The 57,671-nt window shown below is 59.7% G+C and carries 41 protein-coding genes, 1 tRNA gene, 2 rRNA genes and 2 pseudogenes (2 of these 46 only partly in view); 29 read left to right on the top strand and 17 right to left on the bottom strand.

Features of this window, described 5'->3' with window-relative positions; translation table 11 throughout:
- The 3 genes in view from O6760_RS10720 to O6760_RS10710 are tightly spaced (at most 9 nt apart) and all read left to right on the top strand, a layout consistent with a single transcriptional unit that may run on beyond the window.
- On the top strand, positions 1-790 hold the 3' portion of the coding sequence (locus O6760_RS10720) for an ABC transporter permease (RefSeq protein ID WP_269585362.1). It extends 71 nt beyond the left edge of the window; 790 of the gene's 861 nt are visible here — the last part of the coding sequence; the start codon falls outside the window, past its left edge; the stop codon is at positions 788-790.
- 8 nt (positions 791-798) lie between these two features.
- Positions 799-2,421, top strand: a complete 1,623-nt coding sequence (locus O6760_RS10715; protein WP_269585361.1) for a GMC family oxidoreductase — start codon at positions 799-801, stop codon at positions 2,419-2,421.
- Between the two features lie 9 nt (positions 2,422-2,430).
- Complete coding sequence (locus O6760_RS10710; RefSeq protein ID WP_269585360.1) at positions 2,431-3,729, top strand: NAD(P)/FAD-dependent oxidoreductase; 1,299 nt, start codon at positions 2,431-2,433, stop codon at positions 3,727-3,729.
- A gap of 185 nt (positions 3,730-3,914) precedes the next feature.
- On the opposite strand, the gene O6760_RS10705 is transcribed toward O6760_RS10710, so the two are convergent.
- Positions 3,915-5,534, bottom strand: coding sequence for a GMC family oxidoreductase (locus O6760_RS10705; protein WP_269585359.1), 1,620 nt, complete (start codon positions 5,532-5,534; stop codon positions 3,915-3,917).
- A 349-nt stretch (positions 5,535-5,883) separates the two neighbouring features.
- Here O6760_RS10705 and O6760_RS10700 point away from each other — a divergent pair, with 349 nt between their 5' ends.
- The 9 genes from O6760_RS10700 (at position 5,884) to O6760_RS10660 (ending at position 15,938) form a co-directional block, all read left to right on the top strand.
- Positions 5,884-7,068: an oxygenase MpaB family protein gene (locus O6760_RS10700; protein WP_269585358.1), complete on the top strand. Its 1,185-nt coding sequence runs from the start codon at positions 5,884-5,886 to the stop codon at positions 7,066-7,068.
- Positions 7,069-7,183: 115 nt separating this feature from the next.
- Entirely contained in the window at positions 7,184-8,026 is an 843-nt protein-coding gene (locus O6760_RS10695) for a squalene/phytoene synthase family protein (protein ID WP_269585357.1), read from the top strand.
- On the top strand, positions 8,023-8,877 hold the full coding sequence (locus O6760_RS10690; protein ID WP_269585356.1) for a squalene/phytoene synthase family protein: 855 nt from the start codon (positions 8,023-8,025) through the stop codon (positions 8,875-8,877). Before O6760_RS10695 ends, O6760_RS10690 begins: the two co-directional genes overlap by 4 nt.
- Positions 8,878-8,883: 6 nt before the next feature.
- Positions 8,884-10,149 carry a hydroxysqualene dehydroxylase HpnE gene (gene hpnE, locus O6760_RS10685; protein ID WP_269585355.1) on the top strand — a complete coding sequence of 422 codons (1,266 nt, stop codon included), beginning with the start codon at positions 8,884-8,886 and terminating at the stop codon, positions 10,147-10,149.
- 90 nt (positions 10,150-10,239) lie between these two features.
- The gene (locus O6760_RS10680; RefSeq protein ID WP_269585354.1) at positions 10,240-11,295 is read left to right on the top strand and encodes a sulfotransferase family protein; all 1,056 of its coding nucleotides are present in this window, start codon (positions 10,240-10,242) and stop codon (positions 11,293-11,295) included.
- Positions 11,292-12,275 carry a hypothetical protein gene (locus O6760_RS10675; RefSeq protein WP_269585353.1) on the top strand — a complete coding sequence of 328 codons (984 nt, stop codon included), beginning with the start codon at positions 11,292-11,294 and terminating at the stop codon, positions 12,273-12,275. The genes O6760_RS10680 and O6760_RS10675 overlap by 4 nt, the downstream gene beginning before the upstream one ends.
- Positions 12,276-12,421: 146 nt before the next feature.
- The gene (locus tag O6760_RS10670; protein WP_269585352.1) at positions 12,422-12,757 is read left to right on the top strand and encodes an STAS domain-containing protein; all 336 of its coding nucleotides are present in this window, start codon (positions 12,422-12,424) and stop codon (positions 12,755-12,757) included.
- Between the two features lie 90 nt (positions 12,758-12,847).
- A complete protein-coding gene (locus tag O6760_RS10665) occupies positions 12,848-13,333 on the top strand; it encodes an ATP-binding protein (protein ID WP_269585351.1) in 486 nt (161 codons plus the stop codon).
- Positions 13,334-13,622: 289 nt separating this feature from the next.
- On the top strand, positions 13,623-15,938 hold the full coding sequence (locus O6760_RS10660; RefSeq protein ID WP_269585350.1) for a mechanosensitive ion channel family protein: 2,316 nt from the start codon (positions 13,623-13,625) through the stop codon (positions 15,936-15,938).
- A 197-nt stretch (positions 15,939-16,135) separates the two neighbouring features.
- On the opposite strand, the gene O6760_RS10655 is transcribed toward O6760_RS10660, so the two are convergent.
- From O6760_RS10655 to O6760_RS10640, 4 genes are all read right to left on the bottom strand, one after another.
- Positions 16,136-17,182, bottom strand: a complete 1,047-nt coding sequence (locus tag O6760_RS10655; protein WP_269585349.1) for an ABC transporter ATP-binding protein — start codon at positions 17,180-17,182, stop codon at positions 16,136-16,138.
- A 3-nt stretch (positions 17,183-17,185) separates the two neighbouring features.
- On the bottom strand, positions 17,186-18,043 hold the full coding sequence (locus O6760_RS10650; RefSeq protein ID WP_269585348.1) for a carbohydrate ABC transporter permease: 858 nt from the start codon (positions 18,041-18,043) through the stop codon (positions 17,186-17,188).
- Complete coding sequence (locus O6760_RS10645; RefSeq protein ID WP_269585347.1) at positions 18,036-18,917, bottom strand: carbohydrate ABC transporter permease; 882 nt, start codon at positions 18,915-18,917, stop codon at positions 18,036-18,038. Before O6760_RS10645 ends, O6760_RS10650 begins: the two co-directional genes overlap by 8 nt.
- 62 nt (positions 18,918-18,979) lie before the next feature.
- On the bottom strand, positions 18,980-20,251 hold the full coding sequence (locus O6760_RS10640; protein ID WP_269585346.1) for an ABC transporter substrate-binding protein: 1,272 nt from the start codon (positions 20,249-20,251) through the stop codon (positions 18,980-18,982).
- Positions 20,252-20,480: 229 nt separating this feature from the next.
- Between O6760_RS10640 and O6760_RS10635 the strand changes: the two genes are divergently transcribed.
- The 7 genes from O6760_RS10635 (at position 20,481) to O6760_RS10605 (ending at position 28,945) form a co-directional block, all read left to right on the top strand.
- On the top strand, positions 20,481-21,212 hold the full coding sequence (locus O6760_RS10635) for an IclR family transcriptional regulator (protein ID WP_269585345.1): 732 nt from the start codon (positions 20,481-20,483) through the stop codon (positions 21,210-21,212).
- 5 nt (positions 21,213-21,217) lie between these two features.
- Complete coding sequence (locus tag O6760_RS10630) at positions 21,218-22,297, top strand: Gfo/Idh/MocA family protein (RefSeq protein WP_269585344.1); 1,080 nt, start codon at positions 21,218-21,220, stop codon at positions 22,295-22,297.
- Positions 22,297-24,162 (top strand): thiamine pyrophosphate-dependent enzyme, encoded by a 1,866-nt coding sequence (locus O6760_RS10625; RefSeq protein WP_269585343.1) that lies wholly within the window; start codon positions 22,297-22,299, stop codon positions 24,160-24,162. Before O6760_RS10630 ends, O6760_RS10625 begins: the two co-directional genes overlap by 1 nt.
- 19 nt (positions 24,163-24,181) lie before the next feature.
- Positions 24,182-25,639 carry an NAD-dependent succinate-semialdehyde dehydrogenase gene (locus tag O6760_RS10620; protein WP_269585342.1) on the top strand — a complete coding sequence of 486 codons (1,458 nt, stop codon included), beginning with the start codon at positions 24,182-24,184 and terminating at the stop codon, positions 25,637-25,639.
- Positions 25,632-27,347, top strand: coding sequence for a dihydroxy-acid dehydratase (locus O6760_RS10615; protein WP_269585341.1), 1,716 nt, complete (start codon positions 25,632-25,634; stop codon positions 27,345-27,347). The genes O6760_RS10620 and O6760_RS10615 overlap by 8 nt, the downstream gene beginning before the upstream one ends.
- Before the next feature lie 474 nt (positions 27,348-27,821).
- Entirely contained in the window at positions 27,822-28,028 is a 207-nt protein-coding gene (locus O6760_RS10610; protein ID WP_269585340.1) for a hypothetical protein, read from the top strand.
- Positions 28,029-28,222: 194 nt separating this feature from the next.
- A complete protein-coding gene (locus O6760_RS10605; protein WP_269585339.1) occupies positions 28,223-28,945 on the top strand; it encodes a response regulator in 723 nt (240 codons plus the stop codon).
- A gap of 14 nt (positions 28,946-28,959) precedes the next feature.
- On the opposite strand, the gene O6760_RS10600 is transcribed toward O6760_RS10605, so the two are convergent.
- Positions 28,960-30,369 (bottom strand): ATP-binding protein, encoded by a 1,410-nt coding sequence (locus tag O6760_RS10600; protein ID WP_269585338.1) that lies wholly within the window; start codon positions 30,367-30,369, stop codon positions 28,960-28,962.
- A 302-nt stretch (positions 30,370-30,671) separates the two neighbouring features.
- Here O6760_RS10600 and O6760_RS10595 point away from each other — a divergent pair, with 302 nt between their 5' ends.
- The 4 genes from O6760_RS10595 (at position 30,672) to O6760_RS10580 (ending at position 38,167) form a co-directional block, all read left to right on the top strand.
- On the top strand, positions 30,672-32,549 hold the full coding sequence (locus O6760_RS10595; RefSeq protein WP_269585337.1) for a type I secretion system permease/ATPase: 1,878 nt from the start codon (positions 30,672-30,674) through the stop codon (positions 32,547-32,549).
- 117 nt (positions 32,550-32,666) lie between these two features.
- Positions 32,667-33,923 (top strand): HlyD family type I secretion periplasmic adaptor subunit, encoded by a 1,257-nt coding sequence (locus tag O6760_RS10590; RefSeq protein ID WP_442969922.1) that lies wholly within the window; start codon positions 32,667-32,669, stop codon positions 33,921-33,923.
- Positions 33,924-34,220: 297 nt separating this feature from the next.
- A complete protein-coding gene (locus tag O6760_RS10585) occupies positions 34,221-35,087 on the top strand; it encodes a hypothetical protein (protein ID WP_269585335.1) in 867 nt (288 codons plus the stop codon).
- Between the two features lie 293 nt (positions 35,088-35,380).
- A complete protein-coding gene (locus O6760_RS10580; RefSeq protein ID WP_269585334.1) occupies positions 35,381-38,167 on the top strand; it encodes a calcium-binding protein in 2,787 nt (928 codons plus the stop codon).
- Positions 38,168-38,578: 411 nt separating this feature from the next.
- Here the strand turns inward: O6760_RS10580 and O6760_RS10575 are convergent, their stop codons facing one another.
- From O6760_RS10575 to O6760_RS10565, 3 genes are all read right to left on the bottom strand, one after another.
- A complete protein-coding gene (locus tag O6760_RS10575; RefSeq protein ID WP_269585333.1) occupies positions 38,579-39,745 on the bottom strand; it encodes a hypothetical protein in 1,167 nt (388 codons plus the stop codon).
- Positions 39,746-39,809: 64 nt separating this feature from the next.
- Entirely contained in the window at positions 39,810-41,267 is a 1,458-nt protein-coding gene (locus O6760_RS10570; RefSeq protein ID WP_269585332.1) for a DUF4403 family protein, read from the bottom strand.
- A gap of 181 nt (positions 41,268-41,448) precedes the next feature.
- On the bottom strand, positions 41,449-41,724 hold the full coding sequence (locus tag O6760_RS10565; protein WP_269585331.1) for a hypothetical protein: 276 nt from the start codon (positions 41,722-41,724) through the stop codon (positions 41,449-41,451).
- A 732-nt stretch (positions 41,725-42,456) separates the two neighbouring features.
- On the opposite strand from O6760_RS10565, the gene O6760_RS10560 reads away from it, so the two are divergent.
- The 3 genes from O6760_RS10560 to O6760_RS10550 all read left to right on the top strand — a co-directional run bounded on the left by O6760_RS10560 (position 42,457) and on the right by O6760_RS10550 (position 44,603).
- Positions 42,457-43,443, top strand: coding sequence for a hypothetical protein (locus O6760_RS10560; RefSeq protein ID WP_269585330.1), 987 nt, complete (start codon positions 42,457-42,459; stop codon positions 43,441-43,443).
- A gap of 160 nt (positions 43,444-43,603) precedes the next feature.
- A complete protein-coding gene (locus tag O6760_RS10555; protein ID WP_269585329.1) occupies positions 43,604-43,954 on the top strand; it encodes a hypothetical protein in 351 nt (116 codons plus the stop codon).
- A 28-nt stretch (positions 43,955-43,982) separates the two neighbouring features.
- The gene (locus tag O6760_RS10550; protein ID WP_269585328.1) at positions 43,983-44,603 is read left to right on the top strand and encodes a TIGR02594 family protein; all 621 of its coding nucleotides are present in this window, start codon (positions 43,983-43,985) and stop codon (positions 44,601-44,603) included.
- Positions 44,604-44,889: 286 nt separating this feature from the next.
- Here the strand turns inward: O6760_RS10550 and O6760_RS10545 are convergent, their stop codons facing one another.
- From O6760_RS10545 to O6760_RS10525, 5 genes are all read right to left on the bottom strand, one after another.
- Positions 44,890-45,231 (bottom strand): hypothetical protein, encoded by a 342-nt coding sequence (locus tag O6760_RS10545; RefSeq protein WP_269585327.1) that lies wholly within the window; start codon positions 45,229-45,231, stop codon positions 44,890-44,892.
- 137 nt (positions 45,232-45,368) lie between these two features.
- Positions 45,369-47,579 carry a hypothetical protein gene (locus O6760_RS10540; RefSeq protein WP_269585326.1) on the bottom strand — a complete coding sequence of 737 codons (2,211 nt, stop codon included), beginning with the start codon at positions 47,577-47,579 and terminating at the stop codon, positions 45,369-45,371.
- A 76-nt stretch (positions 47,580-47,655) separates the two neighbouring features.
- On the bottom strand, positions 47,656-48,906 hold the full coding sequence (locus O6760_RS10535; protein WP_269585325.1) for a phosphatase PAP2 family protein: 1,251 nt from the start codon (positions 48,904-48,906) through the stop codon (positions 47,656-47,658).
- Positions 48,907-48,942: 36 nt separating this feature from the next.
- The gene (locus O6760_RS10530) at positions 48,943-50,724 is read right to left on the bottom strand and encodes an adenylate/guanylate cyclase domain-containing protein (RefSeq protein WP_269585324.1); all 1,782 of its coding nucleotides are present in this window, start codon (positions 50,722-50,724) and stop codon (positions 48,943-48,945) included.
- Positions 50,725-51,120: 396 nt separating this feature from the next.
- Positions 51,121-51,822, bottom strand: a complete 702-nt coding sequence (locus O6760_RS10525; RefSeq protein ID WP_269585323.1) for a Crp/Fnr family transcriptional regulator — start codon at positions 51,820-51,822, stop codon at positions 51,121-51,123.
- Between the two features lie 246 nt (positions 51,823-52,068).
- Here O6760_RS10525 and istA point away from each other — a divergent pair.
- The 3 genes and pseudogenes from istA to O6760_RS10510 all read left to right on the top strand — a co-directional run.
- A pseudogene (istA, locus tag O6760_RS10520) lies at positions 52,069-53,627 on the top strand (IS21 family transposase).
- A gap of 44 nt (positions 53,628-53,671) precedes the next feature.
- A protein-coding gene (locus tag O6760_RS10515) for an IS3 family transposase (RefSeq protein WP_269581172.1) occupies positions 53,672-54,774 on the top strand; the annotation gives its coding sequence in 2 pieces (ribosomal slippage) (positions 53,672-53,933 and positions 53,933-54,774; 1,104 coding nt in all).
- 113 nt (positions 54,775-54,887) lie between these two features.
- Positions 54,888-55,137, top strand: a pseudogene (locus O6760_RS10510) (ATP-binding protein); the annotation flags it as partial.
- 510 nt (positions 55,138-55,647) lie between these two features.
- On the opposite strand, the gene O6760_RS10505 reads toward O6760_RS10510, so the two are convergent.
- From O6760_RS10505 to O6760_RS10495, 3 genes are all read right to left on the bottom strand, one after another.
- Positions 55,648-55,724: transfer RNA gene (locus tag O6760_RS10505), tRNA-Met, on the bottom strand.
- 211 nt (positions 55,725-55,935) lie between these two features.
- Positions 55,936-56,050: ribosomal RNA gene (rrf, locus tag O6760_RS10500) — 5S ribosomal RNA — on the bottom strand.
- A gap of 370 nt (positions 56,051-56,420) precedes the next feature.
- Positions 56,421-57,671 (bottom strand): 23S ribosomal RNA (locus tag O6760_RS10495) (it continues 1,473 nt past the right edge of the window).

Raw genomic sequence — 57,671 nt, 5'->3', positions numbered from 1 at the left:
CCTGGCCGCGCCACTGATCTCTGCGGGGGCCTTTGCCTTCAACGACAGCCTGTTCCCGGCACTGCCCTGGCAGGGCTTCACGCTCGACTGGTTCTTCTCCGACACCGAGCCGAAACTGGGCATGTTCCACGACCGGCGCCTGTTGCAGGGGCTCTACTATTCCTTCGTCATCGCCATCTTCGTGGCGGCCCTCTCCGTCTTTGTCGGCACCACCAACGCGTTCCTGTTCGTGCGCGGCGAGTTCCCGGGCAAGAATTTCTTCTACATCATGATGGTGGTGCCGCTGGTGATCCCCGGCGTGATCCTCGGCATTTCCATTCTGGTGCTGGCCAGCGACACGGCCAACTACGTCGAGAACCGTTTCGACCTGGAACTGGAGTTTCTGCGCCCCGGCATCCTTCTGGTGGTGCTCGGCCAGTTCTCCTTCATCGCCACCATCACCTCGCTGGTGATCACGGCCCGGCTGAAGAAATTCGACGAGACCATGGAGGAGGCCGCCTTCAATCTCGGCGCCAGCCGCGCGAGGGTGCTGCGCACGATTACGCTGCCGTTCCTGCGCCCGGCCATGATCGCCGCCGGCATCGTCGCCTTCCTGGTCTCCTTCGAGAACTTCAACACGACGCTGTTTCTCGTCGGCTCGGAAGCTCCCCTGACAATCACCATGTATGACCGCATGGCCAAGGTCGGCTCGACCCCGGTTCTGAACGCGGTCTCCTTCGTGCTCATGGTCGGCTCCGGCCTGCTGGCGCTTCTCTCCATCCTCATCCAGCGCGACAGGTCCGCTCAATAGGAGTTTTCATGGCGGAGTTCGACTTTGTCATCGTCGGCGCCGGTTCCGCCGGAGCGGTTCTGGCCGACCGACTTTCCGAGGACGGAAAATACACCGTCTGCCTGCTGGAAGCAGGCGGATCGGATCTGAATTTCTGGATCTGGATGCCGATCGGCTACGGCAAGGCGTTCTACAACAAGTCGATCAACTGGATGTACCACACCGAACCCGATCCGGGCCTCAACGGGCGCTCGGGCTACTGGCCGCGCGGAAAGGTGCTCGGCGGCTCCAGCTCGATCAACGCCATGGTCTATATCCGCGGCCAGCACGCGGATTTCGAGGACTGGAAGGCAATGGGCAATCCGGGCTGGGGCTGGGACGATGTCCTGCCCCTCTTCAAGCGTTCGGAATGCAACGAGGGCGGTGCCGACGACTATCGCGGCGGCAACGGACCACTCCACGTTTCCAGCACGGACAAAAGCGTGCATCCGCTCTGCGGGAATTTCATCGAGGCCTGCGAGCAAGCCGGCTTCAGCCGCAATCCGGATTTCAACGGCCGGACCCAGGAAGGCGTCGGCCTCTACCAGATCACCGCCCGCGACGGCTTTCGCATGTCCACCGCCCGGGCCTATCTCTCCCGGGCAAGGAAACGCCGGAATGTCTGCATCGAGACGAAGGCCCATACCACACGCGTGCTCCTGGAAGACGGCCGCGCCACCGGTATCGTCTATCGCCAGCAAGGCGCGGAGAAGACAGTCCGGGCCCGCCGGGAAGTCATCCTCAGCGCCGGTGCCGTCAACTCGCCGCAGCTCCTTATGCTCTCAGGGATCGGCGACGGCGAGGAGCTGCGGGCCAAGGGCATCCCTCCGCTGGTTCACCGTCCCGCTGTGGGCAAGAACCTGCAGGATCATCTCGGCCTCGACTATCTCTACCGCTCGAAAGTGCCGACGCTGAACCAGCAGCTTTACCCCTGGTGGGGCAAGCTGGCACAGGGCATCCGCTATGTGCTGACCCGCAGCGGGCCGTTGTCGCTCAGCGTCAACCAGGCCGGCGGCTTCGTCAAAGGCAATCCGAAAGCCGAGCGGCCGAACATCCAGCTCTATTTCTCCCCGGTCAGCTACACCAGGGCCCCCAAGGGAAAACGCCCGCTGATGAACCCGGATCCGTTCCCCGGTTTCCTGCTTGGCTTTCAGCCGACCCGCCCGACCAGCCGCGGCCATATCTGCCTGCGCTCAGGCCACCCCTTCGATCCGCCGGAGATCCATCCGAATTCGCTCAGCACCAACCGCGATCTCAGCGAGATGATCGAGGGCAGCCGGCTGATGCGCCGGATCGCGGCGAGCCCGGCGCTGCAATCGGTCATCGACGAGGAAATCATGCCCGGTCCCGCGATCCAGTCGGACGAACAGATGCTGGAGGACGTCCGCAACCGCTGTTCCACCATCTTCCACCCGGTCAGCACCTGCCGCATGGGACCGGACGCTGCGGAAAACGTGGTCGACGCACGGCTGAAGGTCTACGGAATTGACGGGCTGCGGGTGGTCGATGCCTCCATCTTTCCGACGGTCACCTCCGGCAACACCAATGCCCCGGCAATCATGGTCGGCGAGAAGGGATCCGACATGATCCTTCAAGACACGCGAGCCGCATAAGAGATGTCGATGGCACGGGAACTGTTCGCAGACGGCTACAGGATGACGCCTTACTGGCAGGACATCGCCCCCAAGGTGACCTTGCCCGATTTGGCCCTGCCTCCTGAAACTGATGTCCTGATCGTCGGTGCCGGCTATACCGGCCTGAACGCCGCGCTGCAGACCGCAGGCGAAGGCCTGGGCACGCTGGTGCTCGATGCCGAACATCCCGGCTGGGGCTGCAGCCTGAGGAATGGCGGCCAGCTCTCGACCAGTCTCAAACCCTCCTTTGCAACGCTCGCAAAGCGCTATGGCAAGGAGCTGGCGACACAGCTCTGCCAGGAGGCCCAGGCCTCGCTCGACTACATGCACGCGCTTTCGCGGGAAGACGGCATCGAGATGGGCCTCAGGGAAGTCGGCCGGTTCCACGGTGCTCACAAGCCGCATCTCTACCGGAAACTGGAACAGGAGTGTGCCGCCGGCCACCCGGTCTGGAAGACAGACACCTTCATGGTGCCAAAAGCGGAAATGGCTGCGGAACTCGGCACCGACGCCTATCACGGCGGCATCGTCTTTCCGCATCACTGCAGCGTGGACGTCTCGGCCTACCACCCGTCCCTGCTGAACAAGGCGCTGGCGTCCGGAGCACGGGTCAAGGGCGCGTGCCGGGTGCTGTCCATCGAGCGTCTTGCCACCGGCTTCGAGGTCCAGACCAGCGAGGGAACGGTCAGGACCGGCAAGGTGATCCTGGCCACCAATGGCTATTCCGGCGCGCTGTCACCCTGGCACCAGCGCCGGATCATCCCCATCGGCTCCTACGTCATCGCAACCGAGGAGCTGCCGAAGGAAACCGTCGACAGATTGTTCCCGACCGACCGGGTGCTCTCCGACACCAGGAAGCTGGTCTATTATTACCGCCTGTCGCCGGACCGGAAGCGCGTGCTCTTCGGCGGCCGGGTCTCCTTGAGCGAAACCGACCCGCGCAACAGCGCCCTGAAACTCCACCGCGACATGACGGCGCTTTTCCCGGAGTTGGCGACTGTGAAGATCAGCCACGCCTGGATGGGTTTCGTCGGCTACACGTTCGACACGCTGATGCATGCCGGCGAAGACGACGGGCTCTATTTCGCCGGAGGCTATTGCGGCTCGGGCGTCGGCATGGCGAGCTATCTCGGCATGCGCATCGGCCAAAAGGCGACAGGCCTGGAAAAGACCCCGTCGGCCTTCGAGCGCATTCCCTTTCCGACCCGCCCGCTCTACACCGGCACGCCCTGGTTCCTGGCCCCCTCCGTCCTGGTTTACCGGATGCGGGACCGGCTGGGGATATGAGGGCGCGTCCCGTTCAAGACAGCCCGGCCGTTCACAATCTCAACCGTCATCCTGAGGAAGGCCGAAAGGCCTGTCTCGAAGGATGGGCGGCAAACTCTGAACAAGCGGCTCATCCTTCGAGACGGACCTGACGGCCCTCCTCAGGATGACGTTGTACTTTGGGCGAACGTATTTGAGAGTGAGCCCTAAACCCGCTGCCCGCTTCTGATCATGTCGGCCGCCTTCTCCGCGATCATGACCACCGGGGAGGCCGTGTTGCCGGAGACGATCTTCGGCATGATCGAGGCGTCGATCACACGCAAGCCGTCGAGCCCGCGGACCCGCAGCTCCGTATCGACCACCGACGCCTCGTCCGCGCCCATGCGGCAGGTGCCGACCGGGTGGAAGATGGTGGTGCCGATATCGCCGATTTTCTTGAGCAGGTCCTCGTCGCTGTCGACCTGCGGTCCCGGCAGGATTTCCTCCGGCTGGTACGGTTGCAGGGCCCTGGCGGTCATGATGGTGCGCGCCTGGCGCACGGATTTCAGCGCGATGTCCTTGTCCTTTTCCGCCGACAGGTAGTTCAGGCGGATGTCCGGCTGCACCGCGTTGCCTTGTTTCGTGACATGCACCGAGCCGGTGCTTTCGGGCCGGAGGTTGCAGACCGACATGGTGATTGCCGGGAAGGGGTGCAACGGATCGCCGAGCTTGTCGGTCGACAGCGGCTGGACGTGATATTCGAGATCCGGCGTTTCCAGAGACGGGTCGGATTTGGAGAACATGCCGAACTGGCTCGGCGCCATCGACATCGGCCCGGACTGGGTCAGGGCGTATTGCAGCGCGATCTTCGCCTTGCCGACCAGGGAATTCGCCATCGTGTTGAGGGTCCTGGCGTTCTGGACCTTGTAGACGGTGCGGATCTGCAGGTGATCCTGCAGGTTCTCACCGACACCGGCGCTTTCATGATGCACTTCCAGGCCCCGGTCGCTCAGGACCTCCGGCGCGCCGATGCCGGACAGTTCCAGGATCTTGGGCGAATTGATCGCCCCGGCTGCCAGCAGCACTTCGCGGTCCGCCGAGGCGCTCAGGACGCGGCCCTTGTGGGTGAAGCGCACGCCGGTGACCTTCTTGCCGTCCAGCACCAGGCTGTCGGTTTCCGCATGCGTGATCAGACGCAGGTTAGGCCGTTTCAGGGCCGGCCGCAGGAACCCCTTGGCGGTGTTCCAGCGCACGCCGTTCTTCTGGTTGACCTCGAAGAAGCCGCTGCCTTCATTGTTGCCATCGTTGAAATCGGCGCGCGGCTCGATGCCGAATTCCCTGGCCCCTTCCTGCACGGCCTTCAGGATGTCCCAGGTCAGGCGCTGCTGCTGCACCTTCCATTCGCCGCCGGATCCATGGAGGTCGGACTTGCCGGCGTGATGGTCCTCCGATTTCAGGAAATAGGGCAGGACGTCCTCCCAGGACCAGCCGACATTGCCGAGCTGGCGCCAGTGGTCGTAGTCGGCCGCCTGCCCGCGCATGTAGATCATGCCGTTGACGGAGGTGCAGCCGCCCAGGACCTTGCCGCGCGGATAGACCAGGCTGCGGCCGTTGAGCCCCGGCTCGGCGGCGGTCTTCATCATCCAGTCGGTGCGCGGATTGCCGATGCAATAGAGATAGCCGACCGGGATATGCACCCAGTGGTAATTGTCGGACCCGCCAGCTTCCAGGAGCAGGACACGCGTGGACGGGTCTTCCGTCAGCCGGTTGGCAAGCACGCAGCCGGCCGTGCCCGCGCCGATGATGATGTAGTCATAGCTTCCATCCAGTCTGTCCGGCCCGCTCATGAAATTTTCGTCCCTGAATTCCTGCCGCCGCGATACCGCCGGCTGTTTTTCCCAGATGTCGTTTTCGCCCGTCCCCGCCGGAACAGGATGGCCAGTCCCTGCCATCACGGAAACACTTCTAACCGAGCGTAGTCTTTCCTTGAAGAAGTGCAACTTGTCCTGCAGGACTAGGTCATACCGCCAAAGTCGCTCCAAAAGGACCGCATGGTATCGGCCAGCCGGAGAATATTCCTGCGGCAATGGAACATCACACTCAAAGCAGCCTGCACTTGCCTTATCGGCGCGCAATTTCTAGGTTGAGTTTCACTTGGCCGGTTATCGAGAGGCCCTGCTCCCCGGGACAGTCATCATGAACAAAAGACCTGCAAGCGTGCCGGAAGCCTACAAGGACGGTTATGCCAGGGCCCGCGAGGCGGATGCCGAGATGGCCGATCGTTATGTCGGCTACACACTTGTCGGCGACCCGCTGGCCGACGCTGCCGCCGCGGAGTTGTCGAAACATCCCGCCGAACAGAGCCAACAGTGGATCAGGAACGGCATGGAAAAGGGAAGCGCGGCCCTCACCGACGCGCCACCCGCCGTTCGCGCCTTCTTCGAGGATGCCGATGCAACGCCGGACTGGGTCGACCCGGAGCTCATGATGGCCGGCTGCCGCGCATTTCACCGGCATTCCGAAATGTTTGTCGGTGCCTTTGTCGGCGCGGTCCTGGTCGAGGGGTTCGCCACCTTGATCAGCCAGTCCTTCAGCATCACCGGACGCATGGTCGACACCGGTGTCCGGCGGCTGAAGCAGAACAATCGCCATCTCGTCGAGATTTTCCTGCCCGGAGGCCTCGACCGGGAGGGCGAGGGCTGGAAACTGTCCGTACGCATCCGGCTCGTTCACGCCCGGATCCGCCACATGCTCCAGGACGCCGACGACTGGAACCCGGACTGGGGCCTGCCGCTCAGCACCGCGCATATTTCCTACGCAACCGCCGCCTTTTCGGGACTGCTCCTCCATCGCGCGCGCATGCTCGGCATTCGCCTGTCGCCCGATGAGGAAAAGGCCTTCATGATGATCTGGCGGTATTCGGGACACCTGATGGGCGTCCCGGAGGACATGCAGTGCGGATCGGTGGAAAGCGCGTTGAGGCTGCAGCGAATCGGCGGCATGTGCGAACCGCCCCCAACCCTCGAGGCCATCCTGCTGGCCAACGGGCTGATCAACTCGGCACCCATTGTTGCAGGCATCACGTCACCGAAGGCCCGCGACGCCCTGACCAGCTATATCTATCGCGTGTCCCGCGCGATGATCGGCGACGAACTGGCGGACGCGCTGAACTATCCAAAGATGAACACCTTCGGCACGCTGGCCTTCCTGAGGACGAAGAACCACGCGGAATCGCTGCTTTTCAAGTTGCTGCCCGCGCTGGGAGCCCGGAATCGCGCACGCCAGTTCCAGAGGATGCTGGATGTCTCGCTTCACGATGCCGAGGGCATCGGCTATCGACTGCCCGTGCATCTTTACGCGGAACATGACGGACCGCTCTGACCCGCGCTCCAATAAGCTCTTGTCGGAACGTGGTGCGCTGTGACAGGTTGCCCCGCAACGACGCCCGGGGCTTAGGCCGCGCGGGCGCGCACGGGTGGAGACAGGTGAGACTGGCGTGAAGACTTCCGAGAATTTTCCAGTGGCCTCGCTGCTGATTCGCCGGGACCTGCGCGAGGATGTCCGGTGCTTTTACGCATTCGCGCGCTCCGCCGACGATATCGCCGACGCCCCCGGCCTCAGCCCCGCCGAGCGTCTTGAGAAGCTCGACCTGTGCGAGGCCGGATTGCGCGGCCGGGACACGGGCACACCAGAGGCAAGGGCGCTGCACAGGACGCTCTCGCGGAAATCGCCGGCATTGCTCGATCATGCCCGCGCACTACTCACCGCCTTCCGGCAGGACAGCCGCGGTCATGAATATGCAACCGACGAAGACCTGCTGGCCTATTGCCGGCATTCGGCCGACCCGGTCGGGCGTTTCCTCCTGGATCTTCACGGTGAGGACGCCTCCTGTCTTGCCCCCTCGGATGCACTTTGCACCACACTGCAGATCCTGAACCACCTGCAGGATATTTGCGACGACAAGACCCGGCTTGACCGTGTCTATCTGCCGGCGGACCGGCTCATGGCCGAAGGCGTGGAACCCAGGGACCTGACCGCCGCGCGCAGCACGGCCGGCCTGCGCCGTGTCATCGACGGATTGCTCGATCTCTGCGACAAGCTGCTGGAGCAGGCCGCCCCGCTGCCGGACCGGATAACGGCGCGCGGCCTTGCCGGCGAGGCGGCGTCCATACTCTGGCTGGCGAACAACCTGTCCCGGCGTCTTCGGCGCGAGGATCCACTGGCAGGCCGTGTCGCGCCCACGCCGCTGGCGTTTCTGCGGGCGGCGCTGGTCGGCGCCGGCCACGCACTGTCGCCCGCGCGCCGCTCCCATCTGGGCCCGGAGTTGCGCGGCCAATGACACACCACCACCCCGCCAGCGACGCAACGGCCGAGGAAGTTCGCCGCGTGGTGTGCGCCGCCGGCTCGTCCTTCGAGTTGGGGATGCGGGTTCTGCCGGCCACGAGGCGGCGGGCGATCTATGCCGTCTATGCCTTCTGCCGGGTTGTCGACGACATTGCCGACGGCGATACGCCAACACATGACCGCCACGCGGATCTTGAAGCCTGGCGGCGGGAATTGACGGAAAGCTACCAAGGCCATCCGCGTACGGCGATCGGGGCCGAACTCGGGCTCGCAGCGGACACCTACGCGCTTCCCCAGGCCGAACTGGACCTTGTCGTCGAGGGCATGCAGATGGATGCAAGCCCGATCGTGGCCCCGGCGCAGGCAGACCTCGACCGCTACATCCGCTGCGTGGCCGGAGCGGTCGGTATCCTCGCGATGCGCATCTTCGGCGCATGGCGCGGCGACTGCTCCGAACGATTTGCCCTGTCGCTGGCCCGTGCGATGCAACTCGTCAACATCATGCGCGATGTCTCGGAAGACGCGGCCATGGGGCGCCTCTACATCCCCCGGCCCGTGCTCGAGGAAACGGGCCTGCCCGCCGACCCCGGGGCGGTTCCGCACCACCCCGCCCTGTCAGACGCGCGCCGATGCCTGGGACGCATGGCGCGCGACAGTCTGCAGGACGCCCTTGCCGAACTTCCCGCGCATTCGCGCCGCGCGATCTTTCCGGCCCTGGTAATGGCAGGACCTTACGCCGCGCTGCTCGAGCGCATGGAGCGTGACTGGCGCACACTGCCGCCCGCCCGTCCGGGCTGGTGGAAGATCATGGACGGGTTGCGCTTCGCGCTGTCCCCGGCGCGGTAGCCGGCGATGTCGGCCACCGGTTTCCACGCACACGTGATCGGCGCAGGGCTTGCCGGGCTTTCCGCTGCGCTGCACCTGGCGGAAAACGGCGAAAACAGGGTCACCCTCTATGAGGCAACGGCCCATGCCGGCGGTCTCTGCCGCAGCTTTTACGACAGCCGGCTTGACCGGCTCATCGACAACGGCAACCACCTGATCCTCTCGGGCAACCAGGCTGTATTGGACCATGTTGAGAGGATCGGGGCGACCGACCGGCTCGAGATCGGCACACCGGAATTTCCGTTCCTCGACCTTGCCGACGGGGCCAGCTGGACGCTCAACGTACCGGGAACACCGCTTGGCAGCCTCGGCCGCGGCGCCCGCCCGCCCGGAACCTCCCTGGTCGAGTTCGCCGGTCTCTTGCGCCTTCTCGCCGCGGGGCCGGAGCGGACCGTCGCCGAGGCCGTGCGTGGCCGCGGTCCGCTGTGGCGCACCTTCTGGGAACCCCTGACCATTGCCGTTCTGAACGCGCCCCCGGAAGCCGCGTCGGCGCGGCTGATGCGCACGATGCTGGCGCGCTCGTTCCTGCGCGGCGCCGAGGCCTGCAGGCCGGTGCTGGCACGCGAAGGGCTGGGGCCGGCATTGATCGACCCGGCCGTGGCGCATCTGGAAACCCTGGGGGCAAGCCTGCATTTCCGCCGTCCGCTCGCGGCACTTGAGCGTGGTGACGACGCCGCCTCGGCGCTCGTGTTCCAGGATGGCGCCCGGCTTCCGCTCACCAGCGGAGATCGTGTCGTTCTGGCCGTGCCGCCCCGGACCCTGTCGACCCTGCTGCCGGACGTACCGGTTCCGGCCCCCGGTCTGGTCATCCTGAACGCACATTACCGCGTGGACCCGGCGCTGGCGTACCGGATGCCGCCGCTTCTCGGTCTGTTGGGGGGCGCCGCGCAGTGGGTCTTCCGCCGTGGCGACGTGCTTTCGGCAACTGTTTCGGCAGCTGAAACCACACCGCTGGATACCATGGACACCACCGCCGTACTGGACCGGATCTGGTCCGATATTGCCCGCGCCACCGGCCTGCCGAAGGAACAGCCCCAGGCGGCGCGGCTCCTGAAGGTCAGACAGGCAACATTTGACCAGTCTCCAGCTTCGTCGCTCCGGCGCCCGCCGGTCCAAAGCCCGCTTGCCAATGTCGTGCTGGCCGGCGCGCATGTCGACAACGGCCTGCCCTGCACGCTGGAGAGCGCCGCTGCCTCGGGCGCTGCCGCGGCGGCTCTCCTCACCGGCCCTTGAAGCACCGCCTCCCGGCCGGTGGCAACTATACAAGAGTGATTGCATTCGTTAGTCTTTTCGAGATTCCCCGCCTCGATCAGGATCTTTTTCTTGCCGCACCCGGACGCCTCCGCCGAAGCCGAAATTCCACCCGTGCTCGTCCTGTCAAGCGGACGCTGCGGGTCGACACTGGTCTCGGAAATGCTCAACCGGCATCCCGGCATACTCAGTCTTTCTGAGGTTTTCGCGACGCTGGGGCCCGAAGCACTGGCCAGGCAGAACCCCACAGGTGAACAACTCTGGCGGGTTTTCAGCCGGCAGTCCGCCGGGCTCGCGGCAATCCTGGGCTCCGGCGAGATGGTCGACGAGGGCCTGTATCCGGTCGACGATCCGAAGGCACGGTTTTCCATGCGGACCGTCCCGCCGGTCATGACCGTCGCGCTGCCGCACCTGACCCCGGACTACGAAGCTCTCTATGACGAACTGGAGGCGTTCGTGCGTCCGCGGCCGCGGCGTCCGCTGGCAGAACAGTTCCGGGCAATCTTCGGCTTCCTGCGCAAGCGGCTCGGAAAGCGGGTCTGGGTCGAGCGTTCCGGCGGCTCGCTCATGCTGGCCCACCGGCTCATCAAGCTGTTTCCGGAGGCGCGCGTCATCCATGTGCACCGCGACGGCCGGGACGTGGCCCTGTCGATGGCCAACCACCACAATTTCCGGGTCCTTGTCGGCGCCCTCAAGAAGTGCCGTGCCTTCGGCCTGGATCCGCAGGCGCCCTTTCGCAAGGACAGGGGCGGCATGGCCGACGTCTGGTTCCAGAACCTGTTCTTTCGGCTGTTCGATGCGCGGAAACTCGCCGACAGCGTCGAGAACACGGATCTGGCACGCTACTGGAGCGACATCGTCGAGATCGGTGCGGATGCCTTCGACGCATTGCCGCCTGACCGGCTGCTGACAGTGGCCTTCGCGGAGCTGGCGGAAGATCCGCGCACGGTGATGGACGGGCTGATCAGGTTCATCGATCCTTCGCTCGCCAACGAGACCTGGCTCGAAACGGTTTCCGCAATGATCCGTCCGACGCGCTCGAAGGCGGCGGCGCTGCCGGCAACGGAGTTCGAAGCCCTGGGCCGGGCCTGCGCGCCTGGACTTGCAAGACTGGGATACACGCTTTGACCGACGATACCGACGAAATAGAAGCACGTTACGGTGCCACCGTGCTCGCCGCGGCGCGGCGCACCTTCCAGCAACAGCAGCCGGACGGCTCCTACCCGAGGCAGGTACACAAGACTACAACGGCCCTGCTCGAGGCCGAGCTCGAGATCGAGCCGCCGGAAAATCCCGCCTACCGGCACGGTCTCTTTGCAAGGGCCGGGAGCTACACCACGAAGGTCAGGCTTTCCAATTCCCTGTTCGACGACAACACGCCGGACGGGCACGGCATGGCGCTGAAAATCGGCGGCGTCGAAGGGCCCGTCCTCGACGGGGCGCCGCCCGGCCAGCATGACCTTGTCCTGATCGACCAGAAGATCGCCATGTTCCGGAACGCGGCCGATGCCTGCGCGATGTTCCAGGCGATCGACGGAGCGAAGGAAATCACGCCCAAGACGATGCTGCCGCGTTCCTATGTGATCCCCCGCCTGTTTCCCCCGAAATTCTTCTGGCCCTCCGTCAACGTCATGATCCGCACCGGCCTTGACCATTTCCGGTTTCCCGATCTGATGGCCCGCTCCTATTACAGCGTGACGCCCTACCGGCTTGGCGACGGCACGGCGAAATTTGCCATGAAGCCGGACCCGAAATACAGGGCGCAGCGGGGCCGCCGGTCCCTGCGCGACAAGCTCCAGGCCTGCCTCGACCGCGGCCCGGTCCATTTCACCTTCTTCCTGCAGCCGAAGGTCGATCCGAGGGATCCGGTTGACGATGCCAGCATTGCCTGGCGCAGCCCGCTCATTCCGGTGGGGCGCCTGACGATACCGCCCCAGGACGCCGCGGCGCGGATCCGGGAAGGCGACCGCATTGCCTTCAGCCCGTGGAACGCCCTTGCCGCGCACGAGCCCGTAGGCTCGGTGAACGCCTTACGCCGGTGCGCCTATGCCCGGTCCGCCGAACTGCGGAACGGGGTCATGACCATGGACGACCCGTCCGAACCGTGACCTGCCCTTGCAGATCTGCCATCGGGATCTGCACCTGCGGGCGAGGTGGAGCCGTGGCTTGACGAAGCCGGCAGGCCTGTGACAACTGGACGGAAGTGCCGGGGCGGCATTGGCCCCTTAACTGGACAACTTCAAGCGGGGACTTGATGGAGATTGCGGAACACATGGATGGCGGCGTGAAGCTTCTGTCGCTGAACGGCCGGCTGGATGGATCGACATCCGAACACGTGACGGAAGCTGTCCTGAAACGCGTTCCGGACACGCCCGTTCTGGTGCTTGATCTCCACGAGGTCACCTATATCAGTTCGGCGGGGCTGCGGGTCCTGATCATCGCCGCGAAAGCCGCACGCGGGGCCAAGACGCGCCTGATGATTGCCGGACCGACGGAACGGGTCAGCGAGGTCCTGAAGATCAGCGGGATCTATTCCCTGCTCGAGATCCACCCGGACCGCCAGAAGGCCGTGGCGGCCGCGCGCAAATAGGATCCGGCACGCGGCCCAAACATCGCAAACGCGTTCCTCGGGTTACCGTGCCCGGCCCTGAAACGAACCGCTGTCGATGCGGGGAAGGTGATGACCGCAATGAAGGAACCGATCCGACAGGCAACCGCGCGGTCAAACACGCTGGCCTTGCCCGCGCGCCGGCAAGGGCTACAGCAGGTCATGGACTGGCTGGACACCGCTCCGGCCGCACAATCCGCACCGGAGCTCGGCGCGAGGCTGCAACTTGTCGCCGAAGAGGTGTTCCTCAACATCGCCACGCATGCCTATCCCGCCGGCGGGCAGGACGGTGAGGTCCGATTGACCTTGCTCGACACGCCGGAGCATCTGGTCCTGAGGGTGGAAGATGACGGGACACCGTTCGATCCGCTGCAGGACAGCGATCCGCCGGACCTGGAGGCCGGACTGGAAGACCGCCCCGTGGGAAAGCTCGGCGTGTTCCTTGTCAGGCAGAGCTCGGATCTCCAGACCTATGAGCGCGTTGGCGGCACCAACCGGCTGGACGTGGGCTTCCTCAAATCCGGCGACGGACCGCAGGACGACATCGAATTGGAATAGTCATTGCCCACGCAGGTCCCTCTGCGGCAAAGCATGCTCGCCCGCCGCCGTTCAATGATCCCCCTTGCTGAAACAATTTGGCCGGCATCGACGAAAGTGGCCTATCGAACGCCGGCTTTCCGGCATCGACACGTCGCGAACGCCTTGCTTCAGGAAAAAGGCATGAGCCAAGCGTCTCAATCGGACTGACGAATGGCTGGACGAGGGTTTCTACTTACCTAATATGGTCTCGGGATATGCGGTCCGGTGTTGTGTTGCGCTGCAGAGGTTTCGGGAGGCGAAGACGCAGATGTGGATGAGATCAGTTCTGTCGCGCCTGCTGATATGTGTTCTTGGTGTGCTGATCTTCAGCTCCATCTCTTTCGCGCAGGACCAGGAAAAACCGGACCAGGTCGAGGCCCTGTTCACCCGGGCACAGACAGCCATTCAGGAGGAAGGGGCATCGGTCGATGCCTTGAACCAGCTGCGCGCCGATCTGGATGCGTTTCGACTGGAGACCTCCACGATTGTGAACGACGGCAGTGTCCAGGCCCGGACGATCGAGGCCCAGATCGAAGCCTTGGGCCCGCCGCCGCCGGACGGGGTGAACGAACCTGCGGAACTGGCGGCCCATCGATCTGAACTTGAAACCCTGCTTGCCGAAGCCAATCGTCCGATCAGGCAGGCCAGGGAACGCCTCAATCAGGTTGAATTGCTGATCGAGGAGCTGGACCGGCTGATCCGACGTAAAAGCACCAACAGGCTCTTGCAGAGGTTCCCCAGCATCTTCCTTCCGGGAACGCTGAGCACAGCCTTTCATGAGATCGAACGGCACGGATCGGAAACGTTCAGCAGCGTCTCGGACAGTTTCGGCAGCGAACGATTTCGCCAGAACCGGGCGCAGCGTCTGGTGTTGGCCTTCCTTCTTGCCGTGCTGGGGGTGGCGGCCATCCTGGTGGTCCGGCCCGTGCTGGGGAGGTACTTTGACAGCCACTTCGAAGCGTCACATTCGGCAAAGCGTTACCTGTGGGCGTTTCTGGCCAACGTCTCGAGCCTGGTGATACCGCTTGGTGGCGTCCTGGCGCTCGCAACCATTGTTCCGGTCCTGGGCATCCAGACCAGGATCGTCGATTTTGCCGGCCGGTTCGTTTTCCAGGTCCTGTTGCTGGTCGTCGTTGCCAACTGGATGGGGCACACTGTCTTCGCCCCCAATGCCCCGGGCCGCAGGCTTGTCACCCTGGATGACGGCAAAGCCCAGCTGGGCCTCAGGTTGTGCCAGGGACTTGGAATAACCGCAGCCCTGGAACTCTTCGTGGAGGCACTGGCAACCGGGCTCATTCGGGAGCAGGCCACGATTTCAGTGCTTGCGGTGCCGATTCTTGTCAGCGTGGCAGTCCTGCTCTGGTTCCTTGCCAACCTGCTGAACGGTGCGATTGAAAGCGCCCAGACGCAGGAACAGTCGGAAGACGCGACATCGGCCGCCTCCGGTATCATCAGATTTCTGGTGATCCTGCTGCGCACCGCCGCCGTGGTTTCTGTTCCCCTGGTTCTCGTGGGATACGTACCGCTTGCACGGCATATTTCCGATGCGACGGTGATGACCGTCGCCACCCTCGGGATCGCCCTGTTTGTCTACACCCTTCTGGTCGGGGCAATCCGGGCGATCGTCAGCCGCGGCAAGAAAAGCGATGAAGCCGACCTGCCGCTTCTGCCGTTTACCATCGGCTCTCTGCTGTTTCTCGCCCTGCTGCCCATCGTCGCAATTTTCTGGGGCGCGAAACCGTCGGATGTTGCGGAAGTCTGGCGTCTCGTCACCGTCGGCACACAGATCGGCGAGGTGCATCTGTCGCTTGGCGTCGTGTTTTCGCTCCTGATTGTCTTTGCCGTCGGGGCCGGTGCAACACGATGGCTGCAACATGCATTGCGCGACACCGTTCTGCCACGAACCCGCATGGATTCCGGCGCGCAGAATGCGCTCGTGACCGGCGTTGGCTATGTCGGCTTGACCTTGTCGGTTCTGTTTGCGGTCACGGCCGCAGGTCTCAGCCTTGCCAGCTTGGCCGTTGTCGCGGGCGCCCTCTCCCTGGGCATCGGATTCGGCCTTCAGACCATCGTTTCGAATTTCGTCTCCGGGATCATCCTGCTGGTCGAGCGGCCAATCGCGGAAGGGGACTGGATCGAAGTCGGCGGCCATTCGGGTATCGTCAGGAAGATCGCCGTGAGATCGACGCAGATCACCACCTTTGACCGGCACGATGTCATCGTGCCCAATCAGGACCTGATCGCCGGAACGGTCAAGAACATGACCCGTTCGTCCAAGGTTGGCCGGCTCATCATTCCCGTTGGAGTCGCCTATGGAAGCGATCTGAAACTGACCCGGCAGATCCTGGAAACGGTCGCGTCTGAAAACGAGAGCCTGCTGAATTATCCCAAGCCCATGGTTGTCTTCAGGGCGCTGGGAGACAGCAGTCTCGACTTTGAACTGCGCTGTTATCTGAAGGACGTGAACACCCTTGTCACCACGCAGTCGGATCTGCTGTTCGGCATCTATGAAGGTCTCACCGAGGCCGGCATAGAAATCCCGTTCCCCCAGCGCGACATTCACATGAAGAACGTGGAAAACTGATACCGCGGCTCCAGGAGGCGGCGCTGCTGTCGGGAGGAATACTGTCGCAAATTCCCCATGTTGCCCGAGCCCTGCTCGTTCGCACATGACCTGAAGGCATTGCACCTCTCAGTCCGGTGTGTCCGCCTGAACCAGGAAGCGCAGATCCGGCGCGCGTGAAAAGCCTTTTGCACATCACGCCTGGGCCGGTCCGCATGTCAGCTTGCGAAGGTATGCACAGCGGTTCGATTGACCATCAGGTGAATGTTCTCGCCCACCCGGACCGGTGTAGCACCGTCGACGCGTGCCGTCAGGGGCTTTCCTGAGAAGGGCGTGTCGAGATACAGCAGCGTTTCGGCTCCCAGCTTTTCGACAAGATCGACCCTTGCGGAGAAATCCGCGTTGCCGGGCCCGACGAGCTTCATGTGCTCCGGGCGTATCCCGACGGTGACAGGGCCGCGGTTCGAGGTCGGTTCGCTCGCCGTCAGGTCCACATCGCCGACCAGAACCCGGCCATCGTCACTGACCGTTCCATCGATAAAGTTCATGGCCGGGGCGCCGATGAAGCCGGCGACGAAGGTGTTTGCAGGATTGTGATAGAGCTCCATGGGCGTGCCGACTTGTTCGATCCGGCCGCCGTTGAAGACCACGATGCGGTCGGCCAGCGTCATGGCCTCGACCTGGTCGTGGGTCACGTAGATCATGGTGACTTTGTCGAGGCTCTTGTGCAGGCGGGCAATTTCCAGCCGCATCTGTACGCGCAGGGCCGCGTCCAGGTTTGAAAGCGGTTCGTCGAACAGGAACACCTTCGGATTCCGGATGATCGACCGGCCGATGGCGACGCGCTGGCGCTGGCCACCGGAAAGCTGGCGCGGGGTGCGGTCCAGCAAGGTTTCCAGCTGGAGCGTCTTGGCGACGTTGCGCACACGCTCGTCGATCTCGGCCCTGGCCACCTTGTTCAGCTTGAGGCCGAAGCCGATGTTCTCCGCCACGGTAAGGTGCGGAAACAGCGCATAGGACTGAAACACCATCGCGAGCTGGCGCTTGGAAGGCGCGACATGCGTCACGTCCCTGCCAGCGATATGGATCGCCCCCGACGTCACGTCCTCAAGACCGGAGATCATGCGCAGCATGGTGGATTTTCCGCAGCCGGACGGTCCGACGAAGACCACGAACTCCCCCTGTTCGATGTCAAGGTCGACCCCTTTGATCACGTCGACCGCACCAAAGGATTTGCGGATGTTTTTCAAGGAGACTTCAGCCATGGCTTATCCTTTGACCGCGCCCATCGTCATGCCTTTGATGAAATAGCGCTGGAAGAAGAGGAAGATGAGAAGGGTCGGCAGACTGGCGACCAGCGAGAGCGCGCCCTGAACGCCCCAGGCAACCGTGTATTGGCCCCGCAGGTTGACGATGCCGACCATGATGGTCCGCATTTCGTCGGACTGCGTGAAGATCAAGGGCCATAGAAAGTCGTTCCAGATCCAGGTGAACTGCAGCGTGGCCAGAACGGCGAGCGCAGGCAGGCTCAGCGGCAGGGCCACGCGGGTGAGCACCTGCCATTCATTGGCCCCTTCCAGGATCGCCGCCTCGCGGAGCGCGTTGGGCACCGTTGCAAAGAAGTTCCGCATCAAGAGCGTGCAGATCGGAATGCCGAGGGCGGTGTGGACGAGGCCGATGGGCCACAATGTGTCGATCAGCCCGAGAGCATTGAAGAGCCGGAACAGCGGCACGAGAATGACCTGCGGCGGAAAGAACATGCCGGCGACGATCAGGAGAAACAGCAGGTTGGACCCGCGGAAGGGCAGCTTGGCGAATGTGTAGCCCGCCAGCACGCCAAGGGCCGTGGAGGCCAGGGTCGCCGGCACGGTCACCAGCAGCGTGTTGAGAAAGTAGCGATGGACCGCCGGGTTGCCCAGGACCTCGACATAGTTGCCGAGGTAAATCGTATCCGGCAGCGACCACAGGTCACCCAATGCGATGGAGCGGGTGGTCTTGATCGACGACAGCAGCACGCCGACGGTCGGCGCCAGGAACAGAACGGCCAGGCAGCACAGAACGACGAAGATCGTTGCGGGCCATGGATTGAACCTGCGCGGCACGGCGGTGGATGCGAGATCAGCCATAGATTTCGTCCACCTTCTTCAACTGGCGGAAATACAGGCCGATAATCGTCAGTGCGATCAGGAACAGGACCACCGAAATCGCGCTGCCATATCCCATGAGGTATTTCCGGAAACTCTCGTTGTACATGTGCATGGCCAGGGTGTCGGAACTGTTGAACGGGCCGCCGCCGGTCATGATGAAGAGGATGTCGAACCCCTTGAGGGAGTTGATCACCGAAAGCGCGACGACGACAACGGTCGATGGGGTCAATAACGGCACGATGACATGGCGGACGCGCTGCCAGGCGGAGGCGCCCTCGATTTCACACACCTCGAGAAGATCCGACGGCACGGCGGTCAGGCCGGCGAGGTAGATCACCATGGACAGTCCCGTCTGTTGCCAGGACCAGGCGACGATCACGGAATACAGCGCGCTGCCCGGGCGGGCGAGCCAGGCATAGTTGAAATGGTCACCGGTGACCTGCTCGATCATCGTGTTCAGAAGTCCCCAGTCCGGCTGGTAGATCCATACCCAGATCTGGCCGACGACGATGGCCGAAAGACATATCGGCAAATAGAAGACGGTCTTGAACACCTTGGCGCCGCGAACCTTGGAATCGAGCAACAAGGCCAGCCCCAGTCCCAGCACGGTCGGCAGCAGGATTGCGGCCGCCATCCAGATGGCGGTGTTGATGATGGCATTGAAAAACAGCCGGTCCGTCCAGATCCGGGTGAAATTCTCAAGGCCCACGAATTCATAGTCGCCGCTGAAGCCGTTCCAGTTCGTGAAGCTGTAGTAAAACGAACTCAGCAACGGCCAAATGACGAGAACGGAGAAGACAATGAGTGGAAGCGCAAGCAACAACAGGCGCCAGATTCGGTTTTCTCGTTCCATTGACCTCTCCAGGAAAACAAGCTGCCGGTCCCGGGACCGGCAGCTTGCTCATATCCGTGTTCTTATTGTTCGAATGCCGCTTTTGCGTCTGCCGCGGCCTGGGACAGTATGTCATTCACCTGGCTCGGATCATCCATGAAACGGGCGAACATGGACAGGCCGACTTCGGCGACCGGGGGCGGTGTGGCGAGGTCGTAGTTGAAGGCAAAGGCCTCGGATTTGTCCACCGTGTTGAAGGCCTTGAGCATCACCGGATTGTAGTTGGACGGGTCGACCTTCACATTGGCCGACAAGGCCCCCTGAGCCTTGCTCCAGGCCGCCTGCACACCCGTGTTGGAGACCATGAAGTCAAGAAACGCCTCGGCCCCTTCCGGATTGGCCGCGTTGGCAGCGATGACGAGACCGTCCACCGGTCCGACCGAGGTGACCGGAACGCCGTCCTCGATGGAGGGGAATGCGAAGAAGTCGTAATCCTCCCCCGGAACAAGTCCAAGTCCGTTCCAGTACCCGGTGATCCAGGTGCCCATCAAGGTCATCGCGGCATCCCCCCGTGCAACCTTGTCGGACGCGTCGGTCCAGCTGTCCGCATTCGCGTTTTCGGTGAAATAGCCCTTGTCGGCCAGGTCCTTCCACATGTTCATCGCGCGCTGCACTTCAGCGTCGTCGTAGGAGGCATTTCCGGACATCAGCTTCGCCCGGTACTCCGGCCCCGCGGTACGCAGCAGCAGGTAATCGAACCAGAACTGCGCCGGCCACCGGTTCGCAGAACCGAGGGCGATCGGCGTCACACCGGCGGCCTTGAGCTTGTCGCAAAGGTCCAGGAAACCCTGCCAGTCGGTGGGCATGTCCGACACGCCGGCCTTTTCGAGGACCGCCTTGTTATAGAACATGCCCGCGTAGTGGTAGTTGAACGGCACCAGATAGCGGTGGCCATTGTACTTGGTCGCACTCGCCGCGATCGAGCCGGCAATAACATCGCTCAGCCCGGCACGCTCCCACATGCCATCGATCGGATACAGGGCGCCTGAATCGGCGATGAACTGCACCCGCGCGCCGGCCCAGTAGCTGAAGACATCCGGCAGGCTGTTGCCTGAAGCCCGTACCAGAATGTCGGTCTTGTAGTCCTCGTGGCCGACGGGGCTGTCCTTGAGCGTATGACCCGTCGCGTCCTCGAAACGCTTGATCTGCTCATTGAAGGCCTTCAGGCCAAGTTCACCGGTGAAATAGTGACTGATGGTGATTTCACCGGCCTGAGCCTGCAGCGGCGCAACGAAACCGGCAGCCGACACTGCCATTGCGGTCGCCAGCAAAGCACGGCGCGTGATGCGTTTCATTTGAACTCCTCCCGTAAAAGTTTACGTATGCTGAACTTTCCTGCCAACAACTACTCCGAAAGTACAAAAGTTCTCCTATATGTCAACAAAAAGTGTTGCATATTTAAAATTATCTCGCAATAAGTAGAGAAATCAGCTCACGGATCGATATAGTTTGACTATGTTAAACAATAAGTACAACATAAACGAACTTTCGCAGAAACACGCCTCGCAACAAGGAGTCTCATCCGTGCGCCTGCTGCAGTCCCTGACACGTGGCCTTCGAGCCCTCGACATTCTCTATGCCGCAGGACGCCCCCTGCGCCTGACGGAAATAGCCGACGAACTGGGTGTCGAAAAATCGAACGCCTCCCATGTTCTCAAGACGCTGGTTGCCTCGGGATACGCCTCCCAGGACGACAGCCGCCGCTATCAGGCGTCGGCCCGGGGCCCGGTAGCGCCGCGGGAACACTCTCTTTCGGACGTCGTGGCCTGCAAGGAAAGGTGCCGCCCTGCCCTGGAGGCCCTGGTGCGCGGAACGGGAGAATGCGCCCATCTAGCCGTGCTCGTCGATACCCGTGTCTGGTACATCGACAAGGTGGATTCCACCTTGCCGCTGAAGGTCGACCATCCGATCGGCTCGCTTTCCCCGCTGCATTGCACGGCTCTTGGAAAAGCGTTTCTGGCGTTCGGCAATGCCGCCATTCCATCGGATCGCGCGCGCTACACACCGAAAACCATCACCGACCTGGACACGCTTTTGGTGGAAATCACCCGAACCCGGGGCCGTGGCTACGCGATCGACGATGAAGAATTTGCTCCGGGGATCCGATGTGCCGCCCGGCCCGTTTTCGATGAGCATGGCCAAATGATTGCCGCGCTTGGTGTCTCGGGTCCTTCGGTCCGGGTCGACGATGCGCGCTTGACGGAACTTGGCGAACTCGTGCGCGCCGCCCCCTTAACCCCATTTAGAGAGCCTTGATAAATATGAGTAAGCAGCCTCTTCGTGTCGGCATCGTTGGCACGGGTCGGATCTCCGACCTTCACGCTATCGAATACATGCAGAATCCGCTCGGGCGCATTACCGCGCTGTGCGACCGGAACCCTGCCCTGGCCCGTTCACGCGCCCAGGCCTGGGGATGCGCCGATGCTGCCATCGAAGAGGATTACGAAGCTCTGCTGGCCCGCGATGACGTCGACCTGGTCGAGTTGCTCCTGCCGCATCATCTGCATCTCGCGGCTGCGGTAAAGGCTATTGAAGCCGGCAAGATCGTTTCGCTGCAAAAGCCCATGTGCATGAACCTTGAAGAGGCCGATCAGCTGGTCGCGGCCGCCGAAGCTCATGACCGGCCTTTCAAGATCTTTGAGAACTTCATTTTCCATCCGCCGGTCATGAAGGCGAAATCGCTTGTTGACGAGGGAGCCATCGGCGAACCGTTGTCCATCCGCATCAAGTCCAACCCGGGCAAGAGCAAGACGGCCTGGGAAGTTCCCAAGGAAGCCGATGCCTGGCGTCAGCACCTGCAAACGGCCGGAGGCGGCCCCCTGGTCTTTGATGACGGGCACCACAAGTTTGCCCTCGCCTGGCACTTCATGGGAATGCCCGAGGACGTTCATGCCTTCATCCATCAGACTGAGCGGCCGGACGGCGGCCTTTTCGACGCGCCCTCGATCGTGTCCTTCCGCTTCCCCGGCAGGCGGATCGGCAACCTGGAAATCGTCTATTCCCCGGAACTTGAAATTGCGGGCCAGTACTATGCCCAGGATGACCGGGTGGAAATTACCGGCACCCACGGCGTCCTGTGGATCAACTGCGGTCACGGCAGCATCGGCAACGGTGCACCGCTGGCGCTCTACCGCGACGGTCAGGTGACGGAATATTGCGATATTCCGTCCGGCTGGGAACAAAGCTTCATACAGTCGACACGGCATTTCCTGACCGTTCTGCACGAGGGAGGAGATCCCGTTCTGACGGCCCGCCAGGGCCGCTCCGTCCTGCGTTTTGCCCTTGCCGCCGAACAGTCGGCACGGGAAGGCCGGCCGGTTTCCGTCGGGGAGGACGCCTGATGGGCACGCTGCCGGAAACGAGAGAAAAGAGGGCCGCGTGGCTGGCAAAGGCCGGCGGATTGGCCGCAGCGATCGACAAGGGCCTGCTGTCGGACGTAGTCAGCCTTCCGCTGACGGAGGCCCTGGTGCTCGGGTTGATGCGGCAGGGCATCACCAAGTACCTGATGATCCTCGGCCACGGCTCGACCGAACTCGGGGAAACGCTCAGGACTTACGAGGCCGCCGGCCTTGTGAAGGGCTACCAGTTCCGCAACGAAGTCGAGATGGCGCATGCCGGAACCGCCCTGCGGTGGGTCTATGACGAACCCTGCGCCGTGGTGACATCCATCGGCCCCGGAGCTCTGCAGGCCCTGGCAGGTTCCCTTGCCGCCGCCTCCAACGGCGTCGGGCTCTATCACATCTATGGCGACGAGACGACCCACGGCGAAGGCTACAACATGCAGCAGGTTCCCAAGCCGGAACAGGGACTGTTCGGCCGGATCACCGGGGCCATGGGCGCCGCCTATACGCTGCATGCGGCGGCTGCATTGCGCGATGCCCTCAGGCGCGGTGCCGGCACGGTGTTTCATCCCTTCAGGGCGGGACCGTTCTACCTGAACCTGCCACTCAACACCCAGCCCGAGACCGTCACGCTGCGGCTGGACGCGCTGCCGGTGCGCCCGGCTACCCAGACCTCCATGGTGCCGGAGGACACGGCGCTTCGAAAAGCCGCGGAGCTGGTGATTTCGTGCAAGAAGATCGCGATAAAGACGGGCGGCGGCGCCCGTGGCGCTGCCCCCGAACTCCGGCGCTTCGCGGAAGCGGCCGGTGCGGCCGTGGTCCTGAGCCCCGGGTCGACCGGCGTCCTGCCGGACGACCACCCGCAAAACATGCATGTCGGCGGCTCCAAGGGATCGATCAGCGGCAATTTCGCCATGGAAGAGGCGGAACTGGCCATTTTCGTCGGGAGCCGGGGGGTCTGCCAGTCCGACTGTTCCGGCATCGGCTGGCCGAACGCGAAGGCGGTCATCAACATCAATACCGATCCGCTCGACGTTCAGCACTACAACAACACGCTGGCGCTCACGGGCGATGCCGCGCCCATCCTTGAAAGGCTCGCGGATCTGTTGCCCTCGAACACAGGCAAGCGGGACTGGCTGTCGGCCTGCGCAGCGAAAAAGGCCGAGTGGCGGGCCTTCAAGCAGGCACGTTACACGGCGGGACCTATCCGCGATTCCGTGTGGACCAGTCCGTCGCTCACCCAGCCCCAGGCAATTCATGCCGCCGATCAGTTCGCGCGCGAACGCAATGCGCTGAAATTCTTCGATGCCGGCGACGTGCAGGCCAACGGATTCCAGGTGGTCGAGGACAATCGGCCCGGCGAGACATTTACCGAATCCGGCGCCTCCTACATGGGGTTCGCGGTGTCCGCGCTCCTGTCGGGCGGGCTTGCCGACAGGGGCCGCTACGGCATCGCCTTCACCGGCGACGGATCCTTCATGATGAACCCGCAGGTTCTGATCGACGGCGTGGAACATGGCGTTCACGGGACGATCCTTCTGATGGACAACCGGCGCATGGCGGCAATCAGTCATCTGCAGCTTGCCCAGTACGGACTGGACTACCGAACCAATGACGGCGTTGCCGTGGACTACGTCCAGATGGCCGCATCGATACGCGGCCTGAAGGCCCTGTGGGGCGGGCACACGCTCGACACGCTGAAGGCGGCACTGGCCGAGGCTCACGCGCATCCGGGGCTCAGCCTTATCCATCTTCCGGTCTATTACGGGCCGGACCCGCTCGGGGGCATGGGAGCCTACGGCAGCTGGAACGTGGGCAACTGGTGCGCCGATGTGCAGGAAAGATACGCCGGGACGCTGATCTGACGGCGAGGGAGATCACAAGATGTACGAAAAATTCGGCCTTCTGATCGAAGGCAAATGGCGAAGCGCGGCCGACGGTTCCACCCTTTGTGTCGAAAGCCCGGTCAGCGAAACGGAAATCGGCCGCATCCCGGCGGCCGGCCAGGCGGATATCGACGCGGCCCTGGCTGCCTGTGCGCAGGCTGCTCCGGCCTGGGCACGGGTTCCGGCCTGGGAACGGGCGGCCCTGTTACGGCGAACGGCGGAGCACCTGCGGGAGAACGTTGCCCCCTATGCCCGTATCATGTCCAGGGAAACCGGCAAGCCGCTTGCGGAAGCCCGGGCCGAGGTGAACGCCAGCGCGGACCAGTTCGAATGGTATGGCGAGGAGGCAAAGCGCATCTACGGCCAGACCATCCCCGGACGAAACCCGGACGAACGCCTGACGGTCGCCTATCAGCCGGTCGGCCCCTGTCTGGCGCTGTCGGCCTGGAACTTTCCGATGCTCCTGCCTGCACGCAAGATCGCCGCTGCGCTTGCAGCAGGCAACCCGGTCATTGCGCGTCCCGCCTCCGAAGCGCCCGGATCCTGCTTTGCCATCGGGGAAGCGCTGATAAAGTCCGGCCTGCCCGCGGGCACCCTGTCGATCCTCAGCGGGGCCGCTGTTCCCATGGTCGGCAAGCTGATTGCATCTCCTGCAATCAAAAAGGTGTCCCTCACCGGATCGGTCGCGGTCGGCCGGGAAGTCCTTCGGCTGGCTGCCGAAGGGATCAAGAAAGTCAGCATGGAGCTGGGTGGCCACGCACCGGTCATCGTCTATCCGGACAGTGATCCGGTCCAGACGGCCCAGAAGCTCGCCACCACCAAGTTCCGCAATTGCGGACAGGTCTGCATTTCGCCGACCCGTTTCTATATTCATCGCGAGATCTACGCCCCTTTCACGGACGCTTTCTGCGAGGTTGCCCGGGGCCTGAAGGTCGGCGACGGGCTCGACGAGAGCGTCACCACGGGACCGATGATCCGGGCTCGCGGGCTGGAAGCGGCACTGTCTCTCATCGAGGACGCCACGGCTCAGGGAGCGGAACTGCTGACCGGGGGACACCGGAGCCCTGAACACAACACCGGACATTTCCTGCAACCGACCGTTCTGGGAAATGTGCCCGACAGCGCCCGGATCATGCGGGAGGAACCCTTCGCGCCCGTTGCCCCCCTGACGGCCTTCGACACATTCGACGAGGTCATCGAGCGGGCAAACGCAACCCGGTTCGGACTTGCCTCCTATGTCTTCACCAGGGACAGCGATCTTGCTGAAAGAACGTCGGACGCACTTGAAGCGGGCATGGTCGGCATCAACGAAACCCTGCTGGCAACGGCCGAGGCGCCCTTTGGCGGCATAAAGGAAAGCGGTTTCGGACGGGAAGGCGGCAGCCTGGGAATTCTTGACTACCTTGTCCCGAAATACACAAGGCACAAACTTTTGAAGGGCTCGATGAATGTCTGACCTGCCTAAGGGAGCGAAGGGAATATCCGGTGGACTGACAAACTATGGCGACCCGGAATTTGCGCGTTACCTGCGCCGCTCGTTCGCAAAGTCGATGGGCTACACGGGCAAGATGCTCGACAGGCCCGTCGTCGGCATCTGCTACACGGAAAGCGGCTTCAACAACTGCCATCGCCATTTCCCGGAAATGCTGGAAGCGGTGAAACGGGGTGTCCTCGCGGAGGGCGGCCTGCCCGTCCCCTTTCCGGTCATCTCGCTCGGCGAGGTCTTCCTCAATCCGACTTCGCTTGTCTACCGGAATCTCATGGCCATGGCCGTCGAAGAAATGATCCGGGCGCAGCCGATGGATTCCGTGGTTCTGATGGGCGGATGCGACAAGACGGTCCCCGCCCTTCTGATGGGCGCCGCATCGGCGGGCAAACCCGCGGTGATGCTCGTGGCCGGCCCCATGATGACAGGCCGGCACAGGGGAGAACGGCTCGGCGCCTGCACGGATTGCAGGCGCTTCTGGGGACAGTATCGCGCGGGCAAAGTCGACGATCAGGAAATCGGCCAGATCGAAGGCCGCCTGGCCGTGACGGCCGGCACGTGTGCAGTCATGGGAACCGCTTCGACCATGGCGTTGATCGCAGAAACCCTTGGCCTTGCCCTGCCCGGCTCCGCGGCCATTCCCGCGGTGCATGCCGACCGGCTGCGGGCATCGGAGGAAAGCGGCGTCCTGGCGGCCAGGATGGCGGTCGAAGACGGACCTGCGCCCGACAAGCTGATCACGCCCGCCTCGGTGGAAAATGCCCTGCGCGTGCTGCTGGCCGTCTCCGGATCCACGAATGCCGTCATTCACCTTGCCGCCATTGCCGGCCGCCTGGGAATCGAGATCGACTACGACCGGTTCAACGAGCTGTCGGATGAAACCCCCGTTCTTGTCGACCTGAAGCCGGTCGGGTCCGGTTACATGGAAGACTTCAACGCCGCCGGCGCGCTTGAGGGCGTTTTGCGCGGCCTGGAGCCGCAGCTCGACAAGAGCCCGATCGACGTGACCGGCCGGAGCCTGTCTGAAAGGCTGTCCGCCCCGCTCGCCGACCCGATCGACCATGCCGTTATCCGCTCTGCCCGGGATCCCGTTTTTCCGGAAGGAGGGCTCATCGCGCTGAAGGGGTCCCTGGCACCCGATGGCGCGATCCTGAAACGGGCTGCGGCCACGCCGGAACTGCTCGAACACGAAGGCAGGGCGGTGGTCTTCAGCTCGCTGGAAGATCTGTCAAACCGGATCGACGATCCTGATCTCGATGTCACGGCGGAGGATGTTCTGGTTCTTCAAAATGCAGGCCCGCGCAGTCCCTCCGGCATGCCCGAAGCCGGATACCTGCCCATTCCGAAGAAACTGGCCCGCCAAGGCGTAAAGGACATGGTCCGGATATCCGATGCCCGTATGTCCGGCACCGCTTTCGGGACAATCGTTCTGCACGTGACCCCTGAAGCCGACCTTGCCGGTCCCCTGGCCCTTGTACGGGACGGCGACCGGATTCGGCTCTCGGCATCCGCCAAGTCGATAGACCTTCTGGTCGGTGCCGAAGAATTGGACAGGAGAAAGGCCGAAAGGGCCGAAACCTCCGGCACCTGGACCCGAGGATACCGCAAACTCTATCGCGACAGTGTACTGCCCGCGACAAAGGGATGTGATTTCGATTTCCTTCAGCCGGAGACATGACCGGCGACACGGACGAAGTCCCGTCTGGGCAATGCGACCTGGCCCGGCTTCCTTCGGTTTGCTTGGATTCGTGCCGCCGGACAAGAACAGCCCTGACTTTTGGGAGTCAGGGCTGATGTCAGTGGTTTTTTTTTGGGGGGGGTGATTTTGGTCAGAACGTCAAAAAGCCCGCCGGTTTTCACCTTGCGGGCTTTTTGTTGATTTGGTTTTGGGAGCGTGAAACCACCGAGACTTGTGTTTCTCAGCTGATCGACTGGCGGATTCATAATCCGCGTGTCGGGTGTTCAAGTCCCTCCTCCGCTAGCAGATCCAACTTGATCTGACACAGCGCAATTCAATCCAATTCGACGAACCTCATCGTATGGTGGCGGCGGCATCGACTGCATTGCCCATATCTCCTCGCGAGTAGCGCGACGGGCAAACCCGGGAGGCCTGAGATAATCAACGGAGGGCAGCCGCTACCGTAATATTGCTTTGGTTGTTCTCCGTCAGCAGCGACAAGATATTTCCAACCATCATCAGGCGCGGCGCTTACCCGGTCCAGCGATCGGCCGGGTTCAGGACCTGAGCAGCGAGAAGGTTTCAACGGAAACCGTGCTGGCTGTCGGCGACGGCCTGTCGACGGACATCTGCGGCGAAGTCCGGCAGGACATCGACGTGCTCTTCGTCACCGCCGCCTGACCGAGGACGGCCTGAGTGCACGGGCCGCGATCCCGCATCTTTGATGGCAAGAATCTCTAAAAGCATACCGGCCAACGTTTCAAACCCGTTTAATGCGCCACGCCATCCTGGCTCCGCCTTGACAGAACGAACGCGGTGCGGGCGTTATTGGACCATAGCCTCTTCTGGTTGGCAGATCTGCTTGAGAGGGTCTCATGACCGACATGGACGGTGACAAGGCCGAAACCGGCGCGCATATCCTGATGGTCGATGACGACCCAGCGCTTGCCGAAAAGACGTGTGCGTTTCTCACCGAAAAAGGTTACCGGATCGATCACGCGCCGGACGTCCCAACCGCGCGCCGCATGATCGCCGAGACCGATTATGACTGCTTTCTGGTCGACATGGTCATGCCGGGGACGAGCGGAAAGGTGCTCTGCCGGGAAATCGCGGCGAAGAACGATGCCGGTATCATCATGGTCAGTTCGATCAGCGACGACGCGGAGCGTATCGCGCTTTTGGAGATCGGAGCCGACGACTACATCATCAAGCCATTCATCGAGCTGGAACTCCTGGCGCGTGTGCGGGCGCTCTGCCGGCGGCGGAAAGGCGGACACACGTCGCAGGCGCGTCTGACGCGCTTTGGCGACTGGGAATTGACCGAAGGCGAACGGCATCTCAAAAACGCCGACGGGCGGATCATCACTCTGACCTCGAGCGAAACGCAGGTCCTGCGGTATTTTCTGTCCAATCCCGGTGTACAATGCAGTCGCGAGGATCTTCTGGCGATCGCGCGCGTCCGTCAGCATGGCGGTGCCGGCGACCGCGCCGTCGACGCGCTGATCCGGCGCTTGCGCACCAAGATCGAGCCCGACCCGGGTAACCCGACCCACGTGCAGACGGTCTGGGGTCAGGGATACGTCTTTCACCCCGGCTGAAGTTCACAGGAACATTACCTGGTCTCCAGCGGCAGCCGCACGCTCGCCCTGAGGCCGCCGCCTTCAAGGTTGGAGAGCTCCACGGTGCCCCCGTGATCGATGATGATGGTCTGGACGATGGACAGTCCCAGGCCGGAACCGGGTCCGCTCGCACCGAGCCGCTGAAAGGGTTCGAAGGCGGCCTCAAGCTCTTCAGCAGCAATTCCCGGTCCCTCGTCGTCTACGTGGACAACGGCCATGCCACCTTCGCTGGCAACGGTCACGCGCACCGCGTTGCCGTATTTGATTGCGTTTTCAACGAGATTGCGAAAGGCCCGTGTCAGGGCGTTGTACCGGCCACGCACAACCGGTTCCGCCTCGATTGAAATCTCCGCGCTGCGACCGGTCTCTGCCTGCTCCTCGACCAGCGCTTCCAGCATCGAGGCGATGTCGACCCTGGATGTATCGGCATCCCGGCGTGTTTCGCGCGCGAAGCTTGCGACCGACTGAACGATGGCATCCACCGCGGACAACCGCTTGTCGATGCGCTCCCGGGTTTCCTCGGGCGCCACATCCCCGGTGGCGTCCCTCAACCGCTGAAGCGGTCCGGACAGGTCATGTCCCAGGCTCCTGAGAAGGGCAACCTGGTAGCTGAGCGAATGGACAATACGCGTTTCCATACGGTTGAAGGCCAGGATCGCCTCACGCACGTCGACGCTTCCCTCCGGCTCCAGCGCACCTGTCTCCTCTCCCCGGCCCAGCCGCTCGGAATTGGCCGTGAGCTTGCCGAGAGGCGCCATGACGTGCCCGACCAGAAACGCAAGCACAACCATCAGACCGATCCCGACGAGGCTGTCCACGGAACGCGCGAGCAGAACCGGCCAGAAATTTTCAGGTGCCATCAGGACATAGAAGTTGATCCAGTTGCTTTCGCCTTCAAGGCGGACCGCGTAGACACCGAGCGTCCAGCGTTTCCGGGAAGGAACGTCGAATGCGAGCTGCCTCTGGATCGCCCGAAGAGCGGGCAAATCCCGCGCGAACCCGGTTGTGTTTTTCGTCAAATCGATCTGCCGGTCCGTGACCGCTATTTGGGCGACTTTCGGAAAGTCAGGGGTAAGCTGGCTGCGGATCCAGTCGCCGATCGGCGCATGTTGTTCACCGCGCTTGAGCGTCTCAGCTCCGTTCACGGTGCTGAGATCCACGAAACGTTCCGCACTTGAAAAGCGTTCCAGAAGCTCGGCGCGCGAAGCTACAGGTGTATGGGCAAGGACCGGCAGGACCTCGCTCAGAAAACTGTCCCCCCGGTTTTCAAGAAGTTCGATGTGATCCTCCCGGATCTGCACCACGTCGATCCAAACCGAAACGACCTGCAGCAACACCAGTCCGGCAAGAACCACGATCGTGACCTGAGCCCTCAGTGTCAGTTCCGTCCATCGCTTAATCAAACCGGCAACCCTTGAAGTCAGACCGAATGAAATCCACTGCAGCCTACCACACACCGCATCCTCATGAACGCATTCCCCCATGGACGAAACCGGACGGAAGAGACACGAACAGCAGGCGAGGTTACTTCTTGCACATTCACAGAGACGCGGGGAGGCACACGGATATTCTTACCGGTTTTCAGTAGATATCAGTATTGATTTGAAACAAAGTTTGACAAACAGGCGATTTTGAGCCTGCTCGACTTGCATGACCTCAGAGCGTCTCCAGATTTGCACCACCTACCCAACATCTGGAGCACGTCATGAAAACGCAAATGCATGGAAATCCGCAATTGACTGCCACCCGGCGCGCGATGAGGAGCAATCTCGTCGCAGTCGGCGTCTTCAGCGGCGTCATCAATCTGCTGATGCTGACCGGTCCCCTGTTCATGCTGCAGGTTTACGACCGTGTGCTGGCCAGCCAGAGCGTCGACACCCTTGTCGCCCTGGCTGTCCTGGCCGCCGGCCTCTATTTCTTCATGGGCATCATTGATGCCGTTCGCACTCGCGTTCTGGTTTCCATTGGCCACCGCTTCGAACAGAGACTGGCGGGCGAGGCGTTCTCCAGTGTTCTGGCGGCGCCTGTCCCCGGTCGCGCGCCCCTGAACAGCAGCGCGATCCGCGATGTCGAGCAGATCCGCAGTTTCCTGTCTAGCCAAGGGGCCGCAGCGCTGTTCGACCTGCCCTGGATGCCCGTCTACATGGGTCTGGTCTTCGCGTTGCACTTCTGGCTCGGCATCGTCGGCATCGCCGGTGCGGTCGTCCTGGTTGCGGTTGCGCTGGTGACGGACTTCCTGGTTCGGCGAGCGACGGCCGCCCAGGCCGAACATGCCGGACGCCGCGCACGGCTTGCCGAGGCAAGCCGCCGCAATTCGGAGCTTGTCCGCGCAATGGGCATGCGGGGCCACATGACCGGCGTCTGGGAACGGGTCAACGACCAATTCCTTGGAACCAGCGCCCGGGCGGCCTTTACCGTCGGCCTGTCGTCCAGCCTCACCAAGGTGTTTCGCCTTGCCCTGCAGTCGACGATCCTGGCTGTCGCCGCCTACCTCGCAATCCATCAGGAGGTTTCTCCCGGTGCGATGGTTGCGGCCTCGGTCATCATTTCGCGCGGTCTGCAACCGATCGAAACCATGGTCGGAAGCTGGAGGGCCATCGTCAGCGCCCAACGTTCCTGGAAGAACCTGAAGGAGACCCTGTCGGTCCAGCCGAAGGCGAAGCAACTGGACTTGCCGGCAGCCGAGAAGAGCCTCTCCGTCGAAAGCCTCGGGATCGTACCCCCGGGCGCCAGCGCACCGACAGTGAAAAGCGTCAGCTTCGACCTGTCCGCCGGCGAAGCCCTCGCGGTCATCGGCCCGACCGGTTGCGGCAAGTCCACGCTCGCCAGGGTTCTGGTTTCGGCATGGCCCGCTGCCCGGGGAGGCGTGCGTCTCGACGGTGTCCCCATGGACCAGTTCAAGCCCGAAGACCTCGGCCGCCAGGTCGGCTTTCTGCCCCAGGACGTTGAACTGTTCGACGGGACTGTTGCCGAGAACATCGCCCGCTTCGATCCGGACGCCAAGGACGAAGACGTGATTGCAGCTGCAAAAGCTGCCGGTGTTCACGAACTGATCGCCAACCGGCCGGACGGATACGCCGCAAGCGTCGGAGAACGCGGCGCGGCCCTGTCCGGCGGGCAGCGACAGAGGATCGCCCTGGCGCGGGCCCTCTACGGCAACCCGTTCCTGGTCGTCCTGGACGAGCCGAACTCGAACCTGGACGCCGCCGGTGAGGCTGCTCTCAACAAGGCCGTTCTCTCGGCCAGGGAGCGTGGTGCGATCGTTGTCGTGATTGCCCATCGCCCGAGCGTCCTGAGCGCGGTCGACAAGGTGCTGGTGATGAATGCCGGAGAAGCTGCCGATTTCGGTCCCCGCGACGAGGTCATGCAGCGACTGAACCATCGCAACCAGGCAAGCGCACAGCCGGCCGGTCCCGCCCCTGTGGCACCGGACCCCAGCGCTCTGGTCTCCAACGGAGCAGCCGTTCCGCAGGCAGCAGGAGCTCCCCAAACTGTGGCCCAAGGCATCAGGGTTGTGCGCGGAGGCTTCCAGCAGCCCCTGCAACAGTCAGCCTCGACCGCAACAGCCGCAACCGCCGGGTAACCGGCAGGAAGACAAACCGGATCAATTCGAAAGGATAATGAAATGACTGGCAACGCGAACAAGAATATCTCCGAGACCGCTTTCGTCGACCGTTCCCGCAAGGCTGCCATCTTCGGGTTGAGCACCTGTGCTCTTCTGGTCTTTGGCTTCGGTGGGTGGGCGGTCAGCGCCAAACTCTCCGGCGCGGTCGTCACTCAGGGAAAGGTGGTCGTTGCCACCGATCTCAAGGCGGTCCAGCATCCCGACGGCGGCATCGTCGCCGACATAAGGGTCCAGAATGGCGACCGGGTCCAGGCGGGCGATGTTGTCCTGACCCTTGACGACAAGCTTCTGAAAGCCAACAGAGTGCTCGTGGACGACCAGCTCGTTGCCCTTGAAGCCCGTCTCGCGCGGCTCCATGCGGAGCGGCAGGGTCTGGACAATCTGGCTCCGTCCCGCGAACTCGACTCCAGGCCGGGTGAAACCAAGGTGGCGGACGCAACCGCTTCCCAGCAGGCTGTCATGGAAACACGGCGCACCTCACTGGAAGGCCAGGTGGCCGCCTACGAGGAACAGATCACGCAGTACCAGCAGGAAATCTCCGGGCTTGAAACGCAGCGAGCCTCGGCAAACGAGCAAATCGACTTCATCGAGCACGAGCTGAAAGGCCTGGAAGTGCTGTTCGAGAAGGGGCTGACACCCGAAACGCGGATAACAGCCCTCAAGCGCGAACGCTCCGGCCTGAACGGCTCGGTCGGATCGCTCACGTCGCAAATCGCAGTGACCCGCGGCAAGATCAGTGAGACGCGGCTGGCCATCCTACAGCTGGAAAAAAGCTTCCAGGAGCAGGTGACGAACGAGATTTCCGCGATCGTGCCGGAAATCGCCCAGCTCAAGGAACGGCGGGCAACATCGGACCTGATGCTTTCGCGGGTCGACGTACGTGCCCCGGCCGACGGATTTGTCCATGAATTGGCCATCCACACTGTGGGAGGGGTCATCCAGCCCGGCGAGACGCTGATGCGGATCGTTCCTGAAGCCGACAAGCTGGTTGTCTCGGCGGCCGTCATGCCGCAGGACATCAACAAGGTCGCGAAAGGCAACCCTGCCTCGCTGGTGATCGGTGCCTTTGACCAGAAGGTGGTCCCGCGCCTGGAAGGGACAGTCTCGTTCCTCTCCGCCGATCTCAAGATGGACCAGGCAACTGGAATGAGCTTCTACGAAGTACGGGTCGACCTGGATGACAGCGCCGCCGACCTGCTCTCCGGCCGGGACCTGACACTGCAGCCCGGCATGCCGTCCGAGGTCTTCATCCAGACGGGTGAACGCACGATGGCGGAGTACCTGCTCGACCCGTTGACAAAGCAGCTGCGCAAGACGTTCCGCGAAACCTGAAGCTGATTTTCAGCTCCCTCGAAAGGCACCCGGCCAGTCTCCGACAAGTCTACTGGCCGGGTGCTCTTTTGCAGATCAGCCGGCAAGGCATTTCCGGCCCGGAAAACAAGCGTGCATGGAGCGATCCGTGCGCGCTTGTTTCATTTCGGAAATCCGAATTTTGTCAAACTTTGTAACACTGTATGGACAGTTGTTAATTTGAGAAACGGCCTTCCAAAACTTAGATTCTGGTCATCCCAAGCACGCTGCTGGGGCAGAGACTTACGACCAGAAACAGCCATGAAAAGGAATGCCGAAATGACCATCAACGCAAACGAAATTCAGCGCAACGCGCAGGAAAATTCCGTCGAGGCAGTCCAGCCGCTGCTGAATGACTTTACCCCTGTACAACCGATCTACCCGGGTAATGACTACGGCAACGACCATTCCACACAACCGGTCGACCAGATCAATCCCGAACCGAAGCCGTACTGGCCAGCTGAAGGCAGCGACCTGACACCGGTGCAGCCGATCCATTCCGGTGACGACTATGGCAACGATCATTCCACACAGCCGGTCGACCAGATCAATCCCGAACCGAAGCCGTACTGGCCAGCTGAAGGCAGCGACCTGACACCGGTGCAGCCGATCCATTCCGGTGACGACTATGGCAACGATCATTCCACACAGCCGGTCGACCAGATCAATCCCGAACCGAAGCCGTACTGGCCAGGTGAAGGCAGCGACCTGACCCCGGTGCAGCCGATCTATTCCGGTGACGACTACGGCAACGATCATTCCACACAGCCGGTTGAAAACGACCTGACGCCGGTACAGCCGATTTATCCCGGCAATGAGGGGCCGATCGCCGTTCAGCCGATCTATCCGGGCGACGGTGAGCCCACACCGGTGCAACCGGTCATGCCGGACTGGCATTGCGGCACAGTGGAAAATGGTTCCGCCTTCGGCAACGATACGATTGCCGTGCACACGATGGCAGCTGCCGGCACGGACGATCAGTGGTGGCTTGAGGGTGGCATCAGCCAGGCTGACGGACAGGCGGAAGCCAACGAAGGCTTAGACAGCACCTCCGGGCTGGATCTGGGCGGCCACGATGGGATCACAGGCGCTGGCGCCGCGGAAAACGCGAGCTATGAAAGCCTCACGCAGGATCTCATCGTTTGACCTGAGAGGAGGTGTTTGAAAAATGTCCGGCGGCGAATATTTGCCGCTGGAGCCGGTGTTGTCACAGAACCGTCGGCTGACTTTTTCCGATCCTGAATCAAGGCGCGCGCGGACCACTCCGCACGTGCCTTTTTTCGTGCTTTGAAATCCAATTTTGTCAAACTTTGTAACACTGTATGGACAGTTGTTAATTTGAGAAGCGGCACTCCGAAACCTAAATTTCAACCACTCCCTGGCGCGGTGTCAGGAGCAGAGAAATGCAATCAGAACCAGCCGTAAAAAGGAATGCCGAAATGACTTATTCCGCCAACGACATTCTGCCCGACGAGCAGAAAAATTCCTTCGAGGCAGTCGGGATACTGCCACTTGGTCCGGCCTTCGAGAGCGGAGAGGAAGACACGCCGCCAGTTGAGCTGCATCAGCCCATCTACCCGGACCATGATCTGACCGATGACGAAGAGCAGGTCACCTTTCAGCAGATGAGTACCGTGGTTTCCGGGGACTATGGCAGAGGCACGACCCGTTCGGACAACTCTCCGGGCACTGCGGGATCACTCTCTTTTGCCGCGGTCCCGGAAGATGACGGCTTGACCCCGGGCCAGCCGCTGCCGCTGGGGCCGGTCATCGCGTCCAATCAGGTCGATGCCGTGGTTTTCGGAGACTATGGCAGGGGCACGACCCGCTCGGACAACTCTCCGGGCACTGCGGGATCACTCTCCTTTACCGCAGTCCCGGAAGATGACGGCTTGACCCCGGTCCAGCCGCTGCCGCTCGAGCCGGCCTTCGCGTCCAATCAGGTTGGTGAGGACACCTTCGGGCAGATGCGGCAGACGAACACAGAGGTCACCTCACCGGAAACCACGACCGTGCTGATGTCCACCACCGCGATAAGCAGCGGGGACAGCTTCTATTCCACCAACCAGTGGAGCGTCCTGGAGGGCCTCGGCCTGACGGATCTGGCGACCTACAACCTCGACGGCGGTCCGACCCTGAGCCAGTACGGTGAAGGCGGTGACTTCGAGGCCCGGCCGTTTGGCGAGGTATTGACCGAAACAAAGTGGCATTACGCTGCCGGCGGTTTCTACGACAAGATGAAACTCATTTCCGATGGCGTGCTCGTAACGGGTGCGGATGACCTGAAAATCGATGCGCTCGAAGGAAAACACACGGTGTATTACAACGAGTGGTGGGGCAGCGGCAGCCATCATTACACCAATCATCATATCTACACTGCGATCGACGCAAGCAACGCGAGCGGCCACGTCACATATACCGGGGCCTCCGATACCTACTGGCAAGGCGAGACCCACCTGACCTCCAAGACTTATGGGTTTCAGAACATCTTCAAGGGAGGCGACTTCGGAAACAAGATCACCGGCGGCGGGCATTCCGATATCCTGATCGGAGGTGAAGGCAACGACAAGATCTTCGGCGTCGGCGGCAACAACATCATCTACGGCGTCGGCGGCGACAACCGCATCGATGGCGGTGACGGCGGATCGACGATCTTCGGCGGGACCGGCAACGATTTCATTCTCACCGGCAAAGGCAGCAACACCGTTGTGCTCGGCAACGGCGACAACTGGGTCGTTGTCAACCAGAACAATCTCGACGGCACCTCGGATGCCAACAAGATCGTGCTAGGTTCCGGCAACGACACGGTCGTGATCGGCAACATCCCGCCGTCGAAAACCACCGTGACGTCGTCGATGTCGGAGTGGCAGATGGGTCTTGTCACCGATACCGGCATCGATGTCGGCGGCGACTTTGCCGGCTGGGCCTCGCAAGCCCTCGGCGCGGCCAATCCGCTTTGGGGCATGGTGCTCACGGCTGGAAAGGACCTGATCAGCGCCCTTGTCGGCGGAACGCCTTCCGAGGTCGTCCAAACCACCGACTACTCCGTGTTCGAGGCAACCGAAATCACGAACTTCAACCCGCTGACGGACCGGCTGCTGTTCCCGATGAATTCGGAAGGCAGCAACAACCTGGCTATCAGAACGGAGGCGAACGGACACGACCTGACGATCTATGACTACAACACGATGGATGTGCTCGCCTTTATCGACTTCGCCTCGGCCGAGGAAATCTTCGGAACCTCTGGGTCCCTGAGCGCGGCCGAAAAGAAAGCCTTCGGAGAATCGATGCTATCAAGCGTTTTGTTCATGGACGCAGACGGGCTGACCTTGGGGGGCGGCCAGGACGTCAACCATTTCAGCGTCAATGCTTCGGACATCGACACGCTCGGATCTTTCTCGGACGACATCGGTGCGGGAAAATACATGTTCGCAGGCGCCTGGACCGGGAACTACATGTTCGGGGATTCCAGCACCGGCAGCTACATGGGATCCCAGCTGAACGACATTCTCTTCGGATTCGACGTCACCGGAAATTCCATCAACGCAGGCACCGGCGGCGGCGCCAAGTTCTATGGCTTTGGCGGCAACAACCTCTTTGCGACAGGCACTGGCCATAACCTGGTTTTCGGAGGCACGGGCGAAGACACCGTCACCTACGAATACGCGCTCGGCGGCATTTATGTCGACATGACCGACCTGACCATCGACCCCGACAACAAGGACCACGGAATGCACTTTACGGTCACCCAGGACCTGGCCGGCTATCACGCGGACTTCCTCTGGAATGTCGAAAACATCATCGGCTCGATCTATGACGACACCATCATCGGCAACGACGAGGACAACACCTTTGTCTCGACCGGCGGAAACAACACCTGGTCGGGGACCGGCGGTTCCAACACCTTTGTCCTGAATGGCGGAACGACGACCATCACCGACTTCAATTACGGCAGTGATACGATCCAGATCCAGAAGTCGGCCTATGTGGACGGAAACGTGAACTATCAGGCAAACCTGAAGTGGATCGAAGGTGATGACGCGTGGATGCTCTACGATCTGAAAAACTTCGACGATACCAACCCTCAAGCCCTTGTCACGCTGGACAAGAATGACGGTTTTGACGGACCGGTAGAACTGGAGTTGGTGACGCATGACGGGTCTGTCCGCAGCTTCTTGCCGGGGACCTGGACCGCGGACCATCTGGGTATTGACCTGGTCGTTTGATCAGGGACCTGCCGAGAACCGCCCTTGTGCGTTGGGCTTTGCCCTCCTTTCGGGGCCCTGCCAGGCCAAAATCCTCGCCCCCGTTGCGCAACAAAAAACCCGGCACAAGGCCGGGTTTTTTATTGGTTGCGGGAGCGTGAAACCACCGAGACTGGTATTACCGGACTGGGAACGTGAGCGGACTGGTTGGTCCTGGCGCTCGAGGCAGCGAAAATAGCCATTCGCATGGGGTTACATGTGGAACGTATACTTGCCCATTTCTGTCGAAAAGACGCTCCTTGATCAGTGCCTAGATAAACTTGATCTCAGGTGTACATCGTTACAATTTGGCTCAGAAAAGCTGCGACCTGCAAACCGGCTACGCCTTTCGCGAAGTATCCTTCGATGTCCTGAGTTTCCCAGGTTTCCCGGTCAAGATTGTGCTGCCATCTTTGGGTTGCCACCGTTTTTCGATTGAGACTCACGAGCCGTTCTTTTGAGAAAAGGTTGCCATTTGAGATATTTCCCGGAAAAATTGAACGCCACAATCGCGCAGACCACCAACAGAACACCGGCAAGTCCCTGGAGCAGAGACAGCGTTATTTGCTCAAAGCCGCTTAAGTTCTGGGGGCGTGCAAAACCGAAATACATCGACACAGCGCATCCTGCACCCGTCAGCGTGACGATAAAGAACAGCCGTTTTTGAGTCGGCCAGCCGGTCGACGGCCAAAGTAAAAGGCAAGGCAAGAGAGCTGCAGCTGAAAGAACCGCATAGGCAAGATTGCCGTCGAAGCCAGTGTTTGTCAGGAGTGCTCCGTATCCGTAGCCGCAGATCGGTGCAAGGGCAGCATATGCGAGCCGAAACAGAAGACCGCAGCGGGGTAGAAAGGTTGCGGCGATCCACGTACTTCCCAGCATGATGAGCATGTCCGGTTCGAATTGCAGACGATCAAATGCAGCCTCCCTGTGTTCCGCCGCGGGATTCGGAAAAGCTTCAAACAACAGCAGGCCGGAAAAAAACCGGAAAACTGCACCGGCGACCGCCGCAAAGACGAGCGCCAAGGTAATTGTCGCAAGCAGTTTGATCGGCCGACCGTCCGGGGTGCCGTTGACAATCACGCTGGTAAAATAGGGCAGCGGCAGCAACAGAAGCCAAAGTGCAAAGAAAAACAGGGCCTGATACACTATTTGAGGATTCGACGTGAGAGGTTTGATCCAGACTGCCTCACCAATATTGATGAGCGCGGCCAGGGTCGCGATCACCAAACCGGAGACGATGGCGACTGCGTCTTTCTTGGCGACGTCGCGATACATTACAGATAGAAAAACGACCGCGGCGGTGCCGATAGCCAAACCCGCGAGCGCAATTTCAAATGCAGCGGAATCCTTGGAAGCTTCACCGTCATAGATGCGCAAGCCGAACTGGGCGAGGATCAGGGATTTCTCGCCCAAAAGAAACAAGATGGCGGCGAGCAAAATCGACCAGGCATGTCCCTGGCTCTCGGCTTGCTCTTCAGCCCTTTGCACCGCTGCCGGCAAGCCCGGCGCGCCGTTTTCGGTCGTTGTTCCATCCCCTGGAGGAACATTGGTAAGAGCCATGTGCTGGACACCCCCGCACGGCGCGCGGCTCCCGTCCTGCGGCCCCTGATTGCCGGCCATAGGTTCACCTCATTGGATTGAAACCGACGACACGAATGTCGCCCGTGGAAGAGAAGGTCACCTGAAGAGCGGAAGCTTGAGGCAGAAGAAGCAGATCCTCGACTTCAAGATGCCCCTTGCCGGCAAGGGAAAATTCGGGGGTCAGCTCGCGGTTCATGGCAGAGTTAACCGCCTTTTCCAACGCCGCGATCTCCTCATTCAGCGAGACGGTGTATGTGTCTTCCAGGAACAATTCGACAGTTCCGAGCATCGCAGATGTCGCCACTCCGGACAGTCCCCCCTCAACCGCATCGAGATCGATGTCGGCAAACCGGAGGCTTTGGCTGTCACGAAACAGGACCGGCCTCGTCGTCACACGGATCGCTTTGCGTTTCAGCGAAAGCGGCCCGCCGGTCACATCGACAACCATCTCGAGGGACAGCCGGTCGCCGTCAACGCCAATATCAGCCTGGTAGATGGTGACGCTCATGCTGTCTTCCTCCCCAAGGCGAACCGTCCTGGGAAGCTGTTTTCCGGCGATCCTATTCAGTGTTCGCGTCCCGACGCGCACGGGAACCTTCAACACCACGCCAGCATCTTCCATGGGGGTCAGATTGGGAAGAGACGTGGTTTGCGGCCCTGTCTCATTATCGGACACCTGCGCCGTCATCGCCAGGTCGAGGCGTGCGCTGAGCGTGTTGCTGTCGAAGGTCGGACCGTCAAGCCCGATGGCAAGCGGCCTGAGATGCAGGTAGAGCGGATCGCCACCCGGCACGTCCAGCCGATGCGGAACCTGAAGAGCCAACCAAAGCTTTTCCGCTTCCGATTTCAGGTGAACCCGGCCCAGCACTTCATTCAATCCACCGGTCCTGAAGTCATTGATTGCCCGGTCAAGCGATGGCCCCAGTGTGCTGCCGAGGGTGATCGGAAACAGATTGAACAGCCGGAACTCCGGACGATCCAGCCACCGGTAGGAAATATCGACCGGCATATCCGGCGTCCAGTCAGGCGCAATGCGCGGACTGGCCGAAATAGTCAGCTCCGCCTTTGCCCGCACGGTCTGGCGGATGTGTCTGCCGATGTCGCCCCGGCCCCTGACCGTGCCTGATCCGAAGATGTCCTGACGAAGCACGAGTTGCCCGCCGGACCCGGAAATGCGCATCGGACCTTCGCGCCGGACCAACTCGGAGATCGTACAGTCGATCCGCGGCGAGACTTCAATACAACGGTTTTTCATCGTGACCCTGAAACCGTGAAACTCCGGCACCTTGGTGCACGCCCTTTCCGGTTCCACACAAGTGCGGCCATATTCGGCGTGGTGCAGGGTTCCCGGCAGGCGTCCGTTTGCGTAACCAGAGAGATCTGCCAGGCTGATCGCAACCGGTACCGAGATCCGGCTTTCGGGAGGACCGTCGGCGGACGCGAATGTGGAAAATCCGAGAAAAATGAAAATGGAAAGCGAAGACATAAATGCTTGTCTCATGACACACTCCAAAAAATTGCGTCAAACCAAGCTACGCCACTGTTAAATCTTCGTGGCGTAGCGTGAAATTCCTTCAATGCGGCCATGGTTCCTGTTGTGGCACTTGATCCAGGGGCCTCGGAGACTGCGACCTGCGCCCCGGCTCACCAACAAAAGCTGCCTATGGCGAATGGCACCGGGATCAGTTGAACGAGTCCTTGTAGATGATGACGGGAGCCTTGTTCTCGCTGTCATAGCTGAGGCCAAATCCGTCGGACTCACGAAGTTTTTTCACTTTTTTCTCGAACCGCTGGTAGTCGGTTTCGATTTTCGGCGCCGGCTTCGTGTAGTCCGGGCCATCATTACTGTTAAATTGAGGCTTCAGGTCATTGAGATTGATGTTGTCGTCGCCGGCGACATCGGTGCTCAGAAGAGCAATCGACCCAAGCAGAGCAAATGACAGAAACAGATTTTTCATAACAAACTCCAGTCTATTCAGGACATTGAACAAGTAATGCCTCAAAAGACTGGCAGAAAACAAAGTTAGGTTCAGTGGCAATTGCCACATTCGGCCAACTCCTTTCCTATTGTTTCACGGATTTCTGTTCCTGCCCCGCCCCCGCGCACTGCATGCGTCCTGCGTGAAATTTGACGAAAAACACAGACCGGTTCTTCGCAAAACTCGGAAACAACGGAGTTGTGTGGGAATTCCCACATTCCCGAAAGTTGAATTGTGGTCGGTTACTTCAATTCGGAGGTCGTTTGTGTCAGCCAACGAGGCATTTCCTGGATGGGAACGTGTTTGAGTGCTGCTTCGCATCGCATCTCGAAGTCTTCACGAAGAAGGCAATCACTGTAAATCCATATAATATGGAGAAAATATTATGTATACACTAGATGATCTGAAGATTATAATGCGACATTACGCTGCCGCCATCTCGGATCCACCGAATGATACATACAAAGACATTTCAGCAGACACGATTCACAAGAATATTTTGCCCGTCGGGGGTATCGCAACGGCCACACCACGCCGGCTTTACAAGTCCGCCGTGAGATACGCGCTAAACGTTAACGGTCATGACGACAAGAAGTGGCCATCAAATTGGCTGGATCTCTCGATTGGCACTCTAGCTTCTAAAATCATTTAACGCACCACACCGCGTCAGAGGTGCGTTCCCATGGTTTATTCAGATCAGGTGATATTGTCATGACCTGCAAAAAGCACATGCTTGCTATTCTTGCCGGCGCCGTTTTCATAACTATTGTTTCCGGGCCTTGTCATGCTCAAGAACAGGCACAGGCAGAATCGAAGGAAACGAAGTCCGTTCTTTCCGAAAATGGACTGAACTTGGATGTTGCCGTAGACACGGTAATTACAGAAGCTGAGAAAGCCGCGGTCGGCGTCCTCATCGATCTTTTTAAAAACCCCAAGGACGTCTTTTTGACGAATTGCTCTCCGGGCAAAATCAAATCGGGGAAATGCAATATTGGCAGGGAGCACGGATGGCTCTTTGATCTTGCGCCTGACGTGAAGATCAAAACCGGCAGCAGCGATACATTTGAAAGCATTGTCGGAAAAATCACCGGCAACTTCATGCTCTTCGACCTGGACAGCCCCGCCAGCCAGGGCCTGCCGATTACCAGTTCATCGACGCCGATCCCCAATCTTTCTAAACCGGTACACGTCTTTCCCATTTCACTGGGGGTCGAGACCACACGATACTTCGACACGGTTTCCGGTCTTGCCGAAGTTGGCTATGTGCCCTTTGACCTAAATGGCGGCATCCCTAACTTTCAGCTTGGCGTGGACGCAAAGCTCGGCGTTTTTCTGCAAGGCGGATACAAGTTCGACGCCGTCGGGAAAACCCGGTCTGGCGGGGCCAAAGACGAGAGTTCCGAAAAGCCTGACAGTGCTCTTGGACGTATCAAGACGGTCGCGAGTTACAGGTTTGAGCTCCCTGTCCCACTCGGCGCGTTTGACACCACGCTTACCAACACGCCACACGCAACCGGCTGGTACAATTTCATAGATAACGAATTTTATTATTCGGTCGGCATCAGCTCCGAACTGGAACTGTCGAAATCGAGCGGGGGCAGGAAAACCCTGTGGGACTTTACGGTGGAGCACGGTTCCGGCGAGCCGAATTTCAACACCGGCACCCAATTTTCGACCGGACTGAAAATCACGTTTTAAAACTGGCGCGCCCGGGTGGGCGTCAGAATTGGCAGATTGACGTGCGGAGAGGATCCAGACGCGGTCCCACGGTCGCCACCGCCAAAAGTGAGCACATTCTCACCTGGGTTGGACATGCAAGGGAACGAAACAGGTGTCAGACATAGAGGAGACAATTGTCGTGGCCATAGAAGCAACAGATCTCGTTACCACCGTCTTGTTGGCCGGAGGGCTCATGGGAATGCTGGGTCAGGGCCTGCGCTCTGCAATCGGCTTGAAAAAGCTCAAGGATTCCACTGGAGACAACGGGTCACTATTTTCCGCCTCCTTCAGCGCAAGCCGGTTCTACACCAGCTTGTTCATCGGCTTTCTTGCCGGCGCGCTGACTGCTTTTTTCATGTCAGAGCCGACAATGAAACTCACATTGAGCAAGGAGGTGCTCATCGGGCTGATGGCGGCAGGATATGCCGGCACCGACACTCTTGAAGGTCTCGCTAACAAGTTCATTCCCGGCTCGGCGCAAGCCCGCTAATAGATTCCCTTTTCAGGAGGATGAAATAATGACTGGAATTCATATTATTCAGCCTGGCGACACGATGATGGCGATTGCAAATCAATACAACTGTTCATTGCCTGAACTGCTGGCGTTGAACACACACATCAGCGATCCGAACCTGATTTTCGCAGGACAACAACTGAATGTGCCCGACAGCGGCGTCAACGGGGCTTCGGCGCTGCCTGTGCATTCTGGCGAAGATCCTCACTGGTACAGAATTGCGCTTGAAGAACTGAACACGACCGAATTCTCGGGAGATGACCATAACCCGCGCATCATTGAGTATCACAGCACAACGACACTCAAGGCGCGCGCGGATGAAGTGCCCTGGTGCTCTTCATTTGTAAACTGGTGCGTGGAACAGGCCGGTCTTGCAGGCACAAAGAGCGCCGCCGCGCGATCGTGGCTTCAATGGGGCGCCGGCCTGGCACACCCGCAGAAGGGGTGTATCGTTGTGTTCTCCTCATCCCGAGGCCCGACGTCCGGCCACGTCGGTTTCTTCGTGCGCGAGGAAGGGAACCATTACCTGACCCTGGGAGGAAATCAGAACAATTCCGTGAACCTGTCTTCCTATCCGAAAGGCCGGCTTCTGGGCTACAGGTGGCCTGCACAGACACGGCATTGAGCCGAAAACGAACATTTAAGTCGCTACGACGTCAGGCAGCCTGCCAACTTTGACCGGTCCTCAGGTGCCTGACGTTCACATTTTACCGGCTCGCACCGGCCCAACGTTCACGGCAATTGCATCTCAAGTGATGTGCCGGCACCGGAAGCGAACGGAAATACAACTTTCCTTCCAGAAAAACGTACGAAGTTGACCCCGCTCGGCCGCATGGACGAATTGGTTGGGCATGCGGTTTGAAAAGACTCGACGCGATTGGGTCCTGAAGGCATCGGCACGCTCGCCTTTTTTAATCGATCACGAGAAAATCGAACCGATACGTGACCTCGGGGTCCTCGGCGCAATCTACACGCCGATATTTGAACTGGAAACCACCGTTCCAGATGTTGCCCATCATCGTGACCAGCTTGTCGGGAATCGAAACCGGCTGCCTGTCGATGAGACCTGGTTGGATGAGAACGATGGAGGGACGACGCGGCATGATAGTGGAGATCACCTCGACGTCATTTTCCGGTCCGCCCGTCGTCTCCACGTGAAAGGTGATTATCCTTGCGCCGAGTTCTCCGTGCGAATATTCCCTCTCGTTCAGGGCAGGAACCGTGAGTTCTGTCGTTCCGTGAACGTTGATCAATTGTCTCTCCCGGTGATTTTTGGTTAGGCTCACAGAACAAAGGCGCGGTTGGAGTAAAGTATCCAGCAGACGACAACCTCACCGTCGCCGTCGCTTCCAACGGACACGACACCTGGCTTCAGGTACCGGCAAACGGCTTAGGTGCCGAAGTCACCGCGCAAACTATTCGAAGGACGGGACTCAGGCAGTTTCAGCCGGCCCGCGCCCTTCCGTTCTTTGCTCAATTTAGGCGTTGTACCGGGGGGGGTTCTTCGTCGTCCGCTATGCTCAATGTCAATGTCGTCCTTAACAGCCTTGTCTCGCAGTAAGTCAACAATTGCATCATCGTCTTCACCGCAGGCCATCAGGTCAGCAATAAGACGTGTTATTTGCGGAGCTGCTACGCTGGTTCCATTGAGAGGAACTGCCGACCCGCTCCGAGAACCGGCTGCGATCAAGCCCAGATTGGTTTTTGAAGTTTCACTGGGTGCCAGATAATTGGGAAGGTCCTCGTGACCCTTGAAGTCGGCGGAAGAATATGTGGCAATCCGACCATCCGAAATCCTGTATCCTCCGACGACTCGAACTTCATTGCCAGTTGCTATTGCACTGATCGTCCCTGTCCTGCGGATGGCAGAGAGTTCGTGGTCAACTTCCTGATATTCACCGCTGTCTGAAAATTTCCGATAGTGCGGGTCTTCAAAGAAGGACTGGCGCCCGAACCGACTGTAGCTGATCGGTGCATCATCCCAATGTATCCAGCCATGCAGCTCCAGCGCCTCTACGCCAGTATATTTAACCGAAATGGACCATACACCGGCTCCGGCCAAGGCTGCCTTGCTGCTGTGGAACGAGGTCGGAACAAGCGCAATCAGGTAACGTCCGCGCATCTTAGACTCTTCGTCTCTATTGTTGTGCGTCCGCTTCGAGTCAGACCTTTGCTGGAAATAAGCCTTACAAACAAGGCCTTCGTCCACTTCGCTTTCCCTCAGAGCAATCGACGCCTGTCCTGGGTTGTTGCGGTCCGCGACAAGCTCACAACTTGAAACCGTGCTGCTCGGGGCACAGATCGTGACGCTGATTTTCTTGCTTTCCTCCGGACACAGATCTTGAGGCAGCCATAATTCAATATAGCTGGAAGTTCGATCGTCCGGCGGGACATGCCAGTCGACCTTGTCGATACTCTGACCGGGCGGAACGGAGGGGTTGTTGAAGGAAAAACAGGCATGGGAACGAGCCTGAAAACTGTTTCCGGCAGGTAAAACAAATTGGACTTGTGAATGGTTATCACGCCAATAATTTAGAATGCGATCAAGATACTGCTCAATACTGGAACTTCCGTCGTGAGGTCCCGCGCGTATTCCAGAACTGAAATTGATGACGATAGGGGGCACCTTGTCGTAACCGTAGCGTTTTCGGATGGCGTATGCCCGATGAAAAATATATCCAACGGCATTCACGAGTTCAGTTTCAAGTCCGAGCCCAGACGTTTCTGCAACGATAGCAGAGGGGAGTTGAACACTGATAATATGTCGCTTTTTTTTATCTTCTCCCATGTCGTAACCAGCGGCAAGATCCATTACGTGTGTACCGTGGGAAACACGCCATGCGGCTGCCTTGTGATGCAATCGGCCAAAATCCGCAACGCCGGCCAGGGCATAAAACAAGTCTTCGTCGACGAGATCTCCTTTTCGGCACAGTTTCAACAGACTATCGATTCCCGGAACTGTCTTTCCCTCTATCGTTCGATCCCATTTGGTTAGTTCGAAACCCCGATTGAAACCGTAAACACCGCCGGAAACGCTTCTTCCACCTTGCAGCCAGGCAAACTCTACACGTGTATCGGTTGGACCGTTTCTGAAGCGTTCATTTGCAAAAGCCAAACCTTCATCAATTATTCCGACGATTACGGGTATTTCATCTGCTTCATCATCAGAATAGGCCAGCTCCTGTATCTCAAGCTCTGTTCCGCGGTAAATCACAGAGTCTGCAGGCACTGGTCTGCCGACGATGACTTGTTCTACTAAACTGTTCTTCAAAGGACTATTGGGACCATCCACAAGCTGACGCCACTCTTTTAATGGGAAATGTGTTGGAACAACTTCTTCACCAGAAAATTGTGGCGGGGCATCTAAGAATAACTCCGCCACGTAAGGCGGTATATCGCGATCCTCGGCCTTGCCGCCCCCCCCAGCAGGAAAGAAAATTTCTTCAAAGTTATTTCGAAAACCGGGTCTCCCAAACCAGACAGCAGGAACGATGTAATCTTCTTCTTGCGTCGGAAAATTTCGGGAGACGTAGCTGAGCCAATCGGCATAAGCATCGTCGTACTTCTGGTCAAAATACTCATGGCTCCAGGTCAGGGACATGGCGATCTCATCTGGTAAAAAGGTGAAAACTAGGCTGGCGAGACGATATGCTTGACGGTCAGACCAACCACCTACGTTAAGCCTGTTCAGTTTCGTCCTTCCATTCCTCGCGCGCTTCTTTCCAAAGCCAACTCAAAATGGAAGAGGTATCGCCAAATTCTGATGGAGCTTGCTCGGAATGCGGAGAAATCTCAGCGTATTGCAGGCCAGGATCGAGTTCCATCCTCCTGGCTTTTGGATTGAAGTAGCGCGTCCAGTTGAAATCTGCGTCGCCTTCGACCGGAAAATTGTTACCGATAAAACTTAGCTTGCGGTAGCTTACAAGTCCTGTGCACAGGCCCACAAAATATTCTCCCAAAGTCAGGCCAAGGAGGCAGCCGGCAACGCTATCGACGGGATAATGTACGCCCGCAACCGTTCTGTTTATGGCGATCCTGGCTGCCTGACGAGCGAATTGTTCAACCCAGCGCTCTTCTTCCGAGGCGTTTCCTTTGGTCCCAGCAACAAGATGCGACATGATCAAAGCGAACAGAAAAGCCTCTGTTGCATGGCCGCTCGGCAAGGAGCCGTGCAGAGGTGGCGGGATCATCGGCTGAACCTGAGGCGAATACTCGTGTGCCCGACGGCAGGCGAGAGCATGCTTGAAGCGCATCTCGACGACATACGACATCCTCAAGGCTGCGTAGATGAGCTCAACCGTCTTGGGTTTGGTCGCAAAACTAAACGGAGCAATAGAGCTGAAAAAGGCATTTGGAACCCCTAGCTGAGCGATGATTTCGGCGCCCCGATCCGGACGTAATTCTGCATAGGTCTGAAGATACCGGAGCTGGTCCAGAAAAACCTCTTGCGTCGGTCGGGACATTTCCACCAGCTTGTGCCAAGCGATATTTGCCGGTGCACCGCCCGGGGTCATGTCGACGAACAAATGGTACAATGTCATTGTGGGCGGAACGCCAATCGCCGGTTTGCCAGAGACGAAAGCTAGGCGAGAATTCAGTTCGAAATCTATTATTGCAGCGCGTTCCGTGGTTCCGAGCAATTTCAGATTGTCGTTACTATCGTGTTTCAGCGGTCCTTGTTGAGCGGTGGGCGCTCCTAGCCAATTTCCGACTATACCGTCGCGGTTGGTCAAAAGCGCATTTGTTTCAGTAATCCCGTAAAACTCTCCGGCAATGCCTGTAATGCCGGCAACGCCTGAAACCCCGGAGACACCTGAAACACCCGACACACCGGAGACGCCTGAGACGCCCGATACCCCCGAGACGCCGGAAACGCCCGAAACACCGGAGACACCGGAGACACCGCTAACACCAGACCGAATAGCCATTTTTTCTGCCCTTTCAAAAATCACAAACGAACAAATTCATTCAGGCACGCCGACCTTCTTCAGCGTGTAGGCCCATTCATCGCAGATCGCATGTCCGATACTCGGGGTCCTGGCTTTCCAGGCCCTGATCGTCAGATTGGGCTCCATGTCCATGAGTGTCCTGCCGACACGCCGCGCCTCGTCCCGCTGTCCGAGCTGCCAGCACGCGATGGCTTTGGCGCGAAGGGACGATGTATGAAACCGGTTTGCGCGCAGGGACCGGTCCGCAAATTCAAGCGCCTGTTGAAACTGGTGGTCAGCCAAATAGGCGGTTGCCGCGAGTGTATCGTAGTAGTAGCGGTGCGGATCGAGCGGCGAGAGCTGGATGGCCCTTTGTGTATCGGCGACGGCCGTTACACCGTCGCCCGTAAAGGCATGATCGGTACCTTTTAGAAGCCAGGCCAGGGAGTTGTTGGGGTTGGCCTTGACCGCCGACTGATACCTCTCGGTTGCAGTGTGATGATCTTTTAGAATATGCGTTTGAACCAGCCCGTCGATCGTGAGCGCCAGGGAACTGTCGGGATCGGCCTCAAGGGCACGTTCCGCCGACACGCGGGCATTGTAGGCGTCCTGGTCGGCCCTTTCACTCCAGCCCTGCTGTGTTCTCAGTACATGCCACTTGGCCATCCAAGCGTGTGGAACCGATTGTCGTCCCGCCCGGTGAACAACTTCTTCAAGCATCTCGAAGGAGCGTTGAAAGTCGTGCCGGGACATGCGGTGCATGAGCGCAACCGCGGCCATCAGCAGGGAATGAATTTGAAGGTTGGGGAGGGGAAGGCTGCGGGCACGTTTCAACTCAGCCAGAGTGATAGCGTTGCAGGTTCCGGACACGATCGAGGAAATCAGGGCACGATCGGCACCATAAAGGCTGCCAATACGATCGTGAACCGAGTCGGACCAGACAACCATGCCGTTTTCAGTGTCACTGAGTTCAACAAAAAGTTCAATTTTGTCGCCGTCCCGAAAAAAACGCCCCGACAGGATGAAATCAGCTGAAAATTGCTTCCTGACTTCAGCCAAATCTATCACGCGTCCCGTGAACGCGGAGGTGGACAAATGGGAAATCACATTCAAGTTCTGTGAGGTTGAAAAGATCTGGATCAACTCATCCGAAAGAATCTGGCCAAGAACAAGTTGGTCCGGCGTCGGCTGGCGTGGAGCCAGGGGCAGGACAGCAAGTGTCGGGTTCAGCGCGACGGATGCACTGGGACCGGCGGCTGCGCGAACCTCTCCGATCGGGTGAACACGGTAAGTGCGTACGGGTTCCTTTATGTGTTTCAGATAGCATTCACCGAGGTCTTCGAAACCGGCGTCAAGCTCTGCAATTGCCTGGTTTCGGGCGTCGGCGGAAATGAGGATGTCACCGGGGGATGCGAGGGTCATTAGCCGCGCGGCGCGATTTACGCCATGGCCGTATAAATCATAATCGTCTTCGAATGTATTCGCGACATCGATCCCCATTCGCAAGAGGAAATGGTCGGAAGCCTGTTTGTCCCGGTTGTCCTCTATGCATGCGGCCCGAATGGCCAAAGCGGCGACCAAGGCATCTCGCGGTTGATCAAAATCAATCAGAAGACCGTCGCCAAGCCGCTTCTTCAAGCGGCCGGAACAGTTCGGCAAAATATCGGCTTGAACGTGGTCCGCGAACTTGACCCACCGCTCGACTGCTTCCCGTTCCTTCTCCTCGATCAAGCGAACAGACTCAACAAGGTCGATGATCAGGACGGAACGAGTGCCAATCACCTGGTAGGGGATACTTGTTTCTTTTTTCAAAATCACAGCCGACACCGGCCGTCGTTTTGCGACAACATCGGCCCCCCGCGCGCAAAAACAATTATGACAACTTGAGATTAGCTTAAAAGAGCCGAAATTTGTAGGTTTATATCGTTTTGGTTGAGCACGTCTTTGCGGGGGGCGAACGTCCGCTGCTATATCACGATGATGACCACACCTGGCTTGACCGCATCTTCTGCATTTTCCTTCTGAATACAGCGAAGGGGTAGCATCAAATTTAACAACGGTTTTGAATAAGGTCTTCATCGCCGGAACAGAATTGCGCAATACACGACATGCTACAGTGGCAATTACCACAGACAATCAATATTTTTTCGAGATGCCACTTGAATCGACCTAATTCTCAATTGATGCACGCATTGGCGTTTCCGAAGAAGACAACTAACCAGTGTCATTCTCGGCCAGCATGCGTCGCAACTTCGAAACATCCTTGATCGTGATGCTTCTTCGTTCGAGCTTGGCTAAGCCGATCGCGACCAAACGGTTCAGTTCCTTTGTAACGGCCTCTCGATGCGTTGCGATCCGTGTGGCAAGTTCATAATGCGAGGGTGCAGGTGAAAGTTCGCATATTCCTTCGTAATCGGATTTGTCCTCGCATAGACGAAGGATTTCCGCATACAGCCGTTGGCGGACAGACAGCGCGCTAAACTCGAAGATACGCCGGCTAAGTGCCCTGGTTTTCGTCACCAAATGCTCCGCGACGCGCAGGCCGAAGGTTCCACTTGAGGCAATCAACGCGCGAAAATCCTGCCCAGACATGCGCGCGATCAAGGCTTCGGTCTTAGCTTCGATTGAAGCGGAGCGTGGCCCACCATCAATCGCTGCAAACTCTCCGAAGATCCCGCCTTCGCTGATCTCAAAATAGGTAACTTCTTTTCCATCGATTGAATAATCACAGACCGATACGGTACCGTTCAGAATAAGAAACACATCAGAGGAAACGTCATTTTTTTTTAGAACCGTCTCGCCTGGGTCTACTTGAAAGATCTGGCAAATTCTTTCAAATTGATTGTCGTCAAATTCAGAAATGCTATCGAACAATCGAATTGATTGCTTGATCGAACGCTTTTTTGAGTCGGGCATCGGCGCAGTCCCATTCACCTGCCAGCAACACTTTATAGGGTAGCGTTAAGCGGTCGGCAACCATAGCGGTCTTCAAGTTATGCGCACATGAAACCATCGCTTCTTCGAACCTGAAATAGAAATTGACCTATTTTGCTGTGAGACGGCCTGCAACATTGACCGTGTTTTAGTGGTTATCGGCATCCAAAACTGACCCCTGCCAAATTTGTTTTTTTGCAACCTGATTTTCAGGGAGCATTTTCAGGGATGTTGGTTGTGGAGACGATTGCGAAGATCCGACGGGCATATTTTAAGGAAGGAAAGTCGATCAAACAGATTTGCTGCGATTTTCGGGTCTCCCGGAACACGGTGAGGAAAGTCATCCGCTCCGGATCGACAGAATTCAGCTATGACCGGTCCGTTCAGCCGCGCCCGAAGATCGGCCCGTGGCAATCCGATGTCGATGACATGCTCGGCGAGAACGCAAACCGTCCCAAGCGGGGACGTCTGACACTCGTGCGGATTTATGAGCAATTGCGCGGGCGCGGCTATGACGGTGGATATGATGCCGCCGCGCGCTGGTCCAAGTCGATGCGGGAAGCTTCCGCGGATGCCTATGTGCCGCTCAGCTTCGATCCCGGTGAAGCGTACCAGTTCGGCTGGAGCCACGAAATTGCCTTCATCAACCGGATCACGATGACGATCAAGGTGGCCCACGTTCGCCTGTGTCACAACCGGATGCCGTTCATCCAGGCGTATCCCCGCGAAACGCAGGAGATGGTGTTCTACGCCCATGACAAGGCCTTTACCTTTTCGGCGGCGCCTGTGCGCGAGGCATCTACGACAATATGAAGACAGCGGTGGATGCGATCTTCGTGGGAAAGGGCCGTGACTACAATCGCTGCTTCCTTCAGATGTGCGGACATTATCTGGTCGATCCAGTGGCCTGTAAGCTGGCTTCGGGCTTGGAGAAAGGGCAAGTGAAGAACCAGGTGGGCGTGCTCCGCCGGCGCTTCTTCCTTCCCCGGCCGAAGTTCAAGAGCTATGCCGAACTCAACGCCTGGCTCCTGGATCGCTGTATCGCCTGGGCCAAAGCCCATCCGCATCCGGAGATCCGGAACAAGACGGTCTTGGATATCTTCGAGACGGAACGCCCCAGCCTTGTGCCCTATGCAGGTCCCTTTGACGGGTTCCATGCCGTGCCGGCTTCGGTGTCAAAGACATGTCTCGTCCGGTTCGAGAAGAACCGTTACTCGGTAGAGGCCCGCGCTGCCGGGCGGCCCGTCAAGATCCGGGCCTATGCCGACCGGCTCGAATGCTGGCAGGACGGAAGCTTTGTCGGCAAACATGTGCGTGCATTCGGGCTCGACAATACAGTCTACAATCCCCTGCATCAAATCCCTGTTTTGGCACGCAAGCCCGGAGCTTTGCGCAATGGGGCGCCGTTCAAGGAATGGAAGTTGCCTCCGGCCTTGCGGCGCGTTCAGCGCAAATTGGAACGGCAAGCCGGCGGTGATCGCCAGATGGTCGATATTCTTGGTGCCGTTCTGACAGACGGTTTGGACGCCGTGACCGCAGCCTGTGCCGAGGCGCTATCGAACGGTGTCCACTCCGCTGGCGTCGTCTTGAACATCCTGGCCCGGCGCCGGGAACCGGAAGCCCCTGTGAAAATCACGACACCGGATGCCCTGCGGCTCAATTGCGAGCCAGCTGCAAATTTCGACCGGTACGACACCCTCGGGAAATTCCGGCCCGGGACGATCCAAAGACGGCTAGCACTCCAACACCGTGATGTGCCCCCGCTAAATTCCCTCGATTTGGGTTAGAGTTTTCCGCGACGATTTTCCTGGCTGAGGAAGGAGCGGAATTGATGAAGGCATCGAAGTTTTCTGATGCGCAGAAGGCGTTCATCGTCAAGCGTGGGGAAGAAGGTGTTCCGGTTGCGGAGATCTGCCGTGAAGCTGGCATCAGCCAGGCGACCTATTTCAACTGGCGGAAGAAATACGCGGGTTTGATGCCGTCGGAGATGAAGCGTCTTCGGGAGCTTGAGCAGGAGAATGCCCGGCTGAAGAAGATCGTCGCGGACCTGTCGCTCGACAAGGAGATGCTTCAGGACATTGTCAAACGAAAGCTCTGAGGCCTGCCCGGAAGAGAACGCTGGTCGACGAGATGCGGTCGGACTGGTCGGTGTCCATTCGCCGTGCGTGCGCGGTGATCCGGCTTGACCCGACGACCTACCGTTACAGATCCCGTCGGCCCGGCCAGGCCGCTTTGGAACAGCGTATCAGGGAGATTTGCCAGACGCGCGTCCGGTTCGGTTACCGGCGGGTGCATGTATTGCTGCTTCGGGAAGGCTGGGTGATCAACATGAAGAAAACACGGCGGATCTACAACGAGTTGGGCCTGCAACTGAGGAACAAGCATCCCAAGCGCCGAGTGAAGGCGAAGCTTCGGGAAGATCGCCAGGAAGCCGTGGGTCCGAATGATGTCTGGGCCATGGATTTCGTGCATGATCAGCTCGCAACCGGTCGGAAGATCCGCGTTCTGACGGTGATCGACACGTTCTCCCGCTATGTGCCGGCGCTTGATCCGCGCTTCAGTTACCGTGGCGAGGATGTGGTGAGAACGCTGGAAACTGTCTGCACCCGGATTGGCTATCCGAAGACGATCCGGGTCGATCAGGGCTCCGAGTTCATCTCTCGGGATCTCGATCTGTGGGCCTATAGAAGGGGCGTCACGCTTGACTTCTCCAGGCCTGGGAAACCGACGGACAACGCCTTCATTGAGGCCTTCAACGGCCGTTTCAGGGCGGAGTGCCTGAATGCACACTGGTTCCTGAGCCTTGCGGATGCGACCGAAAAGTTGGAGGATTGGCGCAAGGACTACAATGAACACAGACCTCACGGTGCCATCGGCAACAAAGTGCCGGTGGATCTCATGAAATCAGAACACGCAGCCAGCCCGTGTTCCTGATTTGGTCCGGAAAACTCTAGCCCTTCCTGGGGGCACGTTGGGTAGCACTCCAACCGTGAACAGGGCTAACTTATAAACGAGGCCAATCGTGGGAGCACGTCATCGCCCGTCGCAATTTCCTGATCCTCGACGAACTGGGCTACCTGCAATTCGCCCAGACAGTCGGACAGCTCCTGTTCCATCTGATCAGCAAACTCTATCAACGCACATCGATCATCGTCACCACCAACCTGGTATTTTGGCGAATGGCCAAGCGTCTTCGGTGACGCGAAGATGACGTCCGCTCTTCTCGACCGGCTCACCCACCACTGTGAAATCGTCGAGACCGGAAACGAGAGCTTGCCCTTCAAAAACCGGGTCTGAAAACCAATTCACCGCTGGCCCGAAACTGCTGCGTTAAATGGAGACTACGCAGCATCGGTCCAGTTTCTCACAAACAAGGGGTCAGTTTTGGAAGCCGATAGGGGGTCAACATTCAATGCCGATTGACACCAGTCTCTTGTCACAAGGATCGGTCTGGCGCCCGAACAATACATTGACCAGCTTTCGGTGACCATTCACGGTGACCTAGCGCAGATCCTGTCTGTGTTTGCGGAGGCGGGAGGCCCAAACAAAAACAGCCCTGACTTTCAGGGAGCAGGGTTGAGGTCGATAGTTTCGCGAGGTTGATTTGGCTCTGAACGTCAAAAAGCCCGCCGCATTTAGTGGACGGGCTTTTTTTTGATTTGGTTGCGGGAGCAGGATTAGTCTTTTTTGCCCTTGTGCGGTGAGCTTTTGCTCACCTTGAAGGGGCCCTGAGAGGTTTTCGCCTGTATCCCACGGCCGAATACGACAACAGCCTCAGCCCTTTCGGGATGAGGCTGTTGTCGAATTTGGTTGCGGGAGCAGGATTTGAACCTGCGACCTTCAGGTTATGAGCCTGACGAGCTACCGGGCTGCTCCATCCCGCGTTATTTCAGTATCACCGTGGTTCCGGGGCTTATCAGCGTCCAGATTTCAGCCCGGCATTTTTACTTTGTTTGTCCTCGAACCTTGCGGTTCTGCGGGCAAACGGGGCTGCTCCATGGTGCCGGCACCCTGGTGCGTTTCGCTATGAGGTGCTGGTTTCCGGTTTTTACCGGCAAGAAGTTTCATCGTTGAGACACAAACTGCGATTAGCAGGCCTGGCGGCGACCTACTCTCCCACACCTTAAGATGCAGTACCATTGGCGCTGGGGAGTTTCACGGCCGAGTTCGGGATGGGATCGGGTGGGGGCTCCCCGCTGGGGCCACCAGGCCGGCGAAGCGCAGTTTTACGACGTAAAACTGGTTTGACTTGTGTCCTCACGGTTGAGCGGGCCTTTGGCCCTAACCTCCGGACGGGGCGCGCGAGCGCGCGGCGGCCGGTCGGCCTTGCGGACCTTAAGGTCCGGGCTCTTTTCCCTTTCGGGTCAGGAGCCAGAAGGCTTTGAGAACACTGGTCTTTTCTTAAATATCGATGACCTGGTTCTGGCACGTTCCGGAGCTTTGCTCCGCAAGCGCAAGTGCGCGCCGGCCGGTCAGGCCGCGTGGTTCGCAGGACAGGCCCGGCAGGGCCGGTACGTCCGTGAGAACAAAACCGATCAGATTGAAGCCTTTGGCTTCAAGATAAGCATTGATTAATGAGAGCAATCAAGCCGAACGAGCTATTAGTAAAGCTAAGCTTCATGCATTGCTGCACTTCCACACGCTTCCTATCGACGTGGTGGTCTTCCACGGCTCTTCAGGGAGAACTCGTTTTGAGGTGGGTTTCCCGCTTAGATGCTTTCAGCGGTTATCCCTTCCGTACATAGCTACCCTGCAATGCGGCTGGCGCCACAACAGGTCCACCAGAGGTACGTCCATCCCGGTCCTCTCGTACTAGGGACAGATCCTCTCAATTCTCCTACACCCACGGCAGATAGGGACCGAACTGTCTCGCGACGTTCTGAACCCAACTCACGTACCACTTTAATTGGCGAACAGCCAAACCCTTGGGACCTGCTCCAGCCCCAGGATGTGATGAGTCGACATCGAGGTGCCAAACAATGCCGTCGATATGGACTCTTGGGCATCATCAGCCTGTTATCCCCGGCGTACCTTTTATCCGTTGAGCGATGGCCCTTCCACGAGGGACCACCGGATCACTATGGCCGACTTTCGTCTCTGCTCGACTTGTCAGTCTCGCAGTCAGGCAGGCTTATGCCATTGCACTCAACGAGCGATTTCCGACCGCTCTGAGCCCACCTTCGCGCGCCTCCGTTACCATTTGGGAGGCGACCGCCCCAGTCAAACTACCCGCCACACACGGTCCCGGATATTGTTGTACCGCGGTTAGATATCCATGACGACAAGGGTGGTATTTCAAGGGTGACTCCACAAGAGCTGGCGCCCTTGCTTCGACGTCTACCACCTATCCTACACATGTCGTGACGAATACCAGTGTGAAGCTGTAGTAAAGGTGCACGGGGTCTTTCCGTCTGACCGCAGGAACCCCGCATCTTCACGGGGAATTCAATTTCACTGAGTCTATGCTGGAGACAGCGGGGAAGTCGTTACGCCATTCGTGCAGGTCGGAACTTACCCGACAAGGAATTTCGCTACCTTAGGACCGTTATAGTTACGGCCGCCGTTTACTGGGGCTTCAATTCGGTGCTTGCACACCTCCTCTTAACCTTCCAGCACCGGGCAGGCGTCAGACCCTATACGTCGCCTTGCGGCTTCGCAGAGCCCTGTGTTTTTGATAAACAGTCGCCACCCCCTGGTCTGTGCCACCCCAATCCGGTTGCCCGAACTGAGGTCTCCCTTCTCGCGAACTTACGGGAGCATTTTGCCGAGTTCCTTCAGCATAGTTCTCTCAAGCGCCTTGGTATGCTCTACCAGTCCACCTGTGTCGGTTT

Source organism: Roseibium sp. Sym1 (assembly GCF_027359675.1).
In the GTDB taxonomy this organism is placed as follows: domain Bacteria; phylum Pseudomonadota; class Alphaproteobacteria; order Rhizobiales; family Stappiaceae; genus Roseibium.
The sequence above is the reverse complement of the archived record's forward strand: the minus strand, read 5'-3'. Positions and strand labels throughout refer to the sequence as shown.

Coding starts and splice junctions, on each gene's coding strand:
- O6760_RS10615 (WP_269585341.1), top strand. CDS start 25,632: ATGTCTGACCTGCCTAAGGGAGCGAAGGGAATATCCGGTGGACTGACA.
- O6760_RS10700 (WP_269585358.1), top strand. CDS start 5,884: ATGAACAAAAGACCTGCAAGCGTGCCGGAAGCCTACAAGGACGGTTAT.
- O6760_RS10715 (WP_269585361.1), top strand. CDS start 799: ATGGCGGAGTTCGACTTTGTCATCGTCGGCGCCGGTTCCGCCGGAGCG.
- O6760_RS10665 (WP_269585351.1), top strand. CDS start 12,848: ATGACCGCAATGAAGGAACCGATCCGACAGGCAACCGCGCGGTCAAAC.
- O6760_RS10585 (WP_269585335.1), top strand. CDS start 34,221: ATGACCATCAACGCAAACGAAATTCAGCGCAACGCGCAGGAAAATTCC.
- O6760_RS10630 (WP_269585344.1), top strand. CDS start 21,218: ATGAGTAAGCAGCCTCTTCGTGTCGGCATCGTTGGCACGGGTCGGATC.
- O6760_RS10660 (WP_269585350.1), top strand. CDS start 13,623: ATGTGGATGAGATCAGTTCTGTCGCGCCTGCTGATATGTGTTCTTGGT.
- O6760_RS10640 (WP_269585346.1), bottom strand. CDS start 20,251: ATGAAACGCATCACGCGCCGTGCTTTGCTGGCGACCGCAATGGCAGTG.
- O6760_RS10535 (WP_269585325.1), bottom strand. CDS start 48,906: ATGGCTATTCGGTCTGGTGTTAGCGGTGTCTCCGGTGTCTCCGGTGTT.
- O6760_RS10595 (WP_269585337.1), top strand. CDS start 30,672: ATGAAAACGCAAATGCATGGAAATCCGCAATTGACTGCCACCCGGCGC.
- hpnE (WP_269585355.1), top strand. CDS start 8,884: ATGTCGGCCACCGGTTTCCACGCACACGTGATCGGCGCAGGGCTTGCC.
- O6760_RS10625 (WP_269585343.1), top strand. CDS start 22,297: ATGGGCACGCTGCCGGAAACGAGAGAAAAGAGGGCCGCGTGGCTGGCA.
- O6760_RS10710 (WP_269585360.1), top strand. CDS start 2,431: ATGGCACGGGAACTGTTCGCAGACGGCTACAGGATGACGCCTTACTGG.
- O6760_RS10690 (WP_269585356.1), top strand. CDS start 8,023: ATGACACACCACCACCCCGCCAGCGACGCAACGGCCGAGGAAGTTCGC.
- O6760_RS10705 (WP_269585359.1), bottom strand. CDS start 5,534: ATGAGCGGGCCGGACAGACTGGATGGAAGCTATGACTACATCATCATC.
- O6760_RS10540 (WP_269585326.1), bottom strand. CDS start 47,579: ATGTCCCTGACCTGGAGCCATGAGTATTTTGACCAGAAGTACGACGAT.
- O6760_RS10620 (WP_269585342.1), top strand. CDS start 24,182: ATGTACGAAAAATTCGGCCTTCTGATCGAAGGCAAATGGCGAAGCGCG.
- O6760_RS10670 (WP_269585352.1), top strand. CDS start 12,422: ATGGAGATTGCGGAACACATGGATGGCGGCGTGAAGCTTCTGTCGCTG.
- O6760_RS10565 (WP_269585331.1), bottom strand. CDS start 41,724: ATGAAAAATCTGTTTCTGTCATTTGCTCTGCTTGGGTCGATTGCTCTT.
- O6760_RS10560 (WP_269585330.1), top strand. CDS start 42,457: ATGACCTGCAAAAAGCACATGCTTGCTATTCTTGCCGGCGCCGTTTTC.
- O6760_RS10645 (WP_269585347.1), bottom strand. CDS start 18,917: ATGGAACGAGAAAACCGAATCTGGCGCCTGTTGTTGCTTGCGCTTCCA.
- O6760_RS10525 (WP_269585323.1), bottom strand. CDS start 51,822: ATGCCCGACTCAAAAAAGCGTTCGATCAAGCAATCAATTCGATTGTTC.
- O6760_RS10650 (WP_269585348.1), bottom strand. CDS start 18,043: ATGGCTGATCTCGCATCCACCGCCGTGCCGCGCAGGTTCAATCCATGG.
- O6760_RS10550 (WP_269585328.1), top strand. CDS start 43,983: ATGACTGGAATTCATATTATTCAGCCTGGCGACACGATGATGGCGATT.
- O6760_RS10605 (WP_269585339.1), top strand. CDS start 28,223: ATGACCGACATGGACGGTGACAAGGCCGAAACCGGCGCGCATATCCTG.
- O6760_RS10655 (WP_269585349.1), bottom strand. CDS start 17,182: ATGGCTGAAGTCTCCTTGAAAAACATCCGCAAATCCTTTGGTGCGGTC.
- O6760_RS10580 (WP_269585334.1), top strand. CDS start 35,381: ATGACTTATTCCGCCAACGACATTCTGCCCGACGAGCAGAAAAATTCC.
- O6760_RS10570 (WP_269585332.1), bottom strand. CDS start 41,267: ATGAGACAAGCATTTATGTCTTCGCTTTCCATTTTCATTTTTCTCGGA.
- O6760_RS10575 (WP_269585333.1), bottom strand. CDS start 39,745: ATGGCTCTTACCAATGTTCCTCCAGGGGATGGAACAACGACCGAAAAC.